We start from the raw sequence: 56385 nt of genomic DNA, 5'->3' as shown, positions 1-56385 counted from the left end.
CCGTACCAGGATCGAGCCCGAGATGCTGTGCAGGGTGACGTGGCCGGTCGGCGGGAGGGTGAGGTCGGCGGTGATCCGGCCGGAGACCGTGTTGGCGCGCAGCCGGCGCGGCGTGCCGTCGGCCACGGTGAGCTCCCCCGAGACGCTGGTGAAGGCCAGGTCGCCGGTGAGGCTGCGGCTCTCGACGCTGCCGGAGACGGTCTCGGCGTGGACGTCGCCGCTCACGCCGTCGAGCAGGATCTCGCCGGACACGCTCTTGACCCGGGTGCGGTTGTCGAAGCCCGCCACCAGGGCGCTGGCCGTGATCACGCCCGCCTGGACCGGGCAGTTCTGCGGCACGGTCAGCGTCAGCGTGGTGTCCCGCCGCCCGGGGCGCAGCCAGCCGAGCAGGCCGTCCCAGGTGAGGTCCTTGTACGCCACGGTGAGCGTGCCGTCGTCGTCGTGGGTGACGACCAACGGCGGGGTGCCGATGTCGGTCACCTCAAGGGTCGGCGGCCCGTCACTGGCCAGTACGGCCAGCCGACCCGCCACGATGCGCACGTTGAGCCGGCGCACCGGGCCGAAGGTGAGCTTTTCCGGCCGGTCTATCGTCCACTGGGGCATGGCCCCGCCCTTCTCACGCGAGTACCTACACAAGACACGATATGTCGCGTCTGGCGAAAGTCAAGATGTATCGCGTTTGTCGTCGGGCAGAGGTCACTCGTCCTCGTCGTCCAGCCGGGCCAGCCAGGTGGCCAGCCGCTCGACCGGCGTCTCGAACTCCGGGTTCAGATCCACGAACTCGCGCAGCCGCTCGGCCAGCCAGCCGATGGTGACGTCCTCGGCACCCCGGCGCTCGACGAGCTCCTCGATGCCCCGATCCGTGAAGTACATTGCCTGCCGTCCTGGTGGTACATGGGAAGAGGCCCCCCACGGCGACCGTGGGAGGCCCCTTCCTCCATCGTTGCCGATCAGCCGAAGAGCTGATCGATGATCCGCTCCATCTCCGTCTCGTGCGCCGAGTGCGAACCCACGGCGGGGGAGGAGTTGGGCTTGCGGGACACCCGGGAGATGGACCGGCCGCCCAGCGTGTCCGGGTTCTCGGTGAACTTCAGGGTGAGGAACGGCCACGGACCCATGTTCAGCGGCTCGTCCTGCGCCCAGACCAGCTCGACGTCACCGGCGTAGCGGGACAGCTCCGCCTGGAGCTCCTCGGTCGGGAACGGGTAGATCCGCTCCAGCCGAACCAGCGCGACGTCGTTGCGCTCCCGCTTGTCCCGCGCGGCGGCGAGGTCGTAGTAGATCCTGCCCGAGGAGAGCACGACCTTCCGGACGCCCGCCGGGTCGACCGTCCTGTCCCCGATGACCGGCTGGAAGGCGCCGGTGGTGAAGTCGGCCGTGGCCGACGCCGCCGCCTTGTGCCGCAGCAGCGACTTGGGCGTGAAGACGACCAGCGGACGCCGCCGCTCCGACAGCACCTGCCAGCGCAGCAGGTGGAAGTAGTTGGCCGGAGTGGAGGGCTGCGCGACCGTCATGTTGTCCTGCGCGCACAGCAGGAGGAAGCGCTCGATCCGGGCCGAGGAGTGGTCCGGGCCCTGGCCCTCGTAACCGTGCGGCAGCAGCAGCACGACCGCGGAGCGCTGGCCCCACTTCTGCTCGCCCGCCGAGATGAACTCGTCGATGATCGTCTGGGCGCCGTTGGCGAAGTCACCGAACTGCGCCTCCCAGGCGACCAGCGCGTCCGGGCGGACCACGCTGTAGCCGTACTCGAAGCCCATGGCCGCGAACTCGCTCAGCAGCGAGTCGTAGACGTAGAACTTCGTGGTGCCCTGGTTGAACGTCTTCAGCGGGGTGTGCTCGGCGCCGGAGACCCGGTCGACCAGCACCGCGTGCCGCTGGCCGAAGGTGCCGCGGCGGGAGTCCTGGCCGACGAGGCGGACCGGGTGGCCGTCGAGCAGCAGCGAGCCGAAGGCCAGGGTCTCGCCCATCGCCCAGTCGATGGTGTCCTCCGCCACCATCCGGCCGCGGCGCTGGATGACCGGCGCCAGCCGGGGGTGCACGGTGAAGCCCTCGGGCAGGTTGAGCTGGGTCTCCACGACCCGCTTGACCGTCTCGTCGGCGATGGCCGTCGGGGTGTCGTCGTGCGACCACGGGACGACCTCGGGGTCCACCGGCCGGGAGAACTCGCCGGTGTGCTCCCTGACCGCCTCGCGGGTCTCGGTGAAGGCCCGCTCAAGCTGCTCCTGGTAGTCGCGGAGCGCCTGCTCGGCCTCCTCCACCGTGATGTCGCCGCGGCCGATCAGCGCCTCGGTGTAGAGCTTGCGGGTGGACCGCTTGGCGTCGATCAGGTCGTACATCAGCGGCTGGGTGAAGCTCGGGTTGTCGGTCTCGTTGTGACCGCGCCGCCGGTAGCAGATCAGGTCGATCACGACGTCCTTGCGGAACGCCTGGCGGTACTCGTAGGCGAGGCGGCCCGCGCGGACCACGGCCTCCGGGTCGTCGCCGTTCACGTGGAAGATCGGCGCCTGGATCATCCGGGCCACGTCGGTCGCGTAGACCGACGAGCGGGACGAGGCGGGCGAGGTGGTGAAGCCGACCTGGTTGTTGACCACCACGTGCACGGTGCCGCCGGTGCGGTAGCCGCGAAGCTGCGACAGGTGCAGCGTCTCGGCCACGACGCCCTGGCCGGCGAAGGCCGCGTCGCCGTGGACCAGCAGCGGGAGCACGGTGAAGCCCTCCTCGCCGCGCTCCAGCAGGTCCTGCTTGGCCCGCACGACGCCTTCGAGCACGGGGTCGACCGCCTCCAGGTGGGAGGGGTTGGCGACCACGGAGGCGACGATCTTCTGGCCGCCGGGCGCGACGAAGTCGCCCTCGGAGCCGAGGTGGTACTTCACGTCGCCGGAGCCGTGCGCGCTGCGCGGGTCGAGGTTGCCCTCGAACTCACCGAAGATCTGCCCGTAGGACTTGCCGACGATGTTGGCCAGCACGTTGAGCCGGCCGCGGTGCGCCATGCCGATGACGACCTCGTCGAGCCCGTCCTCGGCCGCCGCGCCGATCACCGAGTCGAGCAGCGGGATCAGCGACTCGCCGCCCTCCAGCGAGAAGCGCTTCTGGCCGACGAACTTCGTCTGCAGGAAGGTCTCGAACGCCTCGGCGGTGTTGAGCCTGCTCAGGATGTAGAGCTGCTCCTGGCGGTCGGGCTTGGCGTGCGGCTTCTCCACCCGCGCCTGGATCCAGGCCCGCTCCTCGGGACCCTGGATGTGCATGTACTCGATGCCGACCGTGCGGCAGTAGCTGTCGCGCAGCACGCCGAGGATCTCGCGCAGCTTCATCAGCGGCTTGCCGCCGAAGCCGCCGGTGGCGAACTCCCGCTCCAGGTCCCACAGGGTCAGCCCGTGCGACTGGATGTCCAGGTCGGGGTGCTTGCGCTGGCGGTACTCCAGCGGGTCGGTGTCGGCCATGAGGTGGCCGCGCACCCGGTAGGCGTGGATCAGCTCGATGACCCGGGCCGACTTGGCCACGTCGTCGTCGTGCGTCGCCGAGATGTCGCGCACCCAGCGGATCGGCTCGTAGGGGATGCGCAGCGCCTCGAAGATCTCGTCGTAGAAACGGTCTTCGCCGAGCAGCAGGCGGTGGATCTGGCGCAGGAAGTCGCCGGACTGGGCGCCCTGGATGATGCGGTGGTCATAGGTGCTGGTGAGCGTCATGACCTTGCTGACCGCGAGGCGGGACAGCGTCTCGGGCGAGGCGCCCTGGTATTCGGCGGGGTATTCCATCGCGCCGACACCGATGATCGTGCCCTGGCCCTGCATCAGCCGCGGCACGGAGTGCACGGTGCCGATGGTGCCCGGGTTGGTGAGGCTGATCGTGGTGGCGGCGAAGTCGTCGATGGTCAGCTTGCCCGCGCGCGCCTTGCGCACGATCTCCTCGTAGGCCATCCAGAACTGGCGGAAGTCCATCGTCTCCGCCGCCTTGATGGACGGCACGAGAAGCTGGCGGGTGCCGTCGGACTTCTGCACGTCGATGGCCAGGCCGAGACCGACGTGCTCCGGCTTGACCAGCACCGGCTTGCCGTCTTCCTCGGCGTAGGAGTAGTTCATCTCCGGCATCGCCGCCAGCGCCTTGACGACCGCGAAGCCGATCAGGTGCGTGAACGACACCTTGCCGCCGCGACCGCGGGACAGGTGGTTGTTGATGACGATGCGGTTGTCGATGGCCAGCTTGGCCGGGACGGCCCGCACGCTCGTCGCGGTCGGGACCGCGAGTGACGCCTCCATGTTCGCGGCGGTGCGCGCGGCGGCGCCGCGAAGGCGCACCTCCTCGGCGCCCGCCGGAAGCGGAGTGGCCTGCTTGGGGGCCGGCTGCGGTGTCGTCTTCGGCTCCGCGGTGGCGGGGGCCTTGGGGGGAGCCGTCGGGGGGGCCTTGGGCGCGACCACGGCGGCTCCGCCGTTGGCCGAGCTCTGCGCCGCGCCGCCGCGGCCGGGCCCGTAATCGGGGTTGTAGTCGGCAAAGAAGTTCCACCAGGCCCGGTCCACCGACTCGGGATCCTGGAGGTACTTCTGGTACAGCTCGTCGACAAGCCACTCGTTCTGCCCGAAGCTTGCCAGCGGGTTTGTCCGCGACGACTCAGACGACACGGCGGAAATCGCCCTCTTCCGCAGATCGGCGTTGATGATAGAGAACCTGTTCAAGGTTACTCTCCCGCCAAGGTGGCGGACGCCGCCCTGGCGAGGGTCCTTGCCCGATACTCCCAGGACGCGTCGCGAAGGTCACGCCCGGGTGGCTGTCCCGGACGGTGCGCGCCCAGGTGCCGGCGGGTCTGATGCCTGTCACCAGGAGGTGACAAGCCGGGTTTCGATGCGGACCTCCGGGGAGATCTCGCGCAGCAGGACGGTCAGCTCGTCGCCGGCGGCGCTCAGCTCGTCGAGCTCCAGCGGGGCGAGCCGCTCCAGGATGAAGAGCCCGTCGACGGTGTCCTTGGTGATGCGGGTGCGCACGCACTGGCGCCAGTTCCACCTGCGGCAGGTGACGCCCAGGTCGTCGCGCCACACGACCTCGCCGATCTCCGGGTGCTCGACGAACGCCTCGCCCCGGTCGACGGTGTCGAACGGCTCCTCGCCGGTGGCCCTGACCAGCCGGGCGGTGCCCTGGTACCGCCCGAGGTCCTCGCCGCCGATGGGCAGCGAGTGCGCGACGCTCACCGCGTTGTAGGCGTCGACCACCAGGTTGATCTCGGGCAGCGGCGCCCTGCGGATGAGGGCGTCGACCGACGGCCTGGTCCGCTGCGGTTTGGCGCCGAAGGAGCGGTAGGCCTCCCGCCAGGACTCGATCTTCTCGTGGCCGAGGGTCACCGCCCGGAGGGCCGCCTTGGCCAGCCACTCGCGCGACCGGTCGTCGGAGGGCCCGTTGCGCATGCCGTACGCCCCGATGAGAAGCACCGCGAAGTCGGGGCGCAGCCCGCTGACCGCCTTGTCCACCCAGATGTCCTCGATCCCCACGTCCCCCAGCCTAATCCCAGGTGGAGGGGTGTCCCGGCGGAACACGCGGGGAGACCCGGCCCGCCGCACCCCCGAGAGCCGGGCGGCGGGCCGGGAGCGGGGCTCAGCGGCAGGGGGCGCCGTCGAGCAGGAAGAGGTCGGGGGCGGGGTCGGCGCCGGGGGCGTTGGCGCCGAGGAAGCCGAAGGTGACCGCGCCGCCGGGCGGGATCTCGCGGTTCCACGGCAGGTTGCGCGCGGTGACGGCGGCGCCCGACTGGGTCACCTCGGCGCTCCAGTGCTCCGTCACCCGCCGGCCGCCGAGGAAGGACCAACGCAGCGTCCAGCCGTCCACGGTCTCCGCGCCGGTGTTCTTGATCGTCACCTGCGCGTTGAAGCCGGAGGGCCAGCGGGCGTGCTTGGTGTAGGTCACCAGGCAGCCGGACGGCGCGGGCAGCGGCGCGGCGAGGAACGCGGAGACCCAGGCCAGCGGCGAGTTCCAGTTGATGGTGAGCTCGTTGGTGGCCCAGGACTCGATGTCGTCGACGTAGCAGAACTGCGGCGCGCAGCCGCGCAGCAGCCGTTGCGCCACCGGGTCCTGGATGGCGGAGTTCGGCCCGCCGGCCAGCGTGCCCCTGGGCGGGCCGGGCAGGTCGGGGTCGAGCTGGCGGGCGTACCACCGGCTGTGCTGGTTGCGGGAGGCGACCTCGCCGTAGCCGGTCACGTAGGACTGGTTGAGCGCGTTGCGGCCGAGGATGTAGTCCATCCCCTCCAGCACCCCGTCGAGGTACTTCCGGTCCCCGCTGAGATCGTGCGCCACGGCCATGACGACCATGTTGTTGAGGATGAGATTGTTGGAGCCCCAGGCGTAGGAGTTCCCCTCCGGCGCGTACGGCAGGCCGTACGGGTGGGCCCGCTGGGCGGCGAGGTAGCGGTCGGCGCCCGCCAGCACCGAGGCCCGTACGGCGTCGCGGCCGGGCAGGTCGCTGGGCACGGTGGCGAGCTGGAGCCGGCCGAGCGGCGCCGTGTAGCCCCAGTCGAAGCCGCTCGCCCGCCAGATGTCGCCGGTGTGGTGCGGCGAGGCGAGCACCTGGTCGCGGAACGCCTTCTCGCCGGTGGTCAGGTAGAGCTCGGCGGCGGCCCAGTAGAACTCGTCGGTCACGTTGTCGTCGTTGTAGGGGCCGCCGCCCACCCCGTCGTCCGGGCTCGCGTAGCGGGCCGGGTTGGCCCTGGCCGCGGCCCACGCCTTGCGCGCCGCGGCGAGGTTGCGCGCCGCGAACGCCGCGTCGTAGGGCGCGAACAGCCGGGCCGCCTGCGCCGCGGTGGCGGCGAGGTTGAGCGTGGCCGCGGTGGAGGGCGGGTGCAGCTCGCGCGGCTGAGGGTCGAGGTGCGGCAGCAGCGGCAGCCCGGTCCACTGCGCGTCGTGGATCTTGTGATGGGCCATCCCCGCGTACGGCTCGCCGTCGGGCACCTGCATGCTGAGCAGGAACTCCTGCTCCCACCTGGCCTCGTCGAGCACGTCGGGGACGCCGTTGCCGCTCTCCGGGATCGCGAGCTCGCCGTCCTCGAAGAGCCCGGTGGCCTTGGCCCGTTCGAAGGCGGACATCAGCTGGTGTACCGAGATGCCGCCGTTGACCACGTATTTCCCGTGGTCGCCGGCGTCGTACCAGCCGCCCCTGACGTCGAGGGTGTAGTCGCAGCCGCCGGGCTGGCAGGGGACCTCGACGTCGCCCCGGTTGGGTGCGACGCCCACGTGCCCGGCCGGCCGGCCGTACCCGGGGCGCAGGTCGTCGCGGATCTCGATGCCGCTGCGCTGGGTGTAGTAGAACTTCAGCGCGTCGGTCCTGAGCGTCTCGTAGAGGTTCCCGCCGATGTCGAAGGGGCGGCTGGTGTCGCCGTCGGCCTCCAGCGTGTAGCCGGTGCCGGGCTCGTCGTGCGCGCCGAAGTCGATCGAGTGCACGTTCTGGCCGGAGCTCTGGTCGAGGCCGCGCGGGCGGGTCGTGCCGGAGGCCACGGTGTCGCCGCCGGCGTCCTTGAGCCGCCAGTCCACCGGTTCGGTCCGTTCGGTGACGAGCGTGGCGTTCTTGGGGCCGTCGGGCAGGTAGGCGGACATGTTCACCCGTACCCGCGGGCCGGTGTCCGGTTCGTACACGTCGGGTGGTGCTCCTCCCGTGAGTGAGACGTCGTCCACGCAGAACCGCCACGGTTCGGCCCTGCCGCCGAGCTGGAAGGCCACCTGGGCGTTCGGCAGGTCCACCGGTGAGGTGAAGGTGAAGGAGTGGGCGCCGCCGGAGGCGCCGAGCTGCGGGTTGCCCGCGACGTACTGGGTGTAGGGGTCCACGGGGAGCTGGACGAGGGCCCTGACCGTGGCGGCGGGGACGGCGGAGGCGGTGAAGGAGTAGGCGTAGGTCTCGTCTCGTACCAGGGCGACGTCGTCCTGGCCGATGATCACGTCCCACGGGTTGGCGGTGCCGCCGGGGATGTCGGCGCACAGCCGCCCGTCGTCCACCTCGAACGAGGTGTTGGGCGTGTGCCACCAGGGCGCGGTGCCGCCGTCGAAGCCGCCGTTGACGATCTGCTCGGGGCCCGGGTCGGCGGCGGCCGGCGGGGCGAGGGGTGCGGACAGCGCCGCCAGGGCGAGCGCCGCGACGACGGCCAGCCGTCTGGTCATGCGTCCTCCGGGGGGTGAGGGCGATATGGGAGCGCTCCCAATTCGGGGGACCCCCGATGCTTCCAGCGCCTTTCCCCGCCGTCAATGAACCACCCGCCCGGATGGATCTCCGTGCGACGACAGCCGTGAACGTTTCATCGCAAGGAACACTTTGCAAAGCTCTCTTTGCAAAGCTATCCTTGCGATGTGAGCGAATACTTCCAGATCTCCGATCCGCGCACCCTCAAGGCGGTCGCGCATCCGTTACGCGTGCGCATGCTGGGGCGCCTGCGCACGCACGGCCCGGCGACCGCCACCGAGCTGGCCCGCGAGGTCGGCGAGAGCTCCGGGCTCACCAGCTACCACCTCCGCGAGCTGGCCAAATACGGCTTCATCGAGGAGGACCCCGGGCAGCGCGACGCCAGGGAGCGCCGCTGGCGGGCCAAGCACCAGTACACCGCATGGCGTAACGCCGACATGGCCGGCACCCCCGAGGGGCGCGCCGCCGCCGGCGCCATGCGCGGCGTGCAGCTCTCCGCCCTCACCGCCGAGTTCGCGGCCTTCGAGCAGGACATGGGCGCGATGACCGAGGACTGGGTCAACGCGATCGGCATGAGCAACCGCATGGCCACGCTCACCCCGGCCTCGGTCCTGGAGCTGTGGACCCGGCTGGTCGAGGTGATCGACGAGCTGGTCGCCCGCGACGAGGGCGACCCGGCGGCCAAGGAGGTCCACGTGCACCTGGCCGCCTTCCTGCGCACCCATCTCGACTCCTATCTGAGCGGCACCCCCCGTGAAAGCGAGTAACCCTCCATGCCCTTCGAAGCCCTGACCGCGGCGTCGGCCCGGCGCCGGTTCGCCGTGATCAGCTTCTTGTCCTGGCTCCCCACCGGCCTCACCATCGCGCCGATGGTCCTGCTCATGAGCGAGCGCGGGCTCAGCGTCGCCGAGATCGGCCTGGTGAGCGCGATCTACTCGGCGCTGTGCATCGCGCTGGAGCTGCCCACCGGCGGCCTGGCCGACGTGATCGGGCGGCGCTGGACGCTCGCCGCCTCCGCCGCCTTCGCGCTCGCCGGGGTCGCCATGATGGCGTTCGCCACCTCGCTGTGGCCGTTCGCGCTGTCCGCGGTGCTGCGCGGCATCGGGCGGGCGCTGTCCAGCGGCCCCGCCGAGGCGTGGTACGTGGACACGCTGCACGCGGTGGAAGGGCCGGACGCCGACCTCAAGCCGGGCCTGGCCCGGGGCGGCGCGATGGGCTCGGTGTCCCTAGCCGTGGGCGTGCTGGCCGGCGGCCTGATCCCGCTGCTGGTGCCGGACGGGCCGGTCTCCCCGCTCGCCGTGCCGGTGCTGGCCTCGGTCGTCGCCTCCGCGGTCCTGCTGGTGGCCGCGCTGGTCACGATGCCCGAGCCGCCGCGCCACCGGACCACCCTGGGCACGGTGCTGCGCGGCGTGCCGGAGACGGTCCGCGACGGGCTGCGGCTCGCGCTGCGCGACCTGGGACTGCGCCGGCTGCTGCTGATCTCCTTCGCGTTCGGCGTCGCGCTCAACAGCATCGAGCTGCTGACGCCGCAACGGCTGGCGAGCCTCACCGGGCAGGCGGAGACCGGCGGCACCCTCTATGCCCTGGTCGCGGCGCTCGGCTTCGGCGCCGGCGCGGCGGGCAGCGCCCTCGCCCCGGCCGCCGCCCGGCTGTTCCGCGGCTCCGTGGGCGGCTCGATCGCGGGCGTCGTGGTCATGGCGGGGGCGGTGGGCGCGCTCGCCGCGTCGGTCGCGCTCGACGGCGTCCCCGGCATGGTCGCCACGGCGGCCGCCTATGTCGTGATCTACGCCGCCCTGTCCGCGGTGGGGGTGCTGCGCTCCGAGATGATGCACCGGCGGGTCGCCTCCGGCCGGCGGGCCACGCTCATGTCGGTCAGCTCGCTCCAACTGCAGTTCGGCGGGATGACCTCCTCGCTGGCCCTGGGCTGGCTGACCGCCCAGCTCGGCATAGGCGGCACCTGGGGCGTGGTGGCCGTCGTCGTGCTGGTCTCCGCGGCGCTCTTCGTACGGCTCCCCGAGGTCAGCCCCGCCCGTGTGGAGCTTCCCAGTCCAGCACCGGGCCCACGGGGACGATCCGGCTCGGGTTCACGTTCGTCTGCGTGATGTAGTAGTGCCGCTTGATCTGGTCGAAGTCGGTGGTCTCGCGGAACGCGGGACGCTGGTAGAGGTCGCGGGCGTAGGCCCACAGCGCCGGATAGTCGGTCAGCCGGCGCAGCGAGCACTTGAAGTGGCCGTAGTAGACCGAGTCGAAGCGGGCCAGCGTCGGGTAGAGCCGGATGTCGCTCTCGGTGATCTCGTCCCCGTGCAGGAACCGGCTGCCGCTCAGGCGGGCCTCCAGCTCGTCCAGGGTGGCGAAGACCCGGCCCGCCGCGTCCTCGTAGGCGCGCTGGTCCCGGGCGAAGCCCGCCTCGTAGACGGCGTTGTTGAGCCCGCGGTAGATCCGCTGGTTCAGCTCGTCGATGGCCGGGCGCAGCGGCTCGGGATACAGGTCGGGGGCGCCTTCCCGGTGCAGCGGGCGGAAGAGCGTCTCCAGGGTCAGGGTGATCTGCGGGTAGTCGTTGGTGACCAGGCGCTCCTCGATCCGGTCCCAGACACAGGGGACCGTGTAGCGGCCGGTGTAGTCGGGGTCGGAGGAGAGGTACAGCTCCGAGAGGTAGGAGGCGCCGGTGACCGGGTCGGTGCCGTCGAAGCGCCAGCCCTTCTCGTCCCTGATCGGGTCGACGGCGGTCACCCCGATCACCTCCTCCAGGCCCGTCAACCTGCGCACGATCAGTGACCGGTGCGCCCACGGGCAGGCGTAGGAGACGTAGAGCTGGTAACGACCGGGCTCGGTGGTCCCGATCAGCTCGGTGAACCTGTTGGGCTGCCGGGTGAAGCGCCCGTCGTCGGTGATCTCACGTCCAAGCTTCATACCCACGACTCTATGCGGGCCGCCGGCTATAGAACATGGTTCGGTCGCAGGGCAGAATCGTAGGGCGGAAAGGAGTCCGGATGCGCATGGTGACGGCGGCTAACGAGGCGCAGCGGGAGGCGTGGCGGACCGGCGGGTTCCCCGAGGTGGAGCGGGTGCGGCCGGGCCTGTGGTCCATCCCGGTGCCGATCCCGATCAACCCGCTGCGTTACGTGCTGGTCTACGCGCTGGAGCTGCCGGACGGGGTGGCGATCGTCGACGCCGGCTGGAACACCGACGAGGCGTACGACGGCCTGGTGGGCGGCCTGCGGACGGCCGGCTTCGGGATCGCCGACGTGCGCGCCGTGCTCGTCACGCACATGCACCCCGACCATTACGGCCTCGCGGGCCGGGTGCGCGACGAGTCGGGGGCGTGGATCGGCCTGCACGAGGCGGACGCGCGGCTCATCCAGGCCCGCTACGACGAGGCGCGGATCGACTCGCTGATCGAGGCCGAGCGCGGGCTGCTGATGCGCTGCGGCGTGCCGCCGGAGACGGCGGTCGAGCTGGCCGGCGCCTCCAGGATGATCAGGAACTTCGTCGAGATGGCCGAGCCGGACCGGCTCCTCGGCGACAACGAGCGGATCGACCTGCCCGGGTGGCACCTCCAGGCCCTGTGGACGCCGGGACACTCGCCCGGCCACCTGTGCTTCGTCGAACCCGACCGCAGGGTGCTCTTCTCCGGCGACCACGTGCTCGCCAAGATCACTCCGGCGGTGGCGGTCCATCCCCAGTCCGGCCGGAACCCGCTGGCCGACTACCTGGACGCGCTGGCGGCGGTGCGCAAGTGGGACGTGGAGGAGGTGCTGCCCGCCCACGAGTACCGGTTCCTGGAGCTGGCCGAACGGGTCGACCACGTGATGGCGCACCACGAGGAGCGGCTGGCCGAGATCGAGACCGTGCTGGCCGGCGGCGACGGAGTGAGCTGCTGGGACCTCGCGACCAGGCTGACCTGGTCCCGCCCGTGGGAGACGATCCCCACCTTCATGCGCAGGGGCGCCAACAACGAGACGCTGGCCCACCTGGTGTGGCTGGAGGCGAGGGACCGGGTGCGGAAAGTCCCGGGAGAGCCGGATCTCTGGTATTCCCGTTAAATCCAGTAGGGAATATTGACTTAGCCATAGGGGCTGCGTAACGTCAAGCTATGTGCCAGGTCGTCCCATTCAGGCCGGGTACATATGGACTTCCGCGTCTGGGACCTGGAGGACATTTCATGACGATCCTCACTGTGGTGGGTAATCCGCGAGCCGGCTCTCGAACGTACGGCGTGGCCGTCGGCGCGACAGACGCACTGGTGACCGCACTCGGCGACGCCGGGGCGCGCGACCTCGGATCCCGCGAGGTCGTGGACCTCGCGGCGCTGGCCCCCGCGCTGCTCTCGCCCACGCCCTCGTCCGGCGTGGAGGTCGCGCTGGAGCTCGCCGCGACCGCCGACGTGCTGGTGCTGGCGAGCCCCACCTACAAGGGCACCTACACCGGCCTGCTGAAGGCGTTCCTGGACCGGCTGCCCTCCGGGGCGCTGAGCGGGGCGGCGGCGCTGCCCCTGCTGGTCATGGGCGACCCCCGGCACGCGCTCGCGGTGGAGGTGCACTTCCGCCCGCTGCTGGTGGAACTCGGCGCCTTCGTCCCGACGCCCGGCCTGGCCGTGCTGGAGTCCCAGCTCGGCGACCTCGACGGCGTGCTCGGCGCCTGGGCGGACCGGGTGGCCCCGCAGGTCGGCGTGGCGCTGCGGGAGGGGGTGCGGGCATGAGCGAGGCCGTCGCCGACCGGGCCGTGGACGCCGAGGGGTTCCGCCGGGTGATGTCCGCGCACGCGGCGGGGGTGGTCGTGGTCACCGCCCGGCCCGAGAACGTGCCCGTCGGCCTGACCGCCACGTCCTTCTCGTCGGTGAGCCTCAACCCGCCGCTGGTCTCCTTCTATGTCGACCAGAACTCCACCACCTGGCCCTGGCTGCGCAAGGCCGACAGCTTCGCGGTGAACGTCCTGGCGGGCGACCAGGCCGAGGTGGCCTCGCGGTTCGCGCGCAAGGGCGTGGACAGGTTCGCCCCGCCGACGAGCTGGCGGCCGGGCCCGGTCGGGGTTCCGCTGCTCGACGGCGTCTCGGCGCACCTCATCTGCACCCCGCACACCACGCTCGAAGTGGGCGACCACCACCTGGTCGTCGGCCTGGTCACCGACGCCAGGATCGGCCCCACCGCCAAGCCCCTCCTCTACCACGGCGGCAGGTTCGGCCGGTTCATCCCGAACGGCTGAGCTCAGGCCAGCCGCACCGTGCCCCGGCCGGTGGCGAGCGGGAGGTCGAGAAGGGTACGGATGCCGGGCCCGGCCGCGCAGACCGCGGGGATCGAGTTGACCGCGTGCGCGGCGGCCCCGGCCAGGCCGTGGGACATCTCGTTCACCGTGAGCATCATCTCCGGGACGCCTTCGATGTGCACGGTGAAGCCGGGGTCGGCCCAGCGCGGCGCCGCCATCGAGTCGGCCTTGTAGACGCACTCGACGGTCATGAACGGACGGCCGCGCACCAGCCCGGAGAAGATCCACCGTGACGCGCACACCGTGCCGCGCCTGACCATGCCCGCGGCGATCTCGAACTCCTCCTCGGCCAGCTCGAAGTCGTCGTACTCCTCCACCTCGTCCAGCGTGACGCCGAGCGCGCCCGCGACCAGTTGCACGCTCTCGGCGAAGAGCGCCCGCTGGAACGCGCGGAAGGGCCGCACGGCCGTGGCGTAGTCCTTGGGGGAGCGGGTGAACCCGATGAGGTCCACCACGATCTGCCGGGAAGGGTGGCCCCGGTAGTCGGAGGACTCCCGCACGTAGATGTGGTCCACCCGGCTGGACAGGCCGGTGAGCGCGAGCGGCAGCAGGTCGCTCATGAAGCCGGGGTTGATGCCGGTGCCGTGCAGCGTGCTGCCGCCGGCCCGGCACGCCGCCTCCAGCCGGGCCACCACGCCAGGGCCGTAGCTCTGCGGGTTGACGAAGCCGGTGGTGGTGATGACGTTCTTGCCCGATTCGAGCAGGCCGCAGATGGACTCCAGGTCGCTGCCGTGGTCGCCGCCGAAGTAGGCGGCCGGCAGCGGCATGTGCAGGACGCAGTCGGCGTCGCCGGCGAGGATGCGCTCGACGTCGTCGGTGCACTCCACCCCGGCGGCGGGCAGGCCGACAAGGCTGCCCGCGTCCTGGCCGACCTTGTCGGGGTCATAGACGAGCACGCCCACGAGGTCGAACTCGGGGCGTGTGATCAGGTTGCGCAGGGAATAACGTCCGACGGCGCCCGTGGCCCACTGGACCACACGGTAGGGCGGCTGTGCTCGCATGCATAGCCTCCAGCCCTGGGGGAAAGGGCGGGGCCGTGCTGGGGATTGGACGTGGACCCTCGCCCGTGCGGAAGTGAGAAACTCTAGCAGAAATTTACTCATCCGATCACTATCCGCAACGTTCCAGCGGCCGGCGCGTGCGTCCTCCCACGCGGTGTGCGGGGGTGCCGTCAGGGTGATGTCCCGCGTACGGCGGGCGGGCTATTGTGCAAGCAACAGAATGTTGTTCTCCTGAAGGGCGGGACAGATGCCGGAACTGCGGTTCGACGGAAAAGTGGCGGTCGTGACCGGGGCCGGGCACGGTCTCGGCCGCTCGCACGCCCTCCTGCTCGCCGAGCGCGGGGCGAAGGTCGTCGTCAACGACCTCGGCGGCGCCCTGGACGGCACCGGGGCGTCCGGCGGGCCCGCCGCCGAGGTCGTGGAGCTCATCAGGAAGAACGGCGGCGAGGCGGTCGCCAACGCCGACGACGTCGCGACGCCCGAGGGGGCCAGGGCGATCGTCGGCGCCGCGGTCGAGACCTTCGGCACGGTGGACGTCGTCGTCAACAACGCGGGCATCCTGCGCGACAAGTCCTTCGGGAAGATGTCGGTCGAGGAGTTCGACGCGGTGCTCGCCGTACACGTGCGCGGCTCCTTCCTGGTCAGCCACGCGGCCTTCCCGCACATGAAGGAGCAGGGCTTCGGCAGGATCGTCAACACCTCCTCGCCGGCCGGCCTGTTCGGCAACTTCGGCCAGGCCAACTACTCCACGGCCAAGATGGGCCTGGTCGGCCTGACCAAGACGATCGGCATCGAGGGCGCGCGGGCGAACATCAGGTGTAACGCCATCGCCCCGATCGCCTGGACCCGGATGACCGAGTCCCTGCTGCCCGCGGAGTTCGAGGCGAAGTTCACCCCGGAGCGGGTCAGCGCGCTGGTCGCCTTCCTGGCGCACGAGGACTGCCCGGTCACCGGCGAGGTCTTCAGCGTCGGCGCGGGCCGGGTGGCGCGGGTCTTCGTGGCCGAGGGGCCCGGGTGGCGCGACGAGGACCTCTCCATGGAGGGCATCCGCGACAACTGGGACGCCATCATGGCCGAGGAGCCGTTCCTCCGCCCCACCACGCTCGGCGAGCAGGCCGGCGCCTCCATGACCGCCATGCTGTGACAACTGTGGGATGTGCCGCCCGCCGGGCGGGCGGCATCACGGTCCCGAGGGCTTACCGCTGGGTCAGGGCGAGGCGGACGCCGAAGGCGATGAGTACCGACCCGGTGACGGCGTCGAGCGCCCGGCGGACCCGGGAGCGGTCGAACAACGCGCGGGCCCTGTCGATCAGGATGCTGTAGAGGGACAGCCAGGCGAAGGTCAGCAGGCTGAACAGCAGCCCGAGCGCGAGCATCCCGGCGAACGCGCCGCCGCCATCGGGCGCGAACTGCGGCAGCAGGCTCATGAAGAAGGCCGCCATCTTGGGGTTGGCCAGATCGTTGATCAGTCCGTGGCGCAGCGAGCGCCCCGGCGTGAGCAGCGGCCTGCGCCGCGGGGAGGCGGCGCCGTGGTCGTCGCCGCCGCGCCAGGCGGACCGCAGCGACTGCATGCCCAGATAGATGAGATAAGCCGCGCCGAAATACTTCAGCGCCAGGAACGCGGGCTCCGAGGCGTGGATCAGGCCGGCGATGCCGAGGCTCGCCGCCAGCGTCCAGATCGCCTGCCCGAGGGCGACGCCCGCGGCGGTCCAGACACCGCTGCGACGGCCGCCGGACAACGCGTTGCGCACGGTGAGAGCCGTGTCCGGGCCGGGGGTACAGATCACGACGAGGGAGACGCCGACGAAGGCGATCAGTTGGGTGACCATCATCCGAGTATCCACGGGCACGTGGCGCGCATCGGCCGCTCCCATCCTCACCCGGCGACCATGGCACTGTGCGGCACGCCTGCTTTCACTGTCAAGGCCCAAAAGACACATGTATCCCGACAGACACTGACCGGGCTTTGTTCGACACGCGACGGAACTTCTGGAAGGTTTCAGTCAGATCACGGTGCCGTTCGGTCTTGATTTAGCGGTTATTACCCTCTTATGGTCGCCGCATGGTCTTCAGTTCCGGAGAGGATCGGACGGTTCCGGGCTCACCGGGCGATGTTCTGACGCTCATCAGTGCCGGGTCGGCTACGACGCGATCCGACCTCGCCAGGGTCACCGGCTTGGCACGTTCCACCATCTCCCAGCGGGTTGACGCGCTCATCGAGCGCGGGCTCGTGCTGGAGACGGAGAGCGGCGAGTCGACCGGCGGCCGGCCGCCGCGGCAACTGCGCCTGCGGACGACCGACCACGTCGTGGCCGGGGTCGACCTCGGCGCCACCCACTGCCGGACGATCCTCATGGACATCAGCGGCGCGACGCTGGGCACCTGCGAGGACCCGCTGCTCATCGACGAGGGGCCGGAGGTGGTGCTCGCCCACGTGGACGAGCGCATCGCGCGGCTGCTGGCCGAGGCGGGCCGGCCGGCGAGCGCGCTGAAGGCGATCGGGATCGGCGTGCCGGGCCCGGTCGAGTTCGCCACCGGGCGGCCCAACAATCCGCCGATCATGCCTGGCTGGAACGACTATCCGGTGCCCGAATTCTTCGCCGGGAGGTACGACGCCAGCGTCCTGGTGGACAACGACGTCAACGTGATGGCGCTCGGTGAGCAGCGGTACGCCTTCGCGGGCACCGGCTACCTGCTCTTCGTCAAGGTGGGCACCGGCATCGGCTGCGGCATCGTCGCCGAGGGCCGGCTGCACCGCGGCGCCCAGGGTTCGGCCGGCGACATCGGCCACATCCGGGTCAGCGGGCACGAGGACGCGGGCTGCCGCTGCGGCAACAGCGCGTGCCTGGAGGCGGTCGCCGGCGGTGCGGCGCTGGCCAGGCGGCTGAGCGAGCTGGGCCTGTCCGCGGAGACCGCGGCCGACGTGGTCGCGCTGGTGCAGAACGGCAACACCCAGGCGTTGCGACTGGTCAGGGAGGCGGGGCGGCTCATCGGCGAGGTGCTCGCCAGCCTGGTCAACTTCTTCAACCCCGAGGTCATCGTGATCGGCGGCGTGCTGGCCAGGGTGCACGACCACCTGCTGGCCGGCATCAGGGAGACGATCTACCGCAGGTCGCTCCCGCTGGCCACGCACCACCTGACCATCGTGCCCAGCCGCACCGGCGTGGACGCCGCGGCGCTCGGCGCCGGGATCCTCGCGGTCGAGCACTACCTGTCCCCGGACAACATCAACCGCATCATCAACGACAGTCAGGTGCCCACCGCGAGCGGTTGATCACCTGACCGGGCAGCGACAGCCGTACGAACACCCAGGAGAGCCATGAGCGATCTGCTGATCATGCGGGGGATCGTCAAGCAGTTCCCGGGCGTGCGTGCCCTCGACGGGGTGGACCTTGAGGTCCGCGCCGGCGAGGTGCACTGCCTGCTCGGCCAGAACGGTGCGGGGAAGTCGACGCTGATCAAGATCCTCGCCGGCGCGCACCGGCCGGACGAGGGCACCATCACCTTCGGCGACGGGGAGATGCGCGCCTCGGGACCGACCGACGCCATCCGGCTCGGCATCTCGACCATCTACCAGGAGCTCGACCTCGTGGACGGGCTCAGCGTCGCGGAGAACATCTTCCTCGGCCATGAGAAGGCCAGCATGGGCTTCACCCGCAAGGGGGAGACCAACCGCGCCGCCCAGGTGCTGCTCGACCGGCTCGGGCACGGGGAGATCCGCCCGTCCACCGAGGTCGGCCGGCTGTCCCCGGCGGGCAAGCAGGTGGTCAGCATGGCGCGGGCGCTGTCCCACGACGCCCGGCTGATCGTCATGGACGAGCCGTCGGCCGCCCTCGCCCACGACGAGGTCGGCAACCTCTTCCGGATCATCAGGGAGCTCACCGCGCAGGGCGTGGCGGTGATCTACATCTCGCACCGGCTGGAGGAGATCCGCGAGATCGGCGACCGGGTCACCGTGCTCAAGGACGGCCGCACCGCCGCCGTCGGCCTGCCCGCCCGCGACACCCCCACCGCCCAGATCGTCTCGCTGATGACCGGCAGGAACGTCGAGTACGTCTTCCCGCAGCGTCCCGCGCCCCGCGCCGAGAAGGGCAAGGAGGTGCTGCGGGTGGAGGACCTCACGGTGCCCGGGGTCGTCGCCGGTGTGTCCTTCTCCGTGCACGAGGGCGAGATCGTCGGCCTGGCCGGCCTCGTCGGCTCCGGCCGCTCGGAGATCATCGAGGCGGTCTACGGGGCACGCAGGTCCTCCGGCCGGGTGCTGCTCGACGGCCGTCCGGTACGGCGGGGCAGCGGCACCGACAACGCCGTCCGGCTGGGCATGGGCCTCGCCCCCGAGGAGCGCAAGGCGCAGGCGCTGCTGCTGGACGAGAGCGTGGCCCGCAACATCACGCTCGCCGGCCTCACCCGGTACGCCAGGTTCGGCTGGATGAACCGGCGCAAGGAGATGGCCGAGGCGAAGGCCCAGGTCGAGGCGCTGGACATCCGTCCGGGCGACCCGAACCGGCCGATCAAGACGCTGTCCGGCGGCAACCAGCAGAAGGCGGTGCTGGCCCGCTGGCTGGTCAACGGCCGCCGGCTGCTGCTGCTCGACGAGCCGACCAGAGGCGTGGACGTGGGCGCCCGCGCAGAGTTGTACGCGGTGATCCGCCGCCTGGCCGACGAGGGCATCGGCGTGCTGCTGGTGTCCAGCGAGGTGCCCGAGGTGCTCGGGCTCGCCGACCGGGTGCTGGTGATCCGCGAGGGGGAGATCGTGCACGAGTCCGACGCCCGCACGCTCGACGAGCACCAGGTGCTCGGACTCGTCATGGCCGCAACATCGTCGAAGGAGGACTCCGGTGAGTGAGGCCCAACCTAAACAGACCGCTCCGGAGGCGCCGCCTTCGGACGAACGCAAACGCGTGGAGCACCAGGGGCGCAGAGCGGACACGCTGTCCGCCTCCCGCTGGGGCGCGCTCGGCCGCCTGGGCGAGACCAGGCACCTCGGCCTGGTCGCCGCGCTGGTCCTGCTGACGATCATCGGCCTGCTCACCAGGCCGGAGAACTTCGCCACCACCGCCAACCTGGTGACCATCCTGGCCCTGGCCTCGACCATCGGCGTGATCACGGTCGGCATGACGTTCGTGATCATCGGCGGCGGCATCGACCTGTCCGTCGGCGCGGTGATGGCGCTCGCCTCGGTGTGGGCGACCACGCTGGCCACCCAGTCCTACGGGCCGGTGGTGATGGCGATCTGCGCCGTCCTCGTCGGCACCGGGGCGGGACTCGTCAACGGGTTCCTCATCTCCTACGGGCGGATGGTGCCCTTCATCGCCACGCTGGCGATGCTGGTCGCCGCCCGGGGACTCGCGCAGCGGATGTCCGACCGCAGGACCCAGTTGGTCCAGCCGGACAACAACGCCCTGGTCGAGCTGTCCACGACCCGGGTGCTCGGACTGCCGCTGCTGGTCTACATCTTCGCCGCCGTGGTGGTGGTCGGCTGGGTGATCCTCAACCGCACCACGTTCGGCCGGCGCACGTACGCGGTGGGCGGCAACCCGGAGGCCGCCCGGCTGGCGGGCATCAACGTGCGCAGGCACACGATGCTCCTCTACGCGCTGTCCGGCTTCTGCTGCGGCATCGCGGCGATCATCATCATGGCCAGGACCACGACCGGTTCCTCCACCCACGGCGACCTCTATGAGCTGGACGCGATCGCGGCAGTGATCATCGGAGGCACACTGCTGACCGGCGGCCGCGGCACCATCGTGGGCGCGATCCTCGGTCTGCTGATCTTCACTCTGATCACCAACCTGTTCATTCTCAACGGTCTCAACACCAGCGATCAGCTCATCGCCAAGGGGCTGATCATCGTCGTCGCCGTACTGCTCCAGCGGCGCAGCCTCGAAGCACGAACATAGCGCCGTAACACCCCCTTTAGGAGAACGCATGAGCGAGACAGTCGGCCGCAGGGGTTTCCTCCTCGGCGGTGCCGTGGTCGGCGCGGGCGCGTTAGTGACCGCCTGCACCAGCAACGAGCCCGCGGCGGCCCCTTCCTCGGCCCCCGTGAACCAGACCCAGGCCGCCCCCGGCGGCAACGACCAGCCGGGTCAGCAGGTCACCATCGGATTCTCGGCCCCCGCGGCGGACCACGGCTGGATCGCCGCCATCGCCAAGAACGCCGAGGCGACCGCCAAGCAGTACTCCGACGTGCGGTTCGTGCCCGTCGAGCCCACCAACGACATCAACCAGCAGATCTCCGCGGTCGAGTCGCTGATCCAGCAGAAGGTCAACGCGCTGGTGCTGCTGCCCAACGACGGCGAGCAGCTCAACCAGGTGGCCCGCAGGGCGATGGACGCCGGCATCCCGGTGATCAACCTGGACCGGGTCTTCCCCGACAAGCTGTCCTACCGGACCTGGGTCGGCGGCGACAACTACGGTCTGGGCGTGGCCGCCGGGCACTACATCGGCAACGCGCTCAAGGCGAAGAACGTCTCCAACCCGGTCATCGTGGAGATCCAGGGCATCGCCACGCTGCCCCTCACCCAGGAGCGCAGCAAGGGCTTCGAGGACGCGCTGAAGACCTTCGGCTTCAGCGTCACCGCCAAGCAGGACGCGAGCTTCACCGTGGAGACCGGTACCGAGGTCGCCAGCAACCTGCTCCAGGCGCACCCGAAGATCGACGCCATGTGGAACCACGACGACGACCAGGGCATCGGCGTGCTCGCCGCCATCAACGAGGCCGGACGCAACGAGTTCATCATGGTCGGCGGCGCGGGCTCGGCCAACGCCATGCGGGAGATCCAGGGCGACACCTCGGTCCTCAAGGCCACGGTCACCTACAGCCCCACGATGGCCTCGTCGGCGATCAAGCTGGCGCGTCTCATCGCCCAGGGCAAGGGTATGAGCGACCTTGTGGAGAACACGGTGCCGCAGTCGATCACGCTGGCGTCCGAGACCATCACCAAGGAGAACGTCCAGCAGTACCTGCCGCTGGGCTTCGAATCCTGATCGGGGGTTTCACGTGCAGGACAACAAGCCGACGCTAGGGGTCGGCATGGTGGGCTACGCCTTCATGGGCAGGGTCCACTCCCAGGCTTGGCGCAGCGTCGGCGCGTTCTTCGACCTGCCGGTGGCACCCGTCATGGCGGTGCTCTCCGGCAGGTCGGAGGAGCGTACAGCCGCCGCGGCGGCGCAGCTCGGCTGGGCCGCGGTCGAGAACGACTGGAAAGAGCTGATCGTCCGCGACGACGTGGCGATCGTGGACGTCTGCACGCCGGGCGACTCGCACGCCGAGATCGCCATCGCAGCGCTGGAAGCCGGCAAGCACGTCCTGTGCGAGAAGCCGCTGGCTAACACGGTCGCCGAGGCGGAGGCGATGGCCGCGGCCGCCGCCGCCGCGGCGGCCAGGGGCGTCCGCTCCATGGTCGCCTTCAACTACCGCCGGGTGCCCGCCATCGCGCTGGCCCGGCGCATGGTCGCCGAGGGCAGGCTGGGCGAGATCCGGCACGTGCGGGCGCAGTACCTGCAGGACTGGATCACCGATCCGGACTTCCCGCTGGTGTGGCGGCTGCAGAAGGACAAGGCGGGCTCCGGCGCGCTGGGCGACATCGGGGCGCACATCATCGACACCGTCGCCTTCGTGACCGGCCAGCAGGTCGCCGGGGTCTCGGCCATCACCGAGACCTTCGTCAAGGAGCGCCCGCTCGCCGAGGAGTCCGCCGGCCTCGCCGCCACCGGCGGGGCCACCCGCGGCCCGGTGACCGTCGACGACGCCGCGCTGTTCATCGGCCGCCTCACCGGCGGGGCGCTCGCCTCCTTCGAGGCGACACGCTTCGCCACCGGCAGGAAGAACGCGCTGCGCATCGAGATCAACGGCTCGCTGGGCAGCCTGGCCTTCGACTTCGAGGCCATGAACGACCTGTGGTTCCACGACCAGACGCTTCCCGCAGAGGAGGCCGGGTTCCGGCGCATCATCGCGACCGAGCCCGGGCATCCGTACCTGGACGCCTGGTGGCCGCCCGGACACGGGCTCGGTTACGAGCACACCTTCACCCACGAGGTGAAGGACTTCCTGGAGGCGATCGCCGCGGGCGCCGACCCCTCACCGTCCTTCGAGGACGGCCTGCGGGTGCAGCGGGTGCTGGCCGCGGTCGAGAAGAGCGCGGCCGAGGAAAGCCGATTCGTATCCGTGGAGGAGATATGACCCGCCCTGTCACGCTGTTCACCGGGCAGTGGGCCGACCTGCCGTTCGAGGAGGTCTGCCGGCTGGCTTCGGAGTGGGGCTACGACGGCCTGGAGATCGCCTGCTGGGGTGACCACTTCGAGGTGGACAAGGCGCTCGCCGACGACTCCTATATCCCGCGCAAGCTGGAGACCCTGGACAAGTACAACCTCAAGGTCTGGACGATCTCCAACCACCTGCTCGGCCAGGCGATCTGCGACCACCCGATCGACGAGCGGCACAAGGGCATCCTGCCCGCCCGCATCTGGGGCTCCGGGGATCCGGAAGAGGTACGGCAGCGCGCCGCCGAGGAGATGAAGGACACCGCCCGGGCCGCCGCCAAGCTCGGCGTGAAGACCGTCGTCGGGTTCACCGGCTCGTCGATCTGGCACACCGTCGCGATGTTCCCGCCGGTGCCGCCGTCCATGATCGAGGCCGGTTACGCCGACTTCGCCGACCGGTGGCACCCGATCCTCGACGTCTTCGACGAGGTGGGCGTGCGGTTCGCGCACGAGGTGCACCCGAGCGAGATCGCCTACGACTACCACACCACGGTCCGCACCCTGGAGGCCATCGGCCACCGCCCGGCGTTCGGCCTGAACTGGGACCCGTCCCACATGGTGTGGCAGCAGGTGGACCCGGTCGGCTTCATCCTCGACTTCGCCGACCGGATCTACCACGTGGACTGCAAGGACGCCAAGGTCAGGGTCGGCGACGGCCGCCGCGGCCGGCTCGCCTCGCACCTGCCGTGGGCCGACCTGCGCCGCGGGTGGGACTTCGTGTCCACCGGCCGCGGCGACGTCCCTTGGGAGGACTGCTTCCGCGCGCTGAACTCGATCGGCTACGAGGGCCCGATCTCCATCGAGTGGGAGGACGCCGGGATGGACCGCCTCGACGGCGCCCCCGAGGCCCTCGCCTACATCCGCAGGCTCAACGCGATCACCCCGCCCGCGGCGGCCTTCGACGCGGCCTTCTCCTCCGAGTGACGTCCGCGAGACTCCGCGTACGGCCGGTGTCCGGGTCCTGGACGCCGGCCGTACGCGGCTTCCGGGGTTGAGTGGCAGCGGTACAGCCGTTTTGATGACAGGCAGGCAGGCTCCGGAGCCGTACGGCGGTTTGATGGTCAGTCGGTGATGACGTCATCGCGCGGGCCGCACCTGGCGTTGTGGCAGGCGTGCACCGTGCTGCGCGAGCACCGCGGCGACGGCCACCTCGCCGCGCTGCTCACCGCGGGGCTGGACGGCTGCGAGGCGTTGGTCTCCTTCGCCGCGGTCAGCGCCGCCCCGGAGGCCAACTTCGCCGGACGCGGCTGGACCGGGCAGCAGTGGGCGGAGGCCAGGGAACGGCTGGCCGAGCGCGGACTGGTCGACGCCGAGGGCCGCGCCACCGACCGGGGACGCGCGCTCCGCGACGACGTCGAACGGACGACGGACCGGCTGGCCGCCGAGCGGGCCGACCGCCTCGCCAAGCTGATCCACCCCGGACCGGCTTGGTGGGTGGCGGAGGCGGGTGTTGTCACGACGGGCGCGCGTGGGTTCTCCGCTGCCCGGCTGGGCTTACACGGCCTGCACTGTTAGATGTCGAATTCACCCTGGTTGGCGCCTTTGAGGAATGCCTTCCACTCTCCGGGAGTGAAGACCAGCGCGGGGCCTTGGGGGTTCTTGCTGTCGCGGACAGCGATGATGCCGGGCAGGTTGGTGGCGACTTCCACGCACTGCCCGTTGTCGCCGCTGGGCGCTGGCCTTGCGCCATTCCGCATTGTCGAGGTTCAGCTGTTCCATCTCCTTATCGCATCTGGGCTGCCAGGACGTCGGGGCCGCCGACGGGGCGGTGTAGCACGCCCTCGTCGACGAGCGCGAGAAAGGTGGGCGGGGTGGGGCCGTCGAAGACGGCGAAGCGGCCGGTCTCGATATGGCTGATGAGCGATTCGTGGCAGCGCATGCGCGCCGCAGCCGCAGCCTGCGTCATTCGGGCGGCCTTGCGGTGCTCAGCGAGGTCGTGGGCGAAGCGGGCTCGGGGGGACATCTGATCGCCAGGATGGTGGGTCTCCATGGCGCCTTCGCGGTGGTGAGCTGGGGCCCATTGCTGCTGGTGACCGTACTGCGACGCCGAGACGACAATCAATACACAGGGCCTGCATTTCTTTGTCGACCGGGTTTCGCGAGATTGCCGTACCAATCAGTTGCGTGAGTGTTCATGCTGAGAGCCGACACAGTCGAAAACGACAGCCCGCCTGTCTCGGGGATCGCGGGCAGCAACTCGGATAAGTCGGTGATTTCGCGTCAATGGGAACCATATCCACGATGCCGGACGTCGCCGGGTGGAAAGGCATGACGTTGCGGCGCAGCGCCAAGACTCCACGGCAGGCACGGCAAGCGGTCAGGCTATGGCTGACCGATGGCCACCCGACGGTCCGAGGCGGCGTCGTGAGCGTCCTGAGTGCCGTCCGTGATGTGCTCGCCCTGATCTGGGTCACCGGCATGGCGTTGAGCGTCGTGCCCACGCTGGAGGCCATCGCCCGGCTCACCGAGGGCGACCCCGTGCGGATGTGTGACGGCTGCCGGGCGCGTCGCCGCTCACAGCTGCGATCAGCCCGCGAGTGGGCGGTCCTGGGGCGCGCCGGAACCCAGCTCATGGTCATGGCCGCAGCGTCGCTGTGGTGGGTTGCGCCCTTCATCCCGGTCCTGCGGCGACTGGGGAGCCTGGCGCATCAGCCCGATGCACCGGCCCCATGCGCGGCTCACTCCCGATGCCTGGCCCTGACCTGGCCATCCCGTCATGGCAAGGGCGCTGGCGGGTCCGGGCCTGGAGAGCGGATGGCTCGGAGAGGCTGGTCGCGCTCATGCAGTCACCGCCAGGGTCACACAGCGCCCCGGAACGCCTACGCGCTGAGCCGGTGACGTGCCGAGCCTCGTGGGCGGCTGGGAGCTGAGGGCGTCAGCTGAACAGCTGCAGAACTCTTTCGGCTTGGCGTTCCAGGGTGCCGGGCGGGTTGTGGGGCGTCGCCGGCCCGTCTGGGCCGAGCTGGAGAAACCACATCAGCGCGATCAGGCGGCGAAAGTCCCGCACGCGTTCGGCTTCCTCCGGGGGCAGGTCGAGGTGGGCCAGGAGCTGTTCTGCGTTCAGGGTGCCGTCGATGCGGGAGACGTGCTCGGTGACTTCGCCGAGTTCGAAGGCTCGATCGTTGCGGCCGGAGTCTTCCCAGTCGATGAGCCACACGCGGTGCTCATGATCGTCCCACAGCATGTTCGCGTGGTTGCCGTCCGCCAGCCCGAGGACGGGCGGCAGCGGGTTGGTGGTGAGCTTGTCGGGGGCGGTGGAGGCCAGCCAGGTGGCTCCCGTGTGGAACGCTTGCCGCACCAGGGGGTTGTCGCCGAGGTCGGGTTGCTTGCCGGCCCAGGCGCGGACTTTGTCCACGGCGGTGACGGGTCCCCAGGGGGCGGGCTGGAGCGCTTCCACCACCTGAGGTGGAATCTGGTGCAGCCGGTTCAGGGCGGCGGCGATCGCGCTGATCTGTTCGTTCGTGGCGTGCTCGCCGCGCAGGACGCGGCCCGGCAGCCTGCTCATCGTGATCATGGGCGGGCGGGCGTCGAGCGCGGCTTGTATGGGGGCGGGGGCCAGGCCGGGCGCGTGTTCGGCCAGGAGCGTCAGTGCCGCCCATTCCCGGTGGGGCTCGCCTCGGTCCCAGGAGGTGTATCGCTTGATCACGACGTCGTCGCCGAGTTCGAGATGGTGGGTGCTGAATCGGTCAGCCGTCATCTGCTCGCTTCGCCCTTTCTGTCCCTCCACCGGAGGGACAGGGTCCTCCAGCGATGTCCTCCCGCGGGGAAGGAAGGGCCTTGACACTACCGAAGGTCACGGCCGGTCATCAGAGCGAAAGTCAGATCCCCTCACGGCCGTCGGCGGCCTGGTTGCCCGGGGCGGAGGTCGCACCCGTCCAGCGGGCGTCAGCAGATGGGGGGCCGCCCTGCTCGGGTAAGCCGGGCCGCGGTGGACCAGCGCATGGGGGCTCGGGTGCCGTGTCCTCCGCGCAGCCCCTCGGCGAGTCCGGCCAGGGACGCCTGCAGCGCCGCGGGGTCTCGGATGCGCCAGAGCGTCACCAGCGCCCATGTGGCGAGGTTGAGCGGGATCAGCGGGACGGGCAGGTTGCGCCGGGCCAGCCAGACCCGGTTGCGGGCGTTGAGCCGGTAGAAGAGGGTGTGGCGGGCCGGATCGGTGGCGGGGTGATGGACGATGACGGCGGGAGCGTAGTGACCGATGCAGCCGCGCTCCCACAGCCGCCAGGCCAGGTCGACTCCCTCGTGAAAGAGGAAGAAGTGGCCGGGCCAGGCGCCGACGGCCTCGAAGGCGTCGCGGCGGACCATGACGACGCCCTCTGCCATGACGGTTGCGGTGCCGGCCCGGTTGGGGTGAGAGACGCGCAGGCGGGGCACCCAGCGACCCAGGGTGCGGCCGGTGGTCGGGTCGGCGATGCGCGGCTGGACGAAGGCGCGGCGCGCATCGCGGGCGAACTCCGCGGCAAGGCGGAGCAGCGTATCGGGGGCGGGCAGGACGGCGTCGTTGTCGAAGAAGAAGATCAACTCGCCCTTGACGTTGGCGGCGCCGACATTGCGTCCCTCGGGAATGCCCACGTTCGTTGGGAGCTCGACGGTCCGCACGCCGTCGGGCACCTGGTCCGGTGTGCAGCCGTTGCCGACCACCACCACATCCAGGTCGATGCCTTCCTGCGACAGCAGGGAATCCATGGCGACCAGGAACTCCTTGGGACGGTCGTTCATGGTCAAGACCACGGCGCCGACCGTGGGGCGCGGGGTGCCAGTGCTCACCGCTCTTCCTTTGCTGTCTGGAGGTCGCGCTGGTACCGGCTGGCGTCATGGCGTGAGAGGGAGGTTCGTCTGCCGCTCACGCTGCCGTCATTCTGCCGCCATGCTGCTGACGCTCCACTTTAACGGGCGATGACGGCGAGCGGGCGCCGAACAGGCAGCGCGTCACGCCACCTGGTCGGCATCGTCGTCGTTCAGCATCCCCACAGCGCGCGAACAGCTGTGATCACCTGGGTGACCTGGTCGTCGGTCATGGCGGGGTAACAGGGCAGCGACAACTGCCGGGCGGCGGCGGTCTCGGTGACCGGCAACGGGCAGGTGACGCTGCCGGAGTGGACCTGCAAGGTGTGCACGGGACGGAAGTGCTGACTGGTCGCGATCCCGTACTCGGTGCGCAGCCGTTCGGCGCTCTCCTCGCGCGTCAGCGGGGCATGGGCAGGGTCGATGAAGATCGAGTAGAGGAACCAGCCGGGCTCGACGCCGGGCAGGACGGCCGGTGTGGCCAGGCCGGGCAGCCCGGCCAGGGCGCCGGTGTAGGCGGCGGCGATCTCCGCGCGGCGCGCGGTGAAAGCCGCCAGCTTGCGCCACTGCGGGAGCCCGACCGCGGCGGCCAGATCGGACATGACGTATTTCAGGCCCGGCACGGTGACCTCGTAACCGGCGGTGCGACCTCCGCTGTGACGCTGCCACACCGAGGCGTCGATGCCGTGCCGGCCCAGCAGCCGGGCCCGCTGGACGAGGTCGCGGCGGCCCAGGAGCATGCCGCCCTCCCCGGTGGTGATCACCTTGTTGGCGTAGAAGCTGAAGGCGGCCAGGTCGCCGACCGTCCCGGCGCGCAACCCGTCACGGCGGGCCAGCAGCGCGTGAGCGGCGTCCTCGATCAGCAGCAACCCGTGCTGGTCGGCCAGGTCGCGGAAGGCGGCCAGGTCGCAGGGGTGACCGCCGTAGTGCATGACCACCATGGCCTTGGTGGCGGCGGTGATCGCGGCCTCGGCCTGCTCGGGGCAGACGTTGTAGGTGGCGGGTTCGACATCGACGAAGACCGGCCGCGCCCCCACCTGCCGCAGCGCGTTCGGCGCGGCGCAGAACGTCAGGCTCGGGGTGATCACCTCATCCCCGTCGCCGATCCCGGCCGCGAGCAGCGCCAGGTGGAGGGCGGCGGTGCAGGAGGAGACGGCGAAGGCATCCGGCACGCCGAGCTCGTCGCGGACGGCCTGCTCCAACGCGGCCGCCTTGGGGCCGTGGGTGAGCCAGCCCGACCGGATCGTGTCCGTAACCTCGGCGATCTCGTCCTCGCCCAGGGACGGCCGGTTCCACGGCACCTGCGTCAGGTTGGGGATCTGTGCGGTCACCGCGCAACACCTCCATAAGCACGGTCGTACTGCTCCTGCAGGCGGTCGCACTCGGCCGAGCGCACCGCGTGCAGGCGGCCGGCGGCATGGCAGGCCCGCAGGCCCTTGAGGTTGTCGTACTCGGGCAGGTCGGGGTCGATGATCTGGTGATCGGCCATCGCGCCGGAGATCTGGCGGACGCCGTCGATCAGCGGCGTCGGGCAAGCACCGGGGAACAGGCTCGCCAGCCGGCCAAAAGAGGTGTGGTAGTCGCGGGCGTCGGCCTCGTCCTGTTCCGGGCCCTGGTCGATTTGCGTGCCGGGCACCGCGCGGGCCACGGTTTGAGCGATCTGGGCGATGGTGTAATTCTCGCGGTCGGTGCCCACGTTCAGGACCCGGTGCCCGCCGCTGTGCCCGTTCGGGCGGTTGAGGACGGCGGCCAGGACCTCGGCCACGTCGGTGACGTGTACCAGGGGGCGGCGCTGAGATCCGCCGTTGAGGGGGATGCGGCCGGTCGCGACGGCCTGGGCGGTCATGCGGTTGACGACCGAGTCCAGGCGTTGGCGTGGGGATCGGCCGTGCACGGTGGCCAGCCGCAGCACGGTGACGTCGGCGTGGCCGTCCAGGACGTCGCGGACGTGCTGTTCGGCCAGCACCTTGGTGCGGGCGTAGATGCCCAGGGGATGCGGAGCGGTGTCCTCATCGACGGTGCCTTCGCGTTGTCCGTAGACGCTGCAGGAGGAAAACAGCACGTAGTGCGGCACGCCAAGGTCGCGGGCAGCGGCGGCGGCCAGGACGGGGGAGGCGAAGTTGAGCTCGACGGCCAGGCGCTCATCCAGCGCGCAGGCCGGTTCCCCCACCAGGCCGCCCATGTGCACCACAGCGTCGGCGCCGTCCACGGCCCGGCGCAGGGCTTGAGGGTCGCGCAGGTCGGCGTGGACGAAGGAACCGGCGGTGGGCAGCAGGTGCTGCGGGTCGTCGTCTCGCTGGTAGATCAGGCCATCGACCACGCTCACGTGGTGACCCAGCGCGGACAGGTGGCGGGTGGCGACGGCGCCGAGGTACCCGGCGCCGCCAAGCAGCACAACACGCATGAAGCTCAACTCCCTTGTCATCAGTGGTTGTTCGAGACGGTGACGGCCGCCGACAGAGCTGTGGCGGGGGGTTCGGCGCTGGCGCCGGTGCGGGGAGTGGCGGGCAGGCGGAAGCGGGCGCGGCCCAGGGCGGTCCCACGCAGATCCGCCAGACGCGGGACGAAGGCGAGCGCCAGTTCCTCGGTGGGATGCAGCAGGCCGCGCTGACAGGTCTCAGCCGTCCAGGTGCGTGCGCCGGTGGGCCAGGCCAGGTTGAGGCCGATCTCCCCTTTGGGGGTGACGCCGTTGAACGGCGTGGGAATCTTCTGCGCGTTCCAGTAGGCAGACGCCGCGGTCGCCTTGGCCTGCTCGAAGATCGGGAACAGTTGCGGGTAGCGGGGACTGGTGCGCAGCAACCGGAAGACCATCTGTCCCAGCAATCCCGGAGCAACCCGGGCCAGGCCGCCGAAGCTGGCCTGGTGGAAGGTGACGGCGGTGGCATCCTGGGAGGGGTCCAGCGCCACGCAGGCGAACAGATGCGCCAGGCGGCGGCGGGTGTAGTCGACCACGCCCGCGGCCAGAGCAGGTTCGATCTGTCCAACCAGGTGCCGGAGCCGGTCGTGGTCGGGGCGGAACAGCGCCAGATCGAACAGCTGGCCCATCGTGTCCACCGCCGCGAACGCCAACTGCTTGTACAGGCGGTTGTTCATCTCCCCGGCCTGGGCACACTGCTGGGTCTGCCGGCAGGTCGAATACAGCATCAGGTATTCGGCTACCACCTCGAAGTACAGGTAGCCGAGGAACGGCACCACTGGCACCGTGGCGGCGAGTTGGTCGAGGAACGGCTTGGCCAGTGTGTCGCTCCCGCACGCGCCGGCCAGCAGTACGTCGAGAAAGGCGGCCACCTGCCGGATGCGGTGCACGCTCGCGCGGCGAAGCTGTTCGTCCTCCTCCGGGGTGAGAAAGACACGGTGGTCTGCATAAGTGCGCAGATGCACGCCGCCGAGGCGAAGATAGTCAACCCCCTTGGCGGGCACCGGACGACCGCTGGCGACCTCGAACACGATCGTGCGCGTGTGGGGTTTGCTCTCCAGCAGCCATGCGCCCAGATTGTGCGGGCGCAGCCCGTCACCCTCGCGCGCGAGCGGCGCGCAATACAGCGCGCCGACCAGGCATCCGGCGGCCTGGTAGAGCTGGCGGTTGGCGCGTATGTCGTCCAGGTACGTCGTGGTGTGCATCAGATAGATCGGCTGGCCGCTGTCCAGCATCTCCAGCAGGGAGCCGGAGCGCAGCAGCCATCCATTGGGGGTCTGCTCTTCCAGGTAGGACTGCCACTCGGCCGCGCCGGCGGCCAGACCACGGGGGGTCGGTCGCGGGCGGTGGCCGGGGCCGTAGTCGGTGTGGGCGTCCTCCCAGAGGGACGCCGCGGCCAGGGCCGCGCCGGGGACGATGACGTCGTGATCCACGATGGGGCCTCCTAGGGCAGGCGGGAGATGATCTGGCGGGCGTGGGTGAGGGCGTCGGGGTGCGAGGCGCCGTCGAGGTGGGCTTGCTCGCTGTGCAGCATCAGATCGGCGGCGACGCCGTGCAGCCAGCTCGGCACGCTCACGCGCAGCCGTGAGGTGTCGGGCCACCACCGGGGCAGCGCAAGCCGGTAGCGGTCCAGGCAGTCGGCCGCCTTCAGCAGATCCGTCACAGGCTCGGCTCGCCGGTAGGCGCGGTGCTGGGCGGGGGAGAAGGCCGGGTAGGCGACGTCGTGCAGGCTGATGGCCGCGCTGGCGACTGCCACCGACTCCGCCGACAGGTCCAGGCCGAACGCGCTTGTGACAACCGGGTGGTGATGCGACAGCCACGCCGCGGCCCGCCGCCCGTGCCCCGGATCGGCCCGATCGTCGCGACGACGGCAGTCATGGACGGCGGCCGCCAGGCACAAGGCGGCGGCCTGGTCGCCCTCCAGGCGATAGTGCTGGGCCAGCAGAGCAGCCAGGAGACAGACCCGGGCGTTATGCCGGACGCCGTGGATGCCGTCGGCGGCCTGCCCGCTGGTGAACCAGGTGGCCTCCGGCACCAGCAGCACGGGCAGGTCCGCCACCGCCACCGTGCGGACCGCTTGCTCGGGTCGGTGCCTGGCGATCCATGTCAAGGTGGGCTGGTCCATGGCCTGGTGCGCGGGCAGACGCCCCAACTGAGCCAGTTCCCAGAGCGGGACGGCAGGCTGTGATCGCGACGGCATACGCTCCTCCTCGACGGGGAAGGCCCCAAGGGGGCGACAAGCGGAGTCAGGGCCGGGTGGCGGCGGGCTGGCGCAGCCACGAGGGGATGGCTTCGGGTGTGTTCTTCAGCCACGCCGCATACCGGGCGATGCCCTCGGCGACCGTGATGCCGGGCCGCCACCCGAGGACCTCGCCCATCCGGCGGGTGCAGGCGTAACCTCCCTGCGGGTCACCGGGCGGCAGCGGCGTGTCATCCACGGTGACGTCCGGGTAGTGGAGGCGGACCAATTCGGCGACCTCGCGGATGGTGGTGCCGACGCCGGTGCCGATGTTGACGGTCTGGTTGTGCGCGGCGGGCGCGATGAGGGCGTGCAGGGTGCCGGTGGCGATGTCGTCCACGTGCACCAGGTCGCGCACCTGACGGCCGCCGCCGTGCAGATGCAGCGGCAGCCCGAGCGCGGCGCGCATGCAGAACCAGGCCACCACCCACGAGTGGCTGTTCTCCTTGATGATCTGCGGCTCGCCGTAGACCGAGAAGTACCGGACGATCGCGTACGAGATGCCGGCCTCGCCCAGCACCGCCGCGGTCTGGAACTCCCCCCATGCCTTGGTGCTGCCGTAGACCGACAGCGGCCGAAGCGGCGCGTCCTCGGTGAACTCGGCGAACTCGCCGGGGAGCGGGTCCTGGTTGCCGTAGACGCTGGCCGAAGAGACGAACACCACCCGCCGCACGCTCGGCGTCGCCGCGGCGGCCTCCAGCACCCGCTGCGTGCCGATGACGTTGGCCTTGATGGCATCCAGCGGCTGACGGGTGCACGCGGCCACATCTGCCAGGGCCGCAGCGTGGATCACATAGTCGCACCCGCTGATCAGCGCGTGGACCATGCCGGGCTCGGCGATGTCGCCGACATGGAAGTCCAGGTCGTCCAGCAGGATCTTGAAGTGGTCGTGGTAGACCCGGCGGGGATAGGCGTCGATCTTGCACACCGACACCGGTCGCGCGCCGATCCGGCGCAGTTGGGCCGTCAGGCGGCTGCCGATCAACCCTCCGGCTCTCGTCACCAGCACCCTCGTGCCCACAAGCGTTTCCAGGGACACGTGCGCTCACCTCCTTGGTTGGCACCGGCCCGGTCGTGAGAGCCGGTTGGTGCCCCTTCACGGAACCTCACGGGCGGCCGGTCCGGGGAGGGCTCACGAGGGGGCTCACAAATCACGGATCAGGTTCACGGTCAGCCCCGGCGGCGTTACCCTGGGTGCCAGGCGCGTGGGAACGGACTGCCGAGCCTCCAGGAGGCGTCGTGGCTGTAGAGACCACCGACGTGCACCATGCATCTGGGCACCGCCCGAACCTGGCGCTGGCCAAACTGATCGCCGCCTCAGGCGCCAGCCACAAGGCCCTGGCCGCGCGGGTCAACCAGCACTGCGAGGCGCAGGGAAAACCCGCCAGCTACACCCACACCTCCGTCGCCAACTGGATCTCCGGGATGACCCCCCGCTGGCCCACTCCGCAGGCGATCGCCGCCGCCCTGACCGAACGGCTGGGCCGCCCCGTCAGCGTGATCGAAATTGGCATGCCGCCACCGGCGACAACCTCCCCCGAGATCGGGTTGGATTTTCCTCGTGAGCTTCCGACCGCTATCGACACCGCCACCGCCTGGTGGGTCCTGGGAGACCAGGTGAACCGCCGCGCCTTCCACCACCTGACATTCGCCGCCGCGGCCTTCGCCATGCCCACCACCCGGTGGCTGATCCAGCCCGCCGATGCCAGCGCCACCATCGAACGCCCCCGCCCCCGAGCCCGCCGCGTCGGCGCCGCCGACATCGCCGAACTCCACGAGGCCGCCGAGCACGCCCGCCGCAGCGACTCCAAGTACGGCGGCGGCTCCTGGGGCGCCTCCATGGTGGACTCCTGCCTGCGCGAGCGTGCCGTCCCCTGCTGAAGGGCACCTACAGCGACGACGTGGGCCGCCACCTGTTCGCCGTCACCGCCCAACTCGGCCGCCTGGCCGGCTACTCGGCCTGGGACGTCGGCGATCAGGCCCGCGCCCAGCGGCACTACATCCAGGCCCTGCGGCTGGCCCGCGCCGCCGGTGACGTCGCGCTCGGCGGCTACGTGCTGGCCTCCATGTCACTGCAGGCCGGGCTCAACGACTTCTGCGACGGCGCCATCGACATGGCCCAAGGCGCCTACGAACGCGCCCGGCACCGCGCGACACCCCGGACCCTGGCGTTCTTCAAACTCGTCGAAGCCCGCGCGCACGCCCGCGCCCACGCCAGCCGCGCCGCAGGGCTGGCCCTGGCCCAAGCCGAAACACTGCTCAGCCAGGCCCGCCCCGACGATCCCGACCCCGGCTGGATCGACTTCTTCACCTACGCCCGGCTGGCCGCCGACGCCACCGAGATCCACCGGGACCTCCAGATGCCGCATATGGTGATGCGCTTCGAGGAACTGGCCACCATGCCTGCCGACGCCTACACCCGCTCCTGCGGCATGCGCAACGCCATCGTCGGCTCCGCCCATCTCCAGGCCCGCCGTCTCGACGAGGGCCTGCACTTCGGGCACCGCGCCGTGGACATCCTGTCGCAGGTCGCCTCCACTCGCTCTCTCACCTACGTCCGGCACTTCCTTGAGGCGCTGAAACCCTGGAACGCCGAGACCTGCGCGCAAGAGTTTCGCCACCGCGTACGTCAGGAACTCCGCGTCCCCGCATAGAACAGCAGCAGGTCGCCAGCATGAACCAGCTGTGCGTCGGCGGCCTGCCGACACCGAAATCAGCAGGCCCGTCGCCTGCCACCTGGCAGGCGCCGGGCCTAATGGCTTCAAGCCGGCGTGCAACCCTAAGTTCTGCGCACCAGACCAGAAGAAGGAGGCCGGCGGTGACCTGGCAGGAACACGCTCAAACGCTGGCTCATGAGGTAACCCATCGGGGCTGCTGGTACGGGGCGGTAGCAAACATCCCCCGACACCTGTTGGTGCCCCATTGGTGGGACGACTCGAAGGGGCACTGGGTGTTCCGCGATGGGCCGTCAGACCCTGAGTCGTGGATGGCGGCGGCCTACAGTGACCAAACGCTGGCCACACAGGTAGGGCCGTTGCATGCGGACCATGCTCAGCCCGACGACGATCCGCCCGGTCGGCCTACGTCCTCTTCTACGCTGCCGGGCCTGGTCGTGGCGATGCTCCGGCATCTGCACGTACCCCCTGGGGCGGCGGTGCTCGACGTCGCCACCGGCTCGGGCTATAGCGCGGCCCTCCTCTGCCACCAGCTCGGCGACGAACACGTGACCAGCATTGACGTCGACCCCTACTTGACCGAGGTCGCTGCTGAACGCCTCGACGCGATCGACCTGCATCCGAAGGTGCTCACCTGCGATGCCACGGGCGCTTTGCCTGGCGAGTACGACCGCATCGTAGCCATGGTGTCGGTCCAGTCCATCCCACCTGGCTGGCTGACCGCGCTTCGTCCTGGCGGTCGACTGGTAGCGGTCATCGCGAACACCTCGCTGATCATCACCGCCAACAAGACCGATGACGGCGGAGCAGTTGGGAGAGTGGAGTGGGATCGTGCGGCGTTCATGGAGACACGCACTGGCCCGGACTACCCACCCGGCCTGCAAGGGCGGTTCGAGGCGATCCAGGATGGAGAAGACGAGGAAGTCACTGAAGGCCGCTACCCGGTAGTGAACGTGTCCGATGCCTGGGATCTGGCCTCCATGCTCGAAGTGACGGCGCCCGGCATAGAACACTTCTACCGCGCGAATGACGGTAGCCGCACGGCGTGGATGATTCATGAGGACGGCTCGTGGGCGGTTGCGAGCGCCGTCGGGGACGAGCTTCCCGTTGTCCGCCAGGGCGGCTCGCGCCGGTTGTGGGACATCCCTGATGACATCCGGCATCGATGGCTGGTGGAAGGTGAACTACCGTTGCGTGGGGCGCGCGTCTGGATCGAACCCGATGGTGTGATCCGTCTGGCCCGCGCCGGATGGCGCGCGACCATACCGTAACCAGCAGCCACGAACGCTGACACGCGGCCGCCCTGCTCGCGGCGGGGCTGGACGGCTGTGAGGCGTTGGTCTCCTTCGCCGCGGTCGGCGCCGCCCCGGAGGCCAACTTCGCCGGACGCGGCTGGACCAGCCAGCAGTGGGCGGAGGCCAGGGAACGGCTGGCCGAGCGCGGACTGGTCGATGCCGAGGGCCGCGCCACCGACCGGGGGCGCGCTTCGTGACGATGTCACACGGGCCCCCGGCCCCGGTGCGGGGCCGGGGGCCCGAGGTCAGTCCATGACGACGATCTGGCGCAGGACCTCGCCGCCGCGCAGGGCGGCGACCGCGTCGTTGAGGTCGGCCAGCCTGATCCGGGAGCTGATCATGCTCTCCAGGTCGAGCTTGCCGGCCTTCCACAGGCTGGTGAAGTAGGGGAAGTCGTGGCGGACGTCGGAGCCGCCGTACAGCGAGCTGAGCAGGTTCTTGCCTTCGAAGAGCAGGCTGAAGGCGGGGAAGGTGACCATGTCGTCGGCCGCGCCGGCGCCGACGACGATGACGTCGCCGCCCCGGCGGGCCGCCCGCCAGGCCGTCTTGACCGCCGCCGACTTGCCGACCACCTCGAAGGAGTGGTCGAACCCGCGCCCGCCGGTCACCGACGCGATGGTGTCGGCGAGCGCGTCCGGCGTGCAGGCGTGCGTGGCGCCCACCTTCCTGGCCAGCTCGTGCTTGGACTCCAGCGGGTCGACGGCCAGGATCGTGGTGGCCCCGGAGATGCGGGCCCCCTGGATCACCGCCAGCCCGACGCCGCCGCAGCCGACGACCGCGACGGTGGCCCCCGGGCGTACCCGGGCAGTGTTGAGCACCGCGCCCACGCCCGTGGTGATGCCGCAGCCGATCAGGGCCGCGACCTCGAACGGCACGTCCGAGTCGATCTTGATCGCGCCCTGGTGCGGGATGACGATCTCCTCGGCCCAGGTGCCGCACCCGGCCATGCCGAAGGCGGGCGTGTCACCGCCGTAGCGGAACCGGGCGTTGACGAAGCTGTCCATGACGTACGTCAGGCACAGGTACGGCTGGCCGTTGAGGCAGCTGTCGCACTGCTGGCACGCCGGGGTCCAGTTGACGATCACGTGGTCGCCCGGCTTGACGCCGGTCACGTGGTCGCCCACTTCGAGGACCTCGCCCGCTCCCTCGTGGCCGGGGACGACCGGGAGCGGCATGGGCAGCACCCCGGTGAGCACGGACAGGTCCGAGTGGCAGACGCCAGTGGCCCGCACCTTCACCCGGACGTCGTTCGGGCCCATCGGGGCCAGGGTGAAGTCGTCTCGGATGTCGAGCTTGTCGTCTCCGACGGCGTGCAGCAGCGCGGCTCGCATGGGCGATACCTCCTGGAAGGGGGGTTTACTCCTCTAGGGAGATGGCGGCTTTGGGGCAGGAACGCGCCGCGTGCCGTACCCGGTCGGACAGGTCCGCCGGTGGCTCGGGCAGCAAAACGTGCAACTGGTCCTCGTCGTCGAGGTCGAAGACCTCGGGTGCGAGCCCCATGCAGACTCCATTGGCCTCACAGACCAAGTAGTCGACTTTGACTTTCATCTGGAGTCACCTCCACAACGGTGATACGTCAGGCGGACGTCGTCGCGCCGAGCTTGCGATGGTCCCATGAGACCACGCGCGAAGGCTCGACGGCGTAGGCGACTCTCTTCCGCCCGGTGTGCTCGACGTACTCGCGGAGGCCGTCGTCGCCCGCCTCCCCGAGGCCGGGCATCCGCCGGGTCACCGCCAGCCCGACGGAGATCACGTCCTCCAGCCTGCGCGCGGTCCCGTAGATCATCACGCCGCGCAGCTCGGAGTAGTCGTCGCCCGCCTCGATCAGGCAGGTCACCCGGGGGTCGCGCTCGATGTTCCGGGTCTTCTGCGCCTTGCCGTACGTCCAGAAGGACACCCTGCCCCCGGTCAGGCCGTAGAACATGGTCACCATGTGCGGCGTGCCGTCGGGGTTGATCGTGCCGAGCTGGAACTTGTGCGAATCCCCGATGAAGGCGGCGATCTCGTCGTCGGACATCACGATGCGGGCGCGCTGATTCACGGTGCCAAGTAGAACAGGTTGCAACAAGCCGGGCAAGTGGTCGCCGGAAGGTTGTTCGGTTGGGTGGCGTGACGCCGTGACCTCGGTAGTCTTGGCTGCCCATACTGCCGCAAGCTTCGCAAAACCGCAGGAAAAGGACCCTGATGACCGACGCGACCATGCCCCCCGATCTGCTGTACGCCGCCGAGCGTGCCAAGGGCTTCATGCCGCCCGCCGAGGGGCTGGCCCTGTTCGAGGTGGCCTGCGCGTACGGCTCGCGCGGGCCGATCTGCGAGATCGGCACCTACTGCGGCAAGTCCGCGATCTACCTCGGCGCGGCTGCCCGGCACACCGGCTCCGTCGTGGTCACCGTGGACCACCACCGGGGCTCGGAGGAGATCCAGCCCGGCTGGGCGCACCACGACCCCACGCTCGTGGACCCCCGCTTCGGCAAGATGGACTCGCTGCCCGTCTTCCGCTGCACGATCGCCGCGGCCGGGCTGGAGGACGAGGTGATCGCCGTCGTGGGCCGGTCCGAGCAGGTGGCCGCCCTGTGGAACACCCCGCTGGCCATGCTGTTCATCGACGGCGGGCACGCCGAGGAGCCGGCCAGGGCCGACTACGAAGGCTGGGCGCCGCACGTCATGCCCGGCGGCGTACTCGCCGTGCACGACGTGTTCGAACGACCGCAGGACGGCGGGCAGGCCCCCTACCGCGTCTACCGCCGGGCTCTGGACTCGGGCGCCTTCCGCGAGATCCGGCACGAGGGCTCACTGCGCGTGCTGGAGCGGGTGGGCCCGGGCATCGGCTGACCCCTCCGGTCAACACCTACCGAAGCCGCGCTTCCCGGTTCGCGGTTCGCGGCCTCCGGTTCCCGGTTCGCGGTTCTCGGCCTCTGGCTTCCGGTTCTCGGCCTCTGGCTTTCGGTTGCCGGTCGGTACGGGCCGGGGTGCGGGTCACGGTCCCTGGCGGGGGACGCGGAAGAGGTGGCGGGGGTCGCCGGTGAAGACGCGGTCCCGCCAGATGTCCATCGGCCGGGCTGGGCGCCCGGCGTAGAGCGGCGTGAGGTCCGGGATCGCGGCGCACGCCCACAGGGCGGCGGCGGTCTCGGCCGCGGCGACGCCGTCCGGGCCGAAGGTGTCGGTGGCGACCGCGGGCACCCCCGTCGGGGCCGCCAGCGCGGCGAGGACCCGGCCCGGCCCCGCCTCGCAGAACAGGTCGGTGCTGTCCACCACCTGGTCCAGCGCGTCCCAGAAGCGCACCGGGACGATCAGATGCGCCTTGAGCAGTTCGGCGAGATCCTCGCGCGGCCCGATCGGGCGGCCGGTCACGGTCGAGACGAGCATCCGCCGCGGCGGGCCGAACGACACCCCTTGCAGGCATTCGGCGAACTTGCTCGCGCAGACGGCGACGTGCGGCGAGTGCAGCGCCCTGGTGACCGGCAGCACGCTGGCCCGCATGCCCTCCTCCGCGGCCCGTTTGGCGATCAGCAGCACCTCGGAGTCGCGCCCGGACAACACGTGCGCGGTCGGTCCGTTGGCCGCCGCGATCACCATCCCGGTACCTCTGACCAGGCGTTCCGTGCCCTCCCTGGTGGTGGCCACGCTGATCATGCCGGTGCCGGGGGTGCCCAGTTCGCTCATCAGCCGGCCGCGCCGCCGTACCAGCCTGCGCGCCGCCAGCGCGGACAGGCAGCCCGCCCAGACCAGCCCGGTGATCTCGCCGAGGCCGTGCCCGACCGCGGCCCCCGCGTCGAGGCCCAGCCGGTCCAGCTCGCGCAGCGCCGCCAGCGAAGCCTCCAAGATCGCCGGTTGGGCGATGGCGGTGTCCGCGGGCATGTCGCCCACCGCCGACCGCCCGTACTCCTCCTGGCGGCGCACGGGCGCGTCCTGGCCCGGCAGCAGCAGCGTGACCCGCCCGCGTACGCCGGCGCCCAGGTACACCCCGGCGCTGACGGACAGCCGGGCCTGGCACAGCCCGGCCAGCCGCCCGGCGGCGGTCCGCGCCCGCGCGGCCAGTTCCTCCGCCGTCCCCGCGACGAGCCCGACCCGCAACGGCCCGCAGGCCGCCTCCGCGGCCAGGGCACAGGCCAGGTCGTGCAGCTCCGCCTCCGTCCAGCGCGGCGCCTGGTCCGCGATGCGTTCGAGCACCGGCCGCACGGCCGGGCCGTCCGCACCGGTCAGCGCGAACACCAGCGGCTCCCGCGTGGAAGGGGCCGTCCCCGAGATGGTCACCACTCCTATCCCCTTCCTGGGCAGGGTTCCGTGCGCGTTCCTGGTCAGGTTGTCGTCGCCGGGCGGATGGGGGTTGCCGGGCGGGTTGTCGCGGTCGGGCAGATCGGCGTGGCCGGGCGGATGGGGGTGGCCGGGCGGGTTGTCGTGGTCGTGGCGCGGGGGGTGCGCGTCGGCGGGTGGGATGCTGTGGGCGGGTTCCCGCCAGGTTCCGCGCAGGTCGCCCGGGCGGGTGCCGGGTGGGGTCCGGGGTACGTTCGCCGGTGGTGGCGGGGGTTCGCGCAGGACTATGTGGGTGTTGACGCCGCCGTAGCCCATCGCGCTCACGCCCGCGTGCCGCGGCCCCCGCGCGGGCCAGGGACGCGGCCGGGACAGCACGCGCAGGAGGGTGCCGGGGGCGGCGAGCAGCCGGTGCGGGTGCTCGGCGGCGGCCGGCGGCAGCACGCCGTACGCGATGCTCAGCGCCGCCTTGATCACACCGGCCACCCCCGCCGCAGCCCCACCGTGCCCGACGTTCCCCTCAACCGCGCCCACCACCGCCCACCCGAGCCCACCCCCGATGGCCCCGTTCCCGGTGACCTTGTTCCCCGGGGTCCTGCTTCCTGTGGTCCCGTTCCTCGGGATCACGTTCCCGATGGCCTTGTACCCCGGCGTCCGATCTCCCGTGATCCCGCCCCCGATGGCCCCGTCCGCCGCCGCTCCGCTCGCGGTGGTCCCGTTCCCCGTGGTTCCGTCCCCCATGGCCCCGTTCGCGGTGGTCCCGTTCCCTATGGTTCCCTTCGCGGTGGTTCCGTCCCCTGTGGCCTCGTCCCCCGTGGCCCCGTTCCCCGTGGTTCCGTTGGTGGTGGGCTTGTTCACCGTGGTTCCGTTGTCGGTGGTTTTCGACGTGGCTCGGGGGCTCTCGTCGGGAGGGTGGGGGTGGTCGGCGTGGTCCGGGTCCGTGGGGGCCTCCGGCGGGCGGGGGATTGCCGGGGCGGTCCTGTGCCGGGACTGGGGTGGGACGCGGGAGGGGCCGGTGGAGTGGTCACGGAGCAGGCGGGTGAGGGCGGTGAGGCCGACGCCGCCGCGCCGGGACGGATCGTGTCCCTCGAAGAGTGCGACCGCGCTCGGCCGTACGCCCGCGTGCGCGTAGGCGCGGCGCATCGCGAGCAGGCGGCCGTCCACCTCGGACAGTGTCAGGCCGCCGTGGCCGTCGGAGGAGACGCCCCACCCGGCGATCTCCGCGTAGATGCGCAGCCCCCGCTCGCGCGCGTCGGCCGTGCGCATCAACGCGATGACCCCGCACCCCTCACCGGGCCGCAGGCCGTCGTCCCGCTGCCCGAACGGCCGAGGCGTCCCGCCGTCCCAGTGCCCGAACGGCCGAGGCGTCTCGCCGTACTGGTGTCCGACCGGCCGTGGCGTCCCGCCGGGCAGGTGCGGCGGCGGTTGCGGGCACGCGGCGTGGCCGGGGAGTCCTGAGGGCGGGGGCGGGGTGCACCCGGGGAGGTTCGATGGCGGGGGCGGGGTGTAGCCGGGGAGGCTCGATGGCGGGGGTGGGGAGATGGCGCGGCTGGAGAGGTCGAGGTCCACGCCGCCCGCGAGGGCGAGGTCGGCGCCGCCGTCGCGCAGGGTACGGCAGGCGGCGATCAGGGCCGGCATGGACGGAGTGCCGGCGTCGTCCAGGGGGAAGACGCCGCGCCGGTCGAAGTAGTGGGTGAGGATCTCGACGGCGGTGGCGGGGAGTTCGCCGTAGAGGTGTTCGTCGTAGGACTTCGGGATTGGCGGGAGGTTGGCGATGACGACCGACAGGCGCAGGCCATCCAGCCCTTCCGCCGCGCGGAACCCGGCGTCGGCGAGCGCCCGCCGGGCGGTGTCGGCCGCCAGCAGCCGCGCCGGATCGTCGCGGGACGCAGGGCGGCCGGTGCTTCCGGTGCTGTCTATGCCTCCGACGCCGGTGCCCCCGGTGCCTCCCGTGGTGCCCGTGAACCCGGTGGTGCCGTTGGGGGCGGTGTGTGAGCGGGGCTCGTCGAGGCCCGGGATCTCGAAGGGCTCGGCCGAGGGGGTCCAGCCTTCGATACGGGCCACCTGGCCGCCCGGACCTGGGAGGAAGGCGCGGCGCCGGGTGAGGACGGTCTCCCACAGCGCGTCGAGCCCGTTGGCGTCGGGGAGGACGCAGGCCATACCGACGATCGCGACGTTCACTGGCATACCGGAGACGGGAACCCCTTGTTCCTCGGCATTGTGCATGCTTCCCCCGAACGCATGGACCGATGAGGTCTCCGTCGAAGCTAACGACCGGCCATCGGCCTCTCAAGCACATCCCCGCCCACCCGCCGCAAAGAGATGCCCATTAAAGAAAGGCGCCGGGCGTCGGTTTCCCGCGCCGCCCCAGCCGGTGTTCCGCAGGTTCGCGACGAGCGGCGAGGACGGCCTCCGACGGCACCTCGGGGGTGGCACGAGCGGCGTCCTGGAGGTGACACGAGCGGTGTTCCGGGGTGATGCGGCGGTGGGGTGAGCGGCGATGGCTCGGGTGACGGTGGGGTGAGTGTGGGGGGCCGGTGGGATCGGCGAGGGAGTGGGCGGGTCAGCTCGGGGTCAGTTCGGGGTGGCAGCCGCAGTGTGGGGAGCCGGTGGGGGCGGGGGTGGTGACGGAGCGGAAGAGGGCGGCGGCGGGGGTGGCGCCGGAGAGGGCGTCGGCGGCGAGGATGACCGCGGCGGCCGTGTAGGCCGACTGCTCGTTCGGGAAGTGCCGCCGGTTGACGAACTGCCAGCCGGTCCAGTAAGAGCCGTCCTCGTGCCGCAGGTGCTGCATGTCGGTGTAGACGCGCAGGGCGCGGTCGCGGTCGCCCATGGCGTCGAGCGCCAGCACCAGCTCGCAGGACTCGGCCCCGGTGACCCACGGCTGGTCGCTGACGCAGCGGATGCCGAGGCCGGGCACGTAGAACCGCTCCCAGTCCCCGGCGACGCGGGCGTGGGCATCGGGTCCGCGCACGGCGCCGCCGAGCACGGGGTAGTACCAGTCCATCGAGAACCGGCTCTTGTCGGCGAACGCCTCCGGATGCGCGGCCACCACGTGGCCGAGCCGGTCGGCGGCGAGTTCCCACTCCGGCTGCGGGTCGCCGAGGCGCTCGGCCAGCCGTACGCCGCAGCGCAGGCCCTGGTGGATGGAGGAGCAGCCGGTGAGCAGCGCGTAGGGGGCGGCGGCGCCGTCGGGCCCGCGCTGCCAGACGATCTCGCCGCGCGGGGTCTGCAGGTCCACGACGAAGTCCAGCGCCCGCCGTACGGCCGGCCACATCGTACGGGCGAACGCCTCGTCACCCGTCACCAGCAGTTCGTGCCACACGCCGACCGCGATGTAGGCGGCGTGGTTGGACTCCCCGGCGGGTTGGGCGGCCCGGCCGTCGAGGATCTTCATCGGCCAGGAGCCGTCCGGGCGCTGGTGGCGCACCAGCCAGTCGTAGCCGCGCCTGGCCTCCTCGGTGAGGCCGGCCACGGTCAGGGCCATCAGGCACTCGACGTGGTTCCAGGCGTCCACGTGTCCCTCGGGCCAGGGTACGCCGCCGTCGGCCTGTTGCACCGCGGCGATGCTCTTGGCCGTCTGGAGCACCTGCTCGCGGCTGAGCACCCCCGCGACCTCGGGGATCTCGGTGCCAGGCGTCATGCCGGCTTCCGGGCGTAGACCACCACGCTCTTGCCGATGACCGGGTTGAGCACGGCCTCGGCGAGCCGGGTCAACGGGGGGCGCTTCATGATGTCCCAGACGAGCAGCTCGTGGTACGCCTTGGCGAGCGGGTGGTCGTCGTTGTTCACGCCGACCGCGCACTTGATCCACCAGTAGGGCGCGTGCAGTCCGTGGGCGTGGTGGTGGCCGCCGACCTCCAGGCCGGCGGACTTCAGCTTCGCCTGGAGCTCGGCCAGCGTGTAGATCCGCACGTGCCCGCCGGGGGCCGTGTGGTAGTCCTCGTCCAGCGCCCAGCAGATCCGCTCGGGCAGGAAGCTGGGCACGGTGACCGCGACCCGGCCGCCGGGCTTGAGCACCCGGACGATCTCCCGCATGGCCGCCATGTCGTCCGGGATGTGCTCAAGGACCTCGGCGGCGATCACGTAGTCGAAGGTGCCGTCGTCGAAGGGCATGTCCAGCGCGTCGCCGACCACGGTGTCCCCGCCGGTGCCGGGGGGCACCTCGCCCGCCTGGTCCATCGCCTTGAACATGGTCGCGACGTTGTCCAGTTCGGCCGCGTCCTGGTCGAAGGCCACCACGTGCGCTCCGCGCCTCAGCACCTCGAAGGCGTGCCGCCCGCCTCCGCAGCCCAGGTCGAGCACCCGGTCGCCCGGTCCCACCGGCAGGCGTCCGAAATCGACGGTCAGCAATGCGCCTCCTCGTAGGGTTATCTCGTGCCGGCCGTACGGGCGGCGATGGCCTCGCGGTAGGTCTCGGCCGTCCGCTTCGCCACGACGTTCCAGGTGTAGCGCTCCATGACGCGCTCGTAGCCGCGCCGCCCGACCTCCTCCCGCTCGCGCGGGGAGTCGTGCAGCCGGCGCAGGACGGCGGCCAGTTCCTCGGCGTCGCCGGGGGCCACCTGGACGGCCGCATCGCCGACCACCTCGGGCAGCGCCCCGGTACGGCTGGCGACCAGCGGGGTGGCGCAGGCCATGTGCTCGACGGCGGGCAGCGAGAACCCCTCGTAGAGGGAGGGCACGACGGAGATCTCGGAGGTCGCGATCAGCTCGCCCAGTTCAGTGTCGGAGATCCCGTGCACGAAGCGCACCCGGTCGTGCAGGCTCAGCTCGGCGACCAGCTTCTCGGTCGGGCCGCCGGGGGTGGGCTTGCTGACGACGGTGAGGTTCACGTCGCGTTCGGTGGCGAGCTTGGCGACCGCGCGCAGCAGCGTGGCCACGCCCTTCATCGGGGAGTCGGCGCTGGCCACCGCGACGATCGAGCCCTTGCGCCGGGGGAGGTGCGGGCGGGGGTGGAAGTAGCGGGTGTCCACGCCGAGCGGGATGAGCCGCATGTTCGCCTGCGGCACGCTGAAGTCGCGGTGGATGTCGGCGAGGGAGGATTCGCTCACGGTCAGGATCGGGTTCAGCCGGGGCGCGACGTGGCTCTGCATCCGGACGAAGCCGTACCAGCGGCGCATGCTGAGCTTCTTCATCCCCTTGGCGGCCTGGAGCTCGATCCGCCGGTCCACGCTGATCGGGTGGTGGATCGTGCCGACCACCGGGAAGAGCTTCTGGATGCCGAGCAGGCCGTATCCGAGGGTCTGGTTGTCCTGCACGACGTCGAAGTCGCCGACCCGCTTCTTCAGCTCCCGGTAGGCGCGCAGGGTGAAGGTCAGCGGCTCGGGGAAGCCCGCGGTCCACATGGTGCCCACTTCGAGGGCGTCGATCCAGTCGCGGAACTCGCGCAGCGGCGGCGTCCTGAAGGGGTGGTCGTCGTTGTAGAGGTCCAGGCTGGGGATCTTGGTCAGGATGACGCCCTCGTCCAGCTCCGGGTACGGCTGGCCGGAGAAGACCTCCACCCGGTGCCCGAGGGCCACCAGCTCGCGGCTGAGGTGCCGTAGATAGACGCCCTGACCGCCACAGGTCGGCTTGCTGCGATAGGAGAGCAGCGCGACCCGCAGCGCGTCCGCACCTGCCACGGGACACCCCTTTCGACGACGGTAACCGCGACGGTAGCCGCCCAAATAGGGGCATGTACCGTGAAAGATGACCTTAGTTGCGAACCATACCATTCGGCAGTCTGGCGGAGCTGAGGTGAAATTGTGTCTCACGTCACCTTCACACTCCGCGAACTGCGAAGTTAGCCTGACCGAGCAGCGTTCTGTGGAACGTGTTCTAGCGGGGATGGTGGGTTTCGGCGGGCCAGGGCATAGCGGTCGGCAGGCGACGTGAGGGTACATTCGCCTCTCAACAGGCCGTGTGACGAGTGTTGGAGGATCCGTTGGCCAGTCGCGCTCTGATCACCGGTATCACGGGCCAGGACGGCTCCTACCTCGCCGAGCACCTGCTCGCGCAGGGATACGAGGTGTGGGGGCTGGTCCGCGGGCAGGCCAACCCGCGTGTGTCACGTGTGCGCAGGCTGCTCCAGGACGTCCAGCTCGTCCGCGGCGACCTGCTCGACCAGGGGTCGCTGATCTCCGCCGTGGAACGCGTGCGCCCCGACGAGGTGTACAACCTGGGCGCCATCTCGTTCGTCCCGATGTCCTGGGAGCAGGCCGAGCTGACCGCCGAGGTCACTGGCATGGGCGTGCTGCGCATGCTGGAGGCGATCCGGGTGTGCTCCGGCATCTCGGCCTCCCGTACGGTCGGCGGCGCCGGGCAGATCCGCTTCTACCAGGCGTCCTCCTCCGAGATGTTCGGCCAGGTCAGGGAGACCCCGCAGACCGAGCGCACCCCCTTCCACCCTCGCTCCCCGTACGGCGTCGCCAAGGCGTACGGCCACTTCCTCACCCAGAACTACCGCGAGTCGTACGGCATGTACGCCGTCTCCGGCATCCTGTTCAACCACGAGTCGCCGCGCCGGGGAGCGGAGTTCGTCACCCGCAAGGTCACCCTCGGCGCCGCCAGGATCAAGCTCGGCCTCGCCGGCGAGCTGCGGCTCGGCAACCTGGAGGCGCGCCGCGACTGGGGCTACGCCGGCGACTACGCCCGCGCCATGCATCTCATGCTCCGCGCGACCACCCCCGAGGACTACGTCATCGGCACCGGCCGCACCCACTCGGTCCGCGAACTCGTCGAGGCCGCCTTCGCCGCCGCCGGCCTGGACTGGGAACGCCACGTCGTCGTCGACCAGTCCCTGCACCGCCCCGCCGAGGTCGACCTCCTCTGCGCCGACCCCAAGAAGGCCCGCACCCAGCTCGGCTGGGAGCCGTCCGTCTCCTTCGAAGACCTGGTCACCATGATGGTAGAAGCCGACCTCCGCCTCCTCACCGAAGGCGGCGACCCCGACCAGGACTCCTCCTGGCCCTGACCTGCCCTGCCCTGACCTGTCCCTAGCTCTGCCCTGCCCTGCGCTGCCCTGCGCTGCGTTGACCTGCCCCGCTGTGCCCTCATCTGCCCTGCCCTGCCCATCACCCCTGGCTCGTTTAGTTTGGGGTGTGTGGTGGGAGGGGGTGGCTTGGTGGGGGATGGGGGGTTACACCCAGCCGGGGGGCATGAGTTTGTCCGCTTGCCAGCGGGCGGGGCGTTGCTCGTCGGGGGGCGGGTTGTCCAGGTCGATGTAGACGACTGGGTCGGCGCGGTGGCGGACGACGTCGGCGAGGAGTTCGGTCAGGCCGGCGAGGATCTCGCCGGGGCGGGTCGGCTCGCCGAAGGCGCCGATGCGCACCGGTTCGCGGCCGTCGGTGAGGCGGGCATACAGCACGAAGTCCCCGGAACTGCCCGGGTCGGGGCGGTCTCCCTTGGCCAAGCCATCCGAGACGTAGAGCGAGACGATCCGGTCGGCGCGGATCAACTCGGTGAGCGCGGTACAGATCCAGACATGTGCCAGCTCGGTCATGTCCTGAGTCTGACCGTCACGGACCGGGTTGCGTACAACGATTGGATAAGGGCCGGTCGGTGCCGCCGACGAGCCGGTGGCCTTCGGCGATGCGGTCGCGCAGCCGCCGGGCGGCCTGCTCCACCGGGACATGGCAGTCACGGGGTGCCGAGCATCATGGAAGCCGTGAACCGCATCATGTCCTGATTCGCCAGGCGAACTGCCTCGGGTGGCCGCTGTAGGCGGCTGGCGAAGGTGCGAAGGTCCAACTATCTGAGATGGCGAAGCTCCGGCTGGCGGAGGTGGTGAGGGTCTGGCTGGCAGAAGTGGTGAGGGTCTGGCTGTCTGAGGTGGCGACGGTCCGGCTGGCGGAGGTGGTGAATTCTGGCTGTCTTAGGTGGTGGATGTCAGGGGTGGTTCTTGCGCGACCACTTCTCTGTTCGACGGACCTTGTCGCTCACCGCTTGTTGTCTGTTCCGCAACAGCTTCGACTGCTTTCTGTCCCCACGGCAGCCGCGTCCTGGCCGGTCTTCTTCATGGCTTTCGCGAGATCCTTCTGGAGTCGGAGGGTTCTCGGCGACCTTCTTCGCGGGTGCCGGCGAGTTTCTCCCGCCGGACGGCATGCGCTTCTGCAGGGGCTCGCCGTGGTGCGGGCCGGGGGCCTCGGTGAAGTTCCCGTCGTCGGGCGGGACGGGTCGGCGGCGGCCGGTAGCGGGGTGGCGGCGCCGGCGGGTGCTGCGCCGGGTTCCGATCTGTCGGGCAGACTGCTCGGTAGATCCCGGCGAAGGTGGAGTGACCCCGGTGGACAAGCTGATCGCGGACTTCTGGTTCGACCCGTCCTGCCCGTACACGTGGATCACCTCGCGGTGGATGCTGGAGGTGGCGAAGGTCCGGCCGGTCGAGGTGCGCTGGAACCTGATGAGCCTGTCGGTGCTCAACGAGGGCCGCGACGACGACCCGGAGGGCGACCCCGAGGGCTACCTGTGGGTGCCGGTGCGCATCTGTGCGGCGGTGCGGCGGCGGTACGGCGGGCAGGCGCTCGGCCGGTTCTACACCGCGCTGTGGACCGCCGGCCGCGACGGGGACTGGCTCGGCGACCTGCACACCGCGCTGGCCGCCGCGGGGCTGCCGGTCGAGCTGGCCGAGGCCGGGATGTCGGCGGAGTACGACGACGAGGTGCGCGCCTCGCACGCCGAGGGCATCGGGCTCATCGGCGACCACGTCGGCACCCCGGTGATCGCGGTCACCGGCGCCGGCGCGGAACGCGTCGTGTTCTTCGGCCCTGTCATCTCCCGGATTCCCACCGGGGAGGAGGCCGGGCGGCTCTGGGACGGGACGCTGCTGGTGGCCGGCGTCCGGGGGTTCCACGAGCTCAAGGGGCTCCCGCACGAGGAGCCCCGGCTCGGCTGAGGCGCCGGCCGGGACCCGGCAGGACGCCCGGGCCGCCTCGAAGCCGGTGTCGAAGCCGGTGTCGAAGCCGGTGTCGAAGCCGGTGTCGAAGCCGGTGTCGTAGGTGTAGAGCCAGGCGGTGGCCCTCTCGTGGAAGTGGCGGATGAAGAAGGGCATCACCAGGTCGTTCAGCCGCCGGCGTACCGGCCCCGCGGTCTTGCCGCCGCGGTTGTCCTCGGCCATCTTGGCCATCCTGGCCGCGCGGGGGCGGCGCAGCCGGTCGTACCCGGCCAGCGCCTCCGGGATGGACGGCGCCCTGCGCAGCTCCCCGGCCAGCACGAGCGCGTCCTCGACGGCCATGGAGGCGCCCTGGCCGGCGCCGACCGGGTGCGCCGCGTCCCCGATGAGCACGATCCGGTCGTCGTGCCAGACCGGCACCTCGTCCAGCACGTGTCCCGGCGTCGCGCGGTGCAGCCGGGTGGCCGCGGCGAGGATGTCCGAGGGCGTCTTCTCCTGGCGGTACAGCTCGGCGAGCCTGTCGAGGGTGACCGTGGCGAGGTCGGGCTGCTCGCGCAGGGCCACCTGGGCCGACCACCAGACGGTGCCGTCCGGCACGGGCACGTAGAGGAAGGCGCCGTTGCGGGCGAAGACCAGGTTGAAGACGCCCGGTTCCAGGTCGAGCCCCGCTGAGACGCCGGTGAAGTGGCACAGCCCGGCGTAGACGGGAGTGGGCGCGGCCGGGTCGAGCGCGGCCCGGGTCGCCGACCAGATGCCGTCCGCGCCGACCAGCAGATCCGCCTCCACCGTACGGCCGTCGCCGACTCCCGGCAGGTCCGCCCCCGCCGTACGGCTGCCGCCGACTCCCGGCAGGTCCGCCTCCGCTGCACGGCTGTCGCCGAACTTCACGCGCACCCCGCTGGGGCCGGAGACCGCGTTCACCAGGCGCTCCCCGGTGACGAAGTGGGCGCCGGAGCGTAGCGCCTCCTCGCGGAGCGTCTCGACGAGCCGGCCGCGCATGAGGGTGACGGAGCGCAGGGGGTCGCCGGGCAGGCGGCCCCTCGGCACGTCGCCGAGGAGCTTGCCTGAGCCGCTCCACATCCGCTGCCGGGGGACCGCGAAGCCGGCCCGCCGGACCTGCTCCATGCAGCCGAGCCGGTCCAGGGCGCGCAGCCCGTTGCCGGACGCTCAGGAAGGAGCCGACCGGGCCGGCGGGGGACTCGTGTGCCTCGTAGACGGTGACGTCGGCGCCGATCCGGCGCAGCGCGATCGCGGCGGTGGAACCCGCCACCCCGCCGCCGGCGATGATGACCCGCATAGGTGAACCCACTTTCGGTGAATCTAGATTCGGCGAATATGGGCTCAGTATGATGTCCGCTGCGAGAGGTCGTCAAGGGAGGTTCCATGGGGGTCCGTAAGGAGAGGGCGGCCGAGACCCAGGCCGCGCTCAAGGAGGCGGCCAGGCGGGTGTTCGTCGAGCGCGGCTACCTGAACACGAAGATCGGCGACATCACGGCCGCCGCCGGTCGCGCCACCGGCTCCTTCTACGACCACTTCAGCAGCAAGGAGGATCTGCTGGCGGCGCTGCTGGGCGACATGCAGGCGCAGGCCGACGCCGAGATCGCCGCGGGCGGCCATCCGCGCGAGCACGACCTCACCGACCGCGCCCAGCTCCGCGAGCACCTCGCGGTCTCCTGGCACGTGTTCCGCGACCACCTGCCGGTGATGGTGGCGCTGTTCCAGTCGTCCATGGCCGCCGATCCGGGGTCCGGGCGGGCCTGGCGGCAGCTCGCCGAGGAGACCGACGTCCTCCGCGACCACCTCCAGTACCTGCGGGAGCGCGGGCACGAGCTGCCCGGCGACCCTGCCGTCGTCGCGGCCGCGATCGGCGCCATGATCTCCATGCTCGGCTACACCGTCCTGACCGCCGGTGAGCATGGGCCCGACGCCGGCCCGGACGAGATCCTCGACACCGTCACCGATCTCCTCCTGCACGGACTCGCCGGCCCGCCCCGGCCCGCCTAGGGTTATCCGCTCTCCTGACTCGCGGTCGGAGGCCGTTGTTTCGGTCGGTGCTATTCGGTGTTTGCCGCAGCTCCGAACAGGTTGTGCGCATTATGCCCGGCATTTTGGGGCAAACTCCTGTATTACTGTGTCATGTTACCGAAGTTGTCGCAGGAGTAGATGTCTGACCAGGGCGCATGCGAGCATGTCGGGGAGGACGGTACCGGAGCGGCCAGTGGTGACATTTAGTGATCTCTTTTGGTCACTTTGTTATGGCCGAGTCCGGCGGGACCGCAGGCGGGTCACATCCATATGGGAGGCGGCATGGAACGCGATCTTGGTTCGGGTAAGTCCGCTCGTGCGCTCTTCTCCGCGGAAATGGTGCGGCTGAGAAGGGAAAGAGGGCTCTCCCAGAGCATGCTCGGAAAGCGGCTTCAGGTTCACCGTACCCTGATCTCGCATATCGAGCGCGGTGGAAAGCCGCCACAGCGTGAGATCGCCGAGGGGCTCGACACCGTCTTCGACCTGACCGAGCAGGGGCATTTCATCGGCCTGTACAAGCGGATGGTGCGCGATCTCGGGACTATCGGCTGGTTCCTGCGCTGGCTTGAGGTCGAGCCCAGGGCGTCCCTGCTGCGCTTCTGGGATCCGCTGCTGATTCCCGGCTTTCTGCAGACGGAGGACTACGCTCGCGCGATATTCAGCCAGGAGCCGACCGTCTCGGCGGGTGAGGTCGAGGAGCGCGTCGCGATCAGGATGGCCCGCCGTGCCATCCTCGACAGGAAAGAGCCGCCACGTGTCTGGATCATGATGGAGGAGAGCGTGCTCAACCGCCCGATCGGCGGCGAACACGTGCTCCGCGACCAACTCCGCCATTTGCTGAATATGGCCGAGCATCCGAGCGTGACCCTGCAGGTCGTGCCCGTCTCTGCCGGTTGCGCCCCCGGCCTGCTGAGCGCCTTCGCCCTGGCCCGGGTGCCGGACGACGACTTCGAGATCGCCACGGTCCAGTCGGCCGGGGACGGGGTGGTCACCACCGATCCGGGTATGATCACGCGTTTGTCGCTGCGCTGTGACACCATACGAAACGACGCTTTATCGCAGCACGACTCGTTGCGCCTCATCGAGAGGGCGGCAGAGCAATGGACGAAGTGAATCTCACGGGAGCGGTCTGGCGCAAGGCGCGGGCCAGTGGCGGCACGGGCGGGGAGTGCGTCGAGGTGGCCACCATTCCGCCGGATGTGATCGCCGTCCGCGACAGTAAAGATCCCGCCGAGGCGGTTCTGCTGTTGTCCCTCGATCAGTGGCGGGCCTTCACCTGGGGCGTCCGACGGGATGAATTCGGGGTTGCCTGACAAACGGGACGGCCTTCTTCGCCGGCGAATGCCTGCTATTTTCCGGGCATGGTGTTACCTGAGCGGCTGAGCTGGGCGGTGGAGACGATCGGCGTGCGTCCCGCCGATCGGGTGCTGGAGATCGGCTGCGGTCCGGGCGTCGCGGTCGGACTGGTGTGCGCACGCCTGGCCGGAGGCACGATCACGGCCATCGATCGCTCCGAGAAGGCGATCGACGCCGCGAGGCGCCGCAACGCCGAGCACATCGCCGCCGGAAAGGCGGTCCTGCGTACCGCGAGCCTGGTGGACGGGGCCTTCGGCGACGACTCCTTCGACAGGATCTTCGCGGTCAACGTCAACCTTTTCTGGACGGCCTCCCCGGCCCGGGAGATCGGGCTCCTCGGCCGCTGGCTGGCCCCCGGCGGAAGCGTGCACCTGTTCTACGAGGCGCCCGGGGCCGAGCGGGCCGAGGAGATCGCGGGCAGGGTGCCTCCGGCGTTCGAGGCGCTCGGCTGGACCGCCACCGTGGTGCGGCACCGCGAGTCGGCGCACCTGGTGGCCGTCGTGGCCGGGACGCGCTGACGCCCGGGGCGGGGGCAGGAGCCGGAGGCCGGGCGGCGGGGCGGGGGGCAGCGAGCCGTGGGCCGGGCGGCGGGGCGGGGGTCAGGAGCTGTGGGCCGGGCGGCGGGGCGGGGTCATGCCCAGGGCGGTGACGGCGGCGAGGAGACCGACGCCTGCGGTCGCCCACCAGGCGTGCACGTACGAGGAGAGGACGTCGCCGGAGGCGGCGGTGCCGGCGAGCACGGCCACCAGGAGCGCCACGCCCAGGCTGGTGCCGATCTGACGGCTCATGTTGACCACGGCGCTGCCGGTCGCCGCCCGCGCGGGCGGCAGGTCGGCGGTGGCGGCGGACAGGATGGTGGGCAGCGCCAGCCCGACCCCGGCACCGCCGATCAGCCACCCGGGCAGCAGGTCGGTGGCGTAGTGCGGGGTCGTGCCGACGCTGAGCAGCAGCACGACGGAGCCCAGCGCGAAGAGCAGGCAGCCCGCCCCGGCCTGTACGCCGACCGGCACCCGGCGCCCGAAGCGATGGGCCAGCGCCGAGACGACGGGCACCATCAGCGGGCCGGGCGCCACCGCGAGCCCGGTCTGCAGCGGGCTGTAGTGCCACACCTGCTGCATCCACTGGATCACGCCGAGCAGGTTCGCCGCGAAGGCCACGCTGAACAGCACCGAGGTCACGTTGGACCAGGCGAACGCCCGCACCCGCAGCAGCGCGGGCTCCACGATCGGCGCCGGATGGCGGGTCATCCGGTACCCGAACACCGCCGCGGCGAGCACGACGACGGCGAAGGCGGTGAGGATGCCCGCCGACGCCCACCCCCGGTCCGGGCCCTGGACGAGCGCCAGGGTCAGCGCGCCGATCGCCAGCGCGAGCACGATCGCGCCGAGCACGTCCGGGATCCGACCGGCGGCGGTGTCCCGGGAGTCCGGCACCAGGCGGGCGGCGGCGACGAGCGCGACCACGCCCACCGGGATGTTCACCAGGAATACCCACTGCCACGACGCCTCCACCAGCAGGCCGCCGAGCACCGGTCCCAGTGCGGAGGCGAGCGCGCCGGAGGCGGCCCAGATGCGCACCGCGCGCGCCCGGCGCTCCGGCGGGTTGGCCGCGACGAGCAGGCCGAGGCTGGCCGGGGTCAGCATCGCGGCGCCCACGGCCTGGAGCACCCGGAAGGCCACCAGGGCCCACAGGCCGGAACTCGCCGCGCACGCCGCGCTGGCCAGTGTGAACAGCGCGAGCCCGGCCATGAACCCGGCCTTGCGGCCGTAGCGGTCGGCGAGCCGGCCGAGCGGGACGAGCAGCGCGGCGTAGACGATCGTGTACGCGTTGAGGATCCAGCTGAGGTCCGGTAGCGAGACGCCGGAGAAGTCCCGGCCGATACCGGTGAAGGCGACGTTCACGATGAACACGTCCAGGCCGGCCATGAACGCCGCCGCGGACAGTACCGTCAGGATCAGGGCGGGCCGGTGCGGCGGTGCCGCGGGCGGGCTCGGGACGGCGACCGTGGCCGCCTGCTGGCTATGGGATTCCATGGCCAGCAGGTTCGCACCTGACTATGGTTGAGTCAATTCAGGTCTTGCCACTGGCTGTGGCAGGGCAAAGTCAGGGGTAGCGTGGCCTCATGGACACGGCGCACATGAAACTCGCCGGAGCGGCGGCCGACCGGGACCGCTGGGAGGCCCGGGACTGCTCCATCGACGGCGCACTGAAGATCGTCGGCACCCGCTCGGCCATGCTGCTGATGCGGGAGGCGCACTACGGCACCACGCGGTTCGAGGACTTCGTGCGCAGGGTCGGCATCACCGAGGCGGTCGCCGCGGCACGGCTGCGCGAGCTGGTCACCGCGGGCCTGCTCGCCCGCCGGGCGTACAAGAACCCCGGCGAGCGCACCCGGCACGAGTACGTCCTGACCGAGGCGGGGGGCGAGCTGCAGCTGGTGCTCATGGCGTTCATCCAGTGGGGCGACCGCCACCTGCCCCGCAGGGGCGGCCCGCCGCTGGACTTCCGGCACACCGGCTGCGAGGAGCCGATCGCGGTACGGCTGAGCTGCGCGGCCGGGCACGACGTCGAGCCGGGCGCGATCACCGTCCGCGGCACGTGGGGCCGGCCCACGCCGGCCACGGAGAAGGCCACGGGGAAGGCCGCGGGGAAGGCCACAGCCGAGGCAGCGGCCGACGTCACGGCCGACGTCACGGCCGCGGTCGCGGCCGAGGGTGCGGGCAAGGACGTGAGCCCCGCCGGTTAGAACGCGCCGGCGGGGCCGAGGTCGGCGGGCCTGTCAGCCGAGGGCGACCGGGAGGTCCTTGATGCCGTTGATGAAGTACGAGCGCAGGCGGCGGGCCTCGCCGGTCTGGTGCAGCTTCGGGTAACGGCGGGCCAGCGTCTCGAACAGGACGCGCAGCTCCATCTTGGCGAGGTGGTTGCCGAGGCAGAAGTGCGCGCCGCCGCCGCCGAAGCCGATGTGCGGGTTCGGGTCGCGGCCGATGTCGAAGGTGGTCGGCGCGGCGAAGACGGACTCGTCCCGGTTGGCCGAGGTGTAGAACACCACGACCTTGTCGCCCTCGCCGATCTTCTGGTCGCCGAGCACCGTGTCGGCCGTGGCCGTACGCCGGAACAGGTTGACCGGGGAGACCCAGCGGACGATCTCGTCGGCCGCGGTGCGGGCCAGCGACGGGTCGGCGACCAGCCGGTCCCACTGCTCGGGGTGCTCGAAGAGGGCGAGCATGCCACCGGACGCGGCGTTGCGGGTGGTCTCGTTGCCGGCCACCACGAGCAGCAGCACGAACAGGTCGAACTCGTCCTGGGACAGCACCTCGCCGCCGTCGCCCGGCTGGAGGAGCTTGGTGACGATGTCGTCGCGCGGGTTCTCCCTGCGCTCGGCGGCGAGCTGGTTGGCGTAGGCGTAGACCTGCATGGCCGCCTGGCCGGCCTCGTCGGGCGCGGGCGCGTAGTCGGGGTCGTCGGCGCCGATCATCTGGTTGGACCAGCTGAAGATCTTGTCCCGGTCCTCGACCGGCGCGCCGAGCAGCTCGCAGATCACGTAGAGCGGCAGCGGGGCGGCGATGTCGCGGACGAAGTCGATCTCGCTCCGCTCCTCGGCCTCGTCGAACAACTGGTCGCAGATGTCGCGGATGTGCTGTTCGAGGACGTTGATGGCCCGGGGGGTGAAGCCCCGGTTGACCAGGGAACGGCGCCGGGTGTGCTCCGGCGGGTCCTGGTTGAGCATCATCATCCGCTGCAGGGCCAGCATTTCCTCCGGCACCTCGGGGAAGAGCGACAACCGGCGGCTGGAGGAGTAGAGATCGCTGTTCCTG

The 56385-nt window shown here is 70.9% G+C and carries 50 protein-coding genes and 3 pseudogenes (2 of these 53 cut by a window edge); 24 read left to right on the top strand and 29 right to left on the bottom strand.

Annotated elements, in window-relative coordinates:
• The 5 genes from QSK26_RS06860 to QSK26_RS06840 form a co-directional block, all read right to left on the bottom strand.
• Positions 1 to 603, bottom strand: partial view of a DUF4097 family beta strand repeat-containing protein gene (locus QSK26_RS06860; protein ID WP_285774113.1) — the 5' portion only. The gene continues 198 nt to the left of window position 1, outside the view; the window shows 603 of its 801 coding nt (coding positions 1-603); the start codon lies at positions 601 to 603; its stop codon lies off the left edge, out of view.
• Between the two features lie 93 nt (positions 604 to 696).
• The gene (locus tag QSK26_RS06855) at positions 697 to 873 is read right to left on the bottom strand and encodes a DUF6104 family protein (RefSeq protein WP_285774112.1); all 177 of its coding nucleotides are present in this window, start codon (positions 871 to 873) and stop codon (positions 697 to 699) included.
• Between the two features lie 77 nt (positions 874 to 950).
• On the bottom strand, positions 951 to 4616 hold the full coding sequence (locus QSK26_RS06850) for a multifunctional oxoglutarate decarboxylase/oxoglutarate dehydrogenase thiamine pyrophosphate-binding subunit/dihydrolipoyllysine-residue succinyltransferase subunit (protein ID WP_285774111.1): 3666 nt from the start codon (positions 4614 to 4616) through the stop codon (positions 951 to 953).
• Between the two features lie 192 nt (positions 4617 to 4808).
• Positions 4809 to 5477, bottom strand: a complete 669-nt coding sequence (locus QSK26_RS06845; protein ID WP_285774110.1) for a B3/B4 domain-containing protein — start codon at positions 5475 to 5477, stop codon at positions 4809 to 4811.
• Positions 5478 to 5580: 103 nt separating this feature from the next.
• Positions 5581 to 8124 (bottom strand): glycoside hydrolase family 9 protein, encoded by a 2544-nt coding sequence (locus QSK26_RS06840; protein ID WP_285774109.1) that lies wholly within the window; start codon positions 8122 to 8124, stop codon positions 5581 to 5583.
• Between the two features lie 186 nt (positions 8125 to 8310).
• Here QSK26_RS06840 and QSK26_RS06835 point away from each other — a divergent pair, with 186 nt between their 5' ends.
• Together QSK26_RS06835 and QSK26_RS06830 are read left to right on the top strand one after the other, a co-directional pair.
• Positions 8311 to 8910: an ArsR/SmtB family transcription factor gene (locus QSK26_RS06835; protein WP_285774108.1), complete on the top strand. Its 600-nt coding sequence runs from the start codon at positions 8311 to 8313 to the stop codon at positions 8908 to 8910.
• Positions 8911 to 8916: 6 nt separating this feature from the next.
• Positions 8917 to 10245 (top strand): MFS transporter, encoded by a 1329-nt coding sequence (locus tag QSK26_RS06830; RefSeq protein WP_285774107.1) that lies wholly within the window; start codon positions 8917 to 8919, stop codon positions 10243 to 10245.
• Here the strand turns inward: QSK26_RS06830 and QSK26_RS06825 are convergent.
• Entirely contained in the window at positions 10163 to 11053 is an 891-nt protein-coding gene (locus QSK26_RS06825) for a glutathione S-transferase family protein (protein ID WP_285774106.1), read from the bottom strand. The genes QSK26_RS06830 and QSK26_RS06825 overlap by 83 nt on opposite strands.
• An 80-nt stretch (positions 11054 to 11133) precedes the next feature.
• On the opposite strand from QSK26_RS06825, the gene QSK26_RS06820 reads away from it, so the two are divergent.
• The 3 genes from QSK26_RS06820 (at position 11134) to QSK26_RS06810 (ending at position 13345) form a co-directional block, all read left to right on the top strand.
• Positions 11134 to 12186 carry an MBL fold metallo-hydrolase gene (locus QSK26_RS06820; RefSeq protein WP_285774105.1) on the top strand — a complete coding sequence of 351 codons (1053 nt, stop codon included), beginning with the start codon at positions 11134 to 11136 and terminating at the stop codon, positions 12184 to 12186.
• A 119-nt stretch (positions 12187 to 12305) separates the two neighbouring features.
• A complete protein-coding gene (locus QSK26_RS06815; RefSeq protein WP_285774104.1) occupies positions 12306 to 12842 on the top strand; it encodes an NADPH-dependent FMN reductase in 537 nt (178 codons plus the stop codon).
• Positions 12839 to 13345 (top strand): flavin reductase family protein, encoded by a 507-nt coding sequence (locus QSK26_RS06810; protein WP_285774103.1) that lies wholly within the window; start codon positions 12839 to 12841, stop codon positions 13343 to 13345. Before QSK26_RS06815 ends, QSK26_RS06810 begins: the two co-directional genes overlap by 4 nt.
• A 2-nt stretch (positions 13346 to 13347) precedes the next feature.
• Here QSK26_RS06810 and QSK26_RS06805 read toward each other — a convergent pair whose 3' ends face one another.
• Positions 13348 to 14406: an NAD(P)H-dependent amine dehydrogenase family protein gene (locus QSK26_RS06805; protein WP_285774102.1), complete on the bottom strand. Its 1059-nt coding sequence runs from the start codon at positions 14404 to 14406 to the stop codon at positions 13348 to 13350.
• A gap of 247 nt (positions 14407 to 14653) precedes the next feature.
• Here QSK26_RS06805 and QSK26_RS06800 point away from each other — a divergent pair, with 247 nt between their 5' ends.
• The gene (locus QSK26_RS06800) at positions 14654 to 15550 is read left to right on the top strand and encodes an SDR family oxidoreductase (RefSeq protein ID WP_285774101.1); all 897 of its coding nucleotides are present in this window, start codon (positions 14654 to 14656) and stop codon (positions 15548 to 15550) included.
• Between the two features lie 52 nt (positions 15551 to 15602).
• On the opposite strand, the gene QSK26_RS06795 is transcribed toward QSK26_RS06800, so the two are convergent.
• Positions 15603 to 16238 (bottom strand): LysE family translocator, encoded by a 636-nt coding sequence (locus QSK26_RS06795; protein ID WP_285774100.1) that lies wholly within the window; start codon positions 16236 to 16238, stop codon positions 15603 to 15605.
• Positions 16239 to 16468: 230 nt separating this feature from the next.
• Here QSK26_RS06795 and QSK26_RS06790 point away from each other — a divergent pair, with 230 nt between their 5' ends.
• The 7 genes from QSK26_RS06790 to QSK26_RS06760 all read left to right on the top strand — a co-directional run bounded on the left by QSK26_RS06790 (position 16469) and on the right by QSK26_RS06760 (position 24183).
• Positions 16469 to 17680, top strand: coding sequence for an ROK family transcriptional regulator (locus QSK26_RS06790; protein ID WP_285774099.1), 1212 nt, complete (start codon positions 16469 to 16471; stop codon positions 17678 to 17680).
• Between the two features lie 45 nt (positions 17681 to 17725).
• Positions 17726 to 19249: a sugar ABC transporter ATP-binding protein gene (locus QSK26_RS06785; RefSeq protein ID WP_285774098.1), complete on the top strand. Its 1524-nt coding sequence runs from the start codon at positions 17726 to 17728 to the stop codon at positions 19247 to 19249.
• On the top strand, positions 19242 to 20303 hold the full coding sequence (locus tag QSK26_RS06780; protein ID WP_285774097.1) for an ABC transporter permease: 1062 nt from the start codon (positions 19242 to 19244) through the stop codon (positions 20301 to 20303). The genes QSK26_RS06785 and QSK26_RS06780 overlap by 8 nt, the downstream gene beginning before the upstream one ends.
• 28 nt (positions 20304 to 20331) lie before the next feature.
• Positions 20332 to 21393: an ABC transporter substrate-binding protein gene (locus QSK26_RS06775; protein WP_285774096.1), complete on the top strand. Its 1062-nt coding sequence runs from the start codon at positions 20332 to 20334 to the stop codon at positions 21391 to 21393.
• 13 nt (positions 21394 to 21406) lie between these two features.
• Entirely contained in the window at positions 21407 to 22588 is a 1182-nt protein-coding gene (locus tag QSK26_RS06770; RefSeq protein ID WP_285774095.1) for a Gfo/Idh/MocA family protein, read from the top strand.
• Positions 22585 to 23592, top strand: coding sequence for a sugar phosphate isomerase/epimerase family protein (locus QSK26_RS06765; protein ID WP_285774094.1), 1008 nt, complete (start codon positions 22585 to 22587; stop codon positions 23590 to 23592). Before QSK26_RS06770 ends, QSK26_RS06765 begins: the two co-directional genes overlap by 4 nt.
• Before the next feature lie 147 nt (positions 23593 to 23739).
• Positions 23740 to 24183: an SCO6745 family protein gene (locus QSK26_RS06760; protein ID WP_285774093.1), complete on the top strand. Its 444-nt coding sequence runs from the start codon at positions 23740 to 23742 to the stop codon at positions 24181 to 24183.
• Here the strand turns inward: QSK26_RS06760 and QSK26_RS06755 are convergent.
• From QSK26_RS06755 to QSK26_RS06715, 9 genes are all read right to left on the bottom strand, one after another.
• Positions 24180 to 24317: a DUF397 domain-containing protein gene (locus QSK26_RS06755; RefSeq protein WP_352244292.1), complete on the bottom strand. Its 138-nt coding sequence runs from the start codon at positions 24315 to 24317 to the stop codon at positions 24180 to 24182. The genes QSK26_RS06760 and QSK26_RS06755 overlap by 4 nt on opposite strands.
• 74 nt (positions 24318 to 24391) lie before the next feature.
• The gene (locus QSK26_RS06750; protein ID WP_285774092.1) at positions 24392 to 24658 is read right to left on the bottom strand and encodes a Scr1 family TA system antitoxin-like transcriptional regulator; all 267 of its coding nucleotides are present in this window, start codon (positions 24656 to 24658) and stop codon (positions 24392 to 24394) included.
• Positions 24659 to 25543: 885 nt separating this feature from the next.
• Positions 25544 to 26365 carry a phosphotransferase family protein gene (locus tag QSK26_RS06745; RefSeq protein WP_285774091.1) on the bottom strand — a complete coding sequence of 274 codons (822 nt, stop codon included), beginning with the start codon at positions 26363 to 26365 and terminating at the stop codon, positions 25544 to 25546.
• A 188-nt stretch (positions 26366 to 26553) separates the two neighbouring features.
• A complete protein-coding gene (locus QSK26_RS06740) occupies positions 26554 to 27432 on the bottom strand; it encodes a glycosyltransferase family 2 protein (protein WP_285774090.1) in 879 nt (292 codons plus the stop codon).
• A gap of 191 nt (positions 27433 to 27623) precedes the next feature.
• Positions 27624 to 28781, bottom strand: coding sequence for a DegT/DnrJ/EryC1/StrS family aminotransferase (locus QSK26_RS06735; protein WP_285774089.1), 1158 nt, complete (start codon positions 28779 to 28781; stop codon positions 27624 to 27626).
• A complete protein-coding gene (locus QSK26_RS06730; protein ID WP_285774088.1) occupies positions 28778 to 29854 on the bottom strand; it encodes an NAD-dependent epimerase/dehydratase family protein in 1077 nt (358 codons plus the stop codon). Before QSK26_RS06730 ends, QSK26_RS06735 begins: the two co-directional genes overlap by 4 nt.
• Before the next feature lie 20 nt (positions 29855 to 29874).
• Positions 29875 to 31299 carry a hypothetical protein gene (locus QSK26_RS06725; protein ID WP_285774087.1) on the bottom strand — a complete coding sequence of 475 codons (1425 nt, stop codon included), beginning with the start codon at positions 31297 to 31299 and terminating at the stop codon, positions 29875 to 29877.
• Between the two features lie 11 nt (positions 31300 to 31310).
• Complete coding sequence (locus tag QSK26_RS06720; protein ID WP_285774086.1) at positions 31311 to 32066, bottom strand: hypothetical protein; 756 nt, start codon at positions 32064 to 32066, stop codon at positions 31311 to 31313.
• A gap of 46 nt (positions 32067 to 32112) precedes the next feature.
• Positions 32113 to 33144 (bottom strand): NAD-dependent epimerase/dehydratase family protein, encoded by a 1032-nt coding sequence (locus tag QSK26_RS06715; protein ID WP_285774085.1) that lies wholly within the window; start codon positions 33142 to 33144, stop codon positions 32113 to 32115.
• A gap of 35 nt (positions 33145 to 33179) precedes the next feature.
• Here QSK26_RS06715 and QSK26_RS42090 point away from each other — a divergent pair.
• The 3 genes and pseudogenes from QSK26_RS42090 to QSK26_RS06695 all read left to right on the top strand — a co-directional run bounded on the left by QSK26_RS42090 (position 33180) and on the right by QSK26_RS06695 (position 36272).
• Positions 33180 to 34759 (top strand): annotated as a pseudogene (locus QSK26_RS42090) (NsdA family TPR-like regulatory protein).
• Positions 34760 to 34923: 164 nt separating this feature from the next.
• Positions 34924 to 36051 (top strand): methyltransferase domain-containing protein, encoded by a 1128-nt coding sequence (locus tag QSK26_RS06700; protein WP_285774082.1) that lies wholly within the window; start codon positions 34924 to 34926, stop codon positions 36049 to 36051.
• A gap of 65 nt (positions 36052 to 36116) precedes the next feature.
• A complete protein-coding gene (locus QSK26_RS06695) occupies positions 36117 to 36272 on the top strand; it encodes a helix-turn-helix domain-containing protein (protein ID WP_285774081.1) in 156 nt (51 codons plus the stop codon).
• A gap of 48 nt (positions 36273 to 36320) precedes the next feature.
• Here the strand turns inward: QSK26_RS06695 and QSK26_RS06690 are convergent, their stop codons facing one another.
• Genes QSK26_RS06690 through QSK26_RS06680 form a run of 3 tightly spaced genes read right to left on the bottom strand, consistent with a single transcriptional unit; the run spans position 36321 to position 38116 of the window.
• Complete coding sequence (locus QSK26_RS06690) at positions 36321 to 37406, bottom strand: Zn-dependent alcohol dehydrogenase (RefSeq protein WP_285774080.1); 1086 nt, start codon at positions 37404 to 37406, stop codon at positions 36321 to 36323.
• A 25-nt stretch (positions 37407 to 37431) separates the two neighbouring features.
• Positions 37432 to 37623, bottom strand: coding sequence for a ferredoxin (locus QSK26_RS06685; protein WP_285774079.1), 192 nt, complete (start codon positions 37621 to 37623; stop codon positions 37432 to 37434).
• 28 nt (positions 37624 to 37651) lie between these two features.
• Positions 37652 to 38116, bottom strand: coding sequence for a pyridoxamine 5'-phosphate oxidase family protein (locus QSK26_RS06680; RefSeq protein ID WP_285774078.1), 465 nt, complete (start codon positions 38114 to 38116; stop codon positions 37652 to 37654).
• A gap of 143 nt (positions 38117 to 38259) precedes the next feature.
• Here QSK26_RS06680 and QSK26_RS06675 point away from each other — a divergent pair, with 143 nt between their 5' ends.
• Positions 38260 to 38907, top strand: a complete 648-nt coding sequence (locus tag QSK26_RS06675) for a class I SAM-dependent methyltransferase (protein WP_285774077.1) — start codon at positions 38260 to 38262, stop codon at positions 38905 to 38907.
• Between the two features lie 144 nt (positions 38908 to 39051).
• Here QSK26_RS06675 and QSK26_RS06670 read toward each other — a convergent pair whose 3' ends face one another.
• From QSK26_RS06670 to QSK26_RS06655, 4 genes are all read right to left on the bottom strand, one after another.
• Positions 39052 to 42513, bottom strand: a complete 3462-nt coding sequence (locus QSK26_RS06670) for an acyltransferase domain-containing protein (protein ID WP_285774076.1) — start codon at positions 42511 to 42513, stop codon at positions 39052 to 39054.
• A gap of 376 nt (positions 42514 to 42889) precedes the next feature.
• Positions 42890 to 43966, bottom strand: coding sequence for a glycoside hydrolase family 15 protein (locus QSK26_RS06665; RefSeq protein ID WP_285774075.1), 1077 nt, complete (start codon positions 43964 to 43966; stop codon positions 42890 to 42892).
• Entirely contained in the window at positions 43963 to 44676 is a 714-nt protein-coding gene (locus QSK26_RS06660; RefSeq protein WP_285774074.1) for a class I SAM-dependent methyltransferase, read from the bottom strand. Before QSK26_RS06660 ends, QSK26_RS06665 begins: the two co-directional genes overlap by 4 nt.
• A gap of 17 nt (positions 44677 to 44693) precedes the next feature.
• Positions 44694 to 45944, bottom strand: coding sequence for a glycosyltransferase family 4 protein (locus tag QSK26_RS06655; protein ID WP_285774073.1), 1251 nt, complete (start codon positions 45942 to 45944; stop codon positions 44694 to 44696).
• Between the two features lie 302 nt (positions 45945 to 46246).
• Here QSK26_RS06655 and QSK26_RS06650 point away from each other — a divergent pair, with 302 nt between their 5' ends.
• Complete coding sequence (locus QSK26_RS06650) at positions 46247 to 47275, top strand: GDP-mannose 4,6-dehydratase (RefSeq protein WP_285774072.1); 1029 nt, start codon at positions 46247 to 46249, stop codon at positions 47273 to 47275.
• Between the two features lie 165 nt (positions 47276 to 47440).
• Here QSK26_RS06650 and QSK26_RS06645 read toward each other — a convergent pair whose 3' ends face one another.
• Positions 47441 to 47803, bottom strand: a complete 363-nt coding sequence (locus tag QSK26_RS06645) for a hypothetical protein (protein ID WP_285774071.1) — start codon at positions 47801 to 47803, stop codon at positions 47441 to 47443.
• Positions 47804 to 48583: 780 nt separating this feature from the next.
• Here QSK26_RS06645 and QSK26_RS06640 point away from each other — a divergent pair.
• Complete coding sequence (locus tag QSK26_RS06640) at positions 48584 to 49192, top strand: mycothiol-dependent nitroreductase Rv2466c family protein (RefSeq protein ID WP_285774194.1); 609 nt, start codon at positions 48584 to 48586, stop codon at positions 49190 to 49192.
• Positions 49193 to 49474: 282 nt separating this feature from the next.
• On the opposite strand, the pseudogene QSK26_RS06635 reads toward QSK26_RS06640, so the two are convergent.
• Positions 49475 to 50188, bottom strand: a pseudogene (locus QSK26_RS06635) (FAD-dependent monooxygenase); the annotation flags it as partial.
• Between the two features lie 172 nt (positions 50189 to 50360).
• Positions 50361 to 50486 (bottom strand): annotated as a pseudogene (locus QSK26_RS41715) (FAD-dependent oxidoreductase); the annotation flags it as partial.
• Between the two features lie 86 nt (positions 50487 to 50572).
• Here QSK26_RS41715 and QSK26_RS06630 point away from each other — a divergent pair.
• The 4 genes from QSK26_RS06630 (at position 50573) to QSK26_RS06615 (ending at position 53088) form a co-directional block, all read left to right on the top strand.
• Entirely contained in the window at positions 50573 to 51193 is a 621-nt protein-coding gene (locus QSK26_RS06630) for a TetR/AcrR family transcriptional regulator (protein ID WP_285774070.1), read from the top strand.
• A 303-nt stretch (positions 51194 to 51496) separates the two neighbouring features.
• Complete coding sequence (locus QSK26_RS06625; protein WP_285774069.1) at positions 51497 to 52327, top strand: helix-turn-helix domain-containing protein; 831 nt, start codon at positions 51497 to 51499, stop codon at positions 52325 to 52327.
• Entirely contained in the window at positions 52315 to 52527 is a 213-nt protein-coding gene (locus QSK26_RS06620; protein WP_285774068.1) for a DUF397 domain-containing protein, read from the top strand. The genes QSK26_RS06625 and QSK26_RS06620 overlap by 13 nt, the downstream gene beginning before the upstream one ends.
• Positions 52528 to 52575: 48 nt before the next feature.
• Entirely contained in the window at positions 52576 to 53088 is a 513-nt protein-coding gene (locus QSK26_RS06615) for an SAM-dependent methyltransferase (protein WP_285774067.1), read from the top strand.
• 81 nt (positions 53089 to 53169) lie between these two features.
• Here the strand turns inward: QSK26_RS06615 and QSK26_RS06610 are convergent, their stop codons facing one another.
• Positions 53170 to 54603, bottom strand: a complete 1434-nt coding sequence (locus QSK26_RS06610) for an MFS transporter (RefSeq protein ID WP_285774066.1) — start codon at positions 54601 to 54603, stop codon at positions 53170 to 53172.
• 89 nt (positions 54604 to 54692) lie between these two features.
• Here QSK26_RS06610 and QSK26_RS06605 point away from each other — a divergent pair, with 89 nt between their 5' ends.
• A complete protein-coding gene (locus tag QSK26_RS06605) occupies positions 54693 to 55316 on the top strand; it encodes a winged helix-turn-helix transcriptional regulator (RefSeq protein WP_285774065.1) in 624 nt (207 codons plus the stop codon).
• A 33-nt stretch (positions 55317 to 55349) separates the two neighbouring features.
• Here QSK26_RS06605 and QSK26_RS06600 read toward each other — a convergent pair whose 3' ends face one another.
• On the bottom strand, positions 55350 to 56385 hold the 3' portion of the coding sequence (locus QSK26_RS06600; RefSeq protein ID WP_285774064.1) for a cytochrome P450. 179 nt of this gene lie beyond the right edge of the window; 1036 of the gene's 1215 nt are visible here — the last part of the coding sequence; the start codon falls outside the window, past its right edge; its stop codon occupies positions 55350 to 55352.

The sequence above is a fragment of the Microtetraspora sp. NBRC 13810 genome, from assembly GCF_030268685.1.
In the GTDB taxonomy this organism is placed as follows: domain Bacteria; phylum Actinomycetota; class Actinomycetes; order Streptosporangiales; family Streptosporangiaceae; genus BSRQ01.
Note: the sequence above shows the minus strand (reverse complement) of the source record. Positions and strands in the feature narration are given on the sequence as shown.

Excerpts from the sequence above, each read along its gene's own strand:
- QSK26_RS06855 (WP_285774112.1), bottom strand. The coding sequence starts at position 873 with ATGTACTTCACGGATCGGGGCATCGAGGAGCTCGTCGAGCGCCGGGGT.
- QSK26_RS06840 (WP_285774109.1), bottom strand. The coding sequence starts at position 8,124 with ATGACCAGACGGCTGGCCGTCGTCGCGGCGCTCGCCCTGGCGGCGCTG.
- QSK26_RS06830 (WP_285774107.1), top strand. The coding sequence starts at position 8,917 with ATGCCCTTCGAAGCCCTGACCGCGGCGTCGGCCCGGCGCCGGTTCGCC.
- QSK26_RS06825 (WP_285774106.1), bottom strand. The coding sequence starts at position 11,053 with ATGAAGCTTGGACGTGAGATCACCGACGACGGGCGCTTCACCCGGCAG.
- QSK26_RS06820 (WP_285774105.1), top strand. The coding sequence starts at position 11,134 with ATGCGCATGGTGACGGCGGCTAACGAGGCGCAGCGGGAGGCGTGGCGG.
- QSK26_RS06815 (WP_285774104.1), top strand. The coding sequence starts at position 12,306 with ATGACGATCCTCACTGTGGTGGGTAATCCGCGAGCCGGCTCTCGAACG.
- QSK26_RS06810 (WP_285774103.1), top strand. The coding sequence starts at position 12,839 with ATGAGCGAGGCCGTCGCCGACCGGGCCGTGGACGCCGAGGGGTTCCGC.
- QSK26_RS06805 (WP_285774102.1), bottom strand. The coding sequence starts at position 14,406 with ATGCGAGCACAGCCGCCCTACCGTGTGGTCCAGTGGGCCACGGGCGCC.
- QSK26_RS06800 (WP_285774101.1), top strand. The coding sequence starts at position 14,654 with ATGCCGGAACTGCGGTTCGACGGAAAAGTGGCGGTCGTGACCGGGGCC.
- QSK26_RS06795 (WP_285774100.1), bottom strand. The coding sequence starts at position 16,238 with ATGATGGTCACCCAACTGATCGCCTTCGTCGGCGTCTCCCTCGTCGTG.
- QSK26_RS06790 (WP_285774099.1), top strand. The coding sequence starts at position 16,469 with ATGGTCTTCAGTTCCGGAGAGGATCGGACGGTTCCGGGCTCACCGGGC.
- QSK26_RS06785 (WP_285774098.1), top strand. The coding sequence starts at position 17,726 with ATGAGCGATCTGCTGATCATGCGGGGGATCGTCAAGCAGTTCCCGGGC.
- QSK26_RS06775 (WP_285774096.1), top strand. The coding sequence starts at position 20,332 with ATGAGCGAGACAGTCGGCCGCAGGGGTTTCCTCCTCGGCGGTGCCGTG.
- QSK26_RS06765 (WP_285774094.1), top strand. The coding sequence starts at position 22,585 with ATGACCCGCCCTGTCACGCTGTTCACCGGGCAGTGGGCCGACCTGCCG.
- QSK26_RS06760 (WP_285774093.1), top strand. The coding sequence starts at position 23,740 with ATGACGTCATCGCGCGGGCCGCACCTGGCGTTGTGGCAGGCGTGCACC.
- QSK26_RS06750 (WP_285774092.1), bottom strand. The coding sequence starts at position 24,658 with ATGGAGACCCACCATCCTGGCGATCAGATGTCCCCCCGAGCCCGCTTC.
- QSK26_RS06745 (WP_285774091.1), bottom strand. The coding sequence starts at position 26,365 with ATGACGGCTGACCGATTCAGCACCCACCATCTCGAACTCGGCGACGAC.
- QSK26_RS06730 (WP_285774088.1), bottom strand. The coding sequence starts at position 29,854 with ATGCGTGTTGTGCTGCTTGGCGGCGCCGGGTACCTCGGCGCCGTCGCC.
- QSK26_RS06720 (WP_285774086.1), bottom strand. The coding sequence starts at position 32,066 with ATGCCGTCGCGATCACAGCCTGCCGTCCCGCTCTGGGAACTGGCTCAG.
- QSK26_RS06690 (WP_285774080.1), bottom strand. The coding sequence starts at position 37,406 with ATGCGAGCCGCGCTGCTGCACGCCGTCGGAGACGACAAGCTCGACATC.
- QSK26_RS06685 (WP_285774079.1), bottom strand. The coding sequence starts at position 37,623 with ATGAAAGTCAAAGTCGACTACTTGGTCTGTGAGGCCAATGGAGTCTGC.
- QSK26_RS06675 (WP_285774077.1), top strand. The coding sequence starts at position 38,260 with ATGACCGACGCGACCATGCCCCCCGATCTGCTGTACGCCGCCGAGCGT.
- QSK26_RS06670 (WP_285774076.1), bottom strand. The coding sequence starts at position 42,513 with ATGCCAGTGAACGTCGCGATCGTCGGTATGGCCTGCGTCCTCCCCGAC.
- QSK26_RS06665 (WP_285774075.1), bottom strand. The coding sequence starts at position 43,966 with ATGACGCCTGGCACCGAGATCCCCGAGGTCGCGGGGGTGCTCAGCCGC.
- QSK26_RS06645 (WP_285774071.1), bottom strand. The coding sequence starts at position 47,803 with ATGACCGAGCTGGCACATGTCTGGATCTGTACCGCGCTCACCGAGTTG.
- QSK26_RS06630 (WP_285774070.1), top strand. The coding sequence starts at position 50,573 with ATGGGGGTCCGTAAGGAGAGGGCGGCCGAGACCCAGGCCGCGCTCAAG.
- QSK26_RS06625 (WP_285774069.1), top strand. The coding sequence starts at position 51,497 with ATGGAACGCGATCTTGGTTCGGGTAAGTCCGCTCGTGCGCTCTTCTCC.
- QSK26_RS06620 (WP_285774068.1), top strand. The coding sequence starts at position 52,315 with ATGGACGAAGTGAATCTCACGGGAGCGGTCTGGCGCAAGGCGCGGGCC.
- QSK26_RS06615 (WP_285774067.1), top strand. The coding sequence starts at position 52,576 with ATGGTGTTACCTGAGCGGCTGAGCTGGGCGGTGGAGACGATCGGCGTG.
- QSK26_RS06610 (WP_285774066.1), bottom strand. The coding sequence starts at position 54,603 with ATGGAATCCCATAGCCAGCAGGCGGCCACGGTCGCCGTCCCGAGCCCG.
- QSK26_RS06605 (WP_285774065.1), top strand. The coding sequence starts at position 54,693 with ATGGACACGGCGCACATGAAACTCGCCGGAGCGGCGGCCGACCGGGAC.